The organism is Mesorhizobium sp. PUT5 (assembly GCF_052216645.1).
GTDB lineage: Bacteria > Pseudomonadota > Alphaproteobacteria > Rhizobiales > Rhizobiaceae > Mesorhizobium.
In genome coordinates this window covers 4,132,771-4,185,967 of record NZ_JBQOSO010000003.1, presented here as the reverse complement: position 1 = coordinate 4,185,967, position 53,197 = coordinate 4,132,771, and the positions used below count along the sequence as shown (strand labels likewise).

Here is a 53,197-nt window from a genome sequence, read left to right as displayed (position 1 = left end):
CGGCCGCATGCCGCTCAACATATTCGAGCCGCGCTACCTGCAGATGCTGGACCATGCGGTGGCCGGCGAGCGCCTGCTCGGCATCGTCCAGCCCGCGCTGGACGGCGCGCTGCGCGCCGATGGCGAGCCGGAGCTGTGCGCGGTGGGCTGCCTCGGGCGCATCACCTCCTTCTCCGAGACCGGCGACGGGCGCTATCTGATCTCGCTGCAGGGCGTGTGCCGGTTCCGCATCGTGCAGGAGGTCGCGGTCAAAACGCCGTTCCGGCAATGCCGCGTCGCGCCGTTCCTGACCGATCTGGAAGAGGACCCGGCCATGGCAGAGGTCGACCGGCCGGCGCTGCTGAAGGCGTTTCGCGCCTATCTGAAGGCCAACGAGCTGGAGGCGGACTGGGAAAGCGTCAGCCGCGCCGACAACGCCATGCTGGTCAACGCGCTGTCGATGATGGCGCCCTACGGACCGGCGGAAAAGCAGGCATTGCTCGAGGCGCCGGACCTCAAGGCCCGCGCCGAAACGCTGATCGCCATCACCGAGATGGCGCTGGCGCGCGCGAACGAGGATTTCGGCACGAGCCTGCAGTAGCGCGGCCGCCCGAGGGGAGCGATGACGGAAAAGCGTGACGGCAACGAGCGCACGGTCAACCCGAAGCTGCTGGAGCTGCTGGCCTGCCCGCTGACCAAGGGGCCGCTGACCTGGGACGCCGAGCGCGGCGAACTGGTCTCGCGCGTGGCGCGGCTGGCCTATCCGGTGCGGGACGGCATTCCCATCATGCTGCCCTCCGAGGCGCGGTCGCTTGCGGCCGGCGAGGATGGCTGACGAAGGGCCCGGCGGCGGCGCGGCCGCCGCTCACTGGAAATTGCGGCCCTTCGGCATCACGCTCTGCGCGGCGCGGGCGGCGCGGCGTTTCGCGTTCTGCGCCTGCCGGTCCGGCGCCTCTTGATCCCGCGCAGCCGGCGCCTCTTCCAGCAGCGCCGCCAGCCAGGGCGAAAGGTCCTCGATGCGCTCGGCGACGATGTGGATGACGCCCGATTCGGCCTGCAGCCTGCCGGTGACGCTGACGAAGCGCGCGCCCATGACCACCGGCCGATAGCGGTCGAAGACGCGCGGCCAGAAGATCACGTTGGCGATGGCCTTCTCGTCCTCCAGCGTGAGGAAGATGGCGTTGCCCTTGCCCGGCCGCTGCCGCACCAGCACCAGGCCGGCGACGGTGACGCGCCTGCCATCGGCCACGGCGGGCAGCGCCGCATTCGGCACGACGCCCAGCCGGCCGAGCCGCGGCCGCAGGAAGCCGACCGGATGCGCCTTGAGCGAAAGGCCGAGCGCGCGGTAGTCGTGCACGACATGCTCGCCCGGCCGCATGCGCGGCAGCGGCGCGGCGGGCTCGGCGTCGATCGGGCCCAGGCCGGGCCGGTCGAACAGCGGCAGCGCCGCGGCCGCGCTGCCGGCATCGAGCGCGCGCACCGCCCACAAGGCCTCGCGCCGGCCGAGCCCCAGCGAGCGGAAGGCGTCGGCCTCGGCCAGCCGCTCGATCTCGTCGCGGTCGAGCCCCGAGCGCAGCCACATGTCGCGCACGCTATCGTAGCCGGCGCCGCGCCGCCGCACGAAGGCCTCCATCTTCTCCTCGGCAAGGCCCCTGACCTGCCGGAACCCGAGGCGGACGGCGCGGCGGGTGAGGATGACGCCGCGCATGCCGGCATGGCGCGCGACGATGCGGCCGGGATCGAAGGCGGCTTCCTCCAGCGTGCAGTCCCAGGAGGAATGGTTGACGTCGACCGGGCGCACCTCCACGCCATGGTCGCGGGCGTCGCGCACGAGCTGCGCCGGCTGGTAGAAGCCCATGGGCTGCGAGTTCAGGATCGCGGCGCAGAAGACGTCGGGATAGAAGGTCTTGAACCAGCAAGAGGCATAGACCAGCAGGGCGAAGGAGGCGGCATGGCTTTCGGGGAAGCCGTATTCGCCGAAACCCTCGATCTGCTTGAAGCAGCGCTCGGCGAATTCCCTCGGATAGCCTCTTTCGGCCATGCCCTCGACCATTCTGTCCTTATAGTTCTTGACGGTCCCGGTGCGCCTGAAGGTCGCCATGGCACGGCGCAATTCGTCGGCCTCGCCCGGCGAGAAACCGCCGGCCACGATGGCGATCTTCATCGCCTGCTCCTGAAAGAGCGGAACGCCCAGCGTCTTGCCGAGGATCTCCTTCAGTTCCGGCTTGTGATATTCGACCTTTTCCTTTTCTTCGCGGCGGCGCAGATAGGGATGCACCATGTCGCCCTGGATCGGGCCGGGGCGCACGATCGCCACCTCGATGACGAGATCGTAGAAGTCCCTCGGCTTCAGCCGCGGCAGCATCGACATCTGGGCGCGCGATTCGATCTGGAAGACGCCCAGCGTGTCGGCCCGGCAGATCATGTCGTAGACGTGGCGGTTCCCCTCCCTGATCGTCGCCAGGGCCAGCGGCCGGCCATGGGGGTCGCGCACCTGGTAGTGCTTCTCCAGAAGCTGGAAGGCGCGTTTCAGGCAGGTCAGCATGCCGAGCGCCAGCACGTCGACCTTCAATATGCCGACGGCGTCGAGATCGTCCTTGTCCCATTCCACCATCTTGCGTTCGTCCATCGCCGTCTTGACGATGGGCACGATCTCGTCGAGCCGGTCCCGGGTGATGACGAAACCGCCCACATGCTGCGACAGGTGGCGGGGGCATTCCATCGCCACGAGTTCGTTGGCGCGGGCAATCACATGCGCGGCCAGGGGATCGGCCCCGGCGAGGCCACCGGCCTGCGCTTCCCTGGCACCGAGCTTCGAAGAGCGCACGCCCCAGATGGAGCTTGAGAGCGCACCTTGTACGTCCTGCGACAGGCCCATGGCCTTCGACACCTCGCGCAATGCTGAACGTGCCCGGTAGCTGATCACCGCGCAGGCCAGTGCGGTGTGCTTTTCCTTATATTTCTCATAGATATAGGCGATGACCTCGTCGCGGCGCTCGTGCTCGAAGTCGACGTCGATGTCGGGCGGCTCGTTGCGCTCTTCGGAGATGAAGCGCTCGAACAGCGTGTCGATCCGCTCCGGCCCCACCGAAGTGATGCCGAGGAGGTAGCAGACCACCGAATTGGCGGCGGAGCCCCGGCCCTGGCAAAGGATGCCCTTGCTGCGGGCAAACTGGACGATGTCGTGCACCGTCAGGAAATAGCGCGCGTAACCCATGCGCTCGATCAGATCCAGCTCCTGCCTGACCCGCGCCGAAACGGCCTGCGGCACGCCCGCCGGGTAGCGTTCGGCCGCCCCCTCCCAGGACAGCCGCTCAAGCTCCTGCTGCGGGGTCGCGCCGTCGCGTGTCGGCTCGTCGGGATAATTGTGGCTGAGCTCGCCGAGCGAGAAGGACAGCGTTTCGGCGAAGCGTTGCGTCTCGGCGAGCGCTTCCGGCTGGCGGCGGAACAGGCGCGCCATCTCGGCCGCCGGCTTCATGTGGCGCTCGGCGTTGGCGGCCAGCTCCAGCCCGGCCTGCGCGACCGTGACGTTGAGCCGGATCGCCGTCAGCACGTCCTGCAGCGGCCGCCGCCCGGCGGCATGGTAGAGCACGTCGTTGGTGGCCATGAGCGGCAGGCCGGCCGCGGCGGCCATGCTTGCTGCCTGGGCGAGGCGGAAGCGGTCGTCGCCGCGATAGCGGGGCGCTGCGGCCAGCCACAGGCCTTTGCCGAAGCGGTCCCTGAGGCGGGAAAGCAGGGCAAGCGTGTCCCGCGCCGGCGCCGTGAGCTCGGGCAGGATCGCCAGCGACATGCCGTCTCCCCAGTCCAGCAGGTCGTCGAGGCGGACGAGCGGCGCGCCCTTCTCGCTTTCCTCGCGCAGGTTGGCCTGCGTCAGCAGGCGGCACAGATGCCCCCAGCCCCTGCGGTCGCGCGGATAGGCGAGCACGTCCGGCGTGCCGTCGGCGAAGGCCAGCCGGCAGCCGGGATGATAGTCGAGGCGCGCCGCCGCCGTTTCCTCCGAGAGCTTGATGTGTTTCGACTGGCTCCAGGCGCGGACCACGCCGGCCACCGTGTTGCGGTCGGCCAGGCCCATGCCGGCATGGCCGAGGGCGCAGGCGGCCACGACCAGTTCCTCCGGATTGGAGGCGCCGCGCAGCAGCGAAAAACTCGACTGCACGCCGAACTCGACGTAAGGCGGCGCAGCCGTGGAGGCCGAAAGGGTGCTCAAAAGGGCGCTCATGGGAAGATGCCGTGCAGGAACCAGCGCGGCGAGGGCTTCCCGGCCTCGTGCAGGCCCTGGCGATAGAGCCAGTAGCGGCGGCCCTCGACATCCTCGACGCGGTAATAGTCGCGGGTCGGCGCCTGCGCGCCCTCCGCGTCCAGCCACCATTCCGGCGCGATGCGCTCCGGCCCCTCGGCACGGGCGACGCGATGCAGCGCGCGGCGCCAGCGGAAGCGCAGCGGCGGTCCTTCCGGCATCTCGGTGGCCGGCACCTCGATCGGCTCGGGCGCGCGGAACAGGCGCACCGGCCGCTCCGGCTGCGGCACCGGCACCGGCCGCGGAACCCGGATGCGGTCGCGCCTGTCGGCCGGGTGCGGCTTGCGCAAAGGGGCCTCCTGCTGCACGGTCCGGGCGAAGGGCAGGAGCGCGACCGCGCGCTCGGGCAGATGGCTTTCGACCGCGACGGGCCGCAGCAGCGCGCCTTCGCCCAGCCGGGCCCGCACCCGGTCGGCGAAGATGGCCAGGTCCTCTTCCTCCTGCGCGGCCGTGTCGGCCAGGTCGGCCTGGGCAAGCGCGAAGGGCGCGGCCGCCAGCACCGACAGCCGCACGAGGTCGAAGCCGTAGCCGGCATCGAAGTCTTCGGCGATGGCGGCGAGCTTCTCGTGGAACAGCCGCCGTATCAGCGCGGGGTCGCGCAGCGGCCGCGAGGTGCCGACGGCGATGCGGTTGACGGCGCCGTCGACCCGGAACAGCGCCAGCGCCAGCCCTCTCGCCCCCTCGCCGCGCCGCTCCAGGTCGAGCCTGAGCGTCGAGGCCAGCATCTGCGTCAGCGCCTCGACGTCTTCCGTCAGCGTGACCGGCTCGGCAAGCTGGCGCTCTACCGACAGCGGGGGCGCCGGCAGGCGCGGCGACACGGCCTCGTCGAGGCGGCCGAGCGCCTGGTCGAGGCGCAGGAGCAGGCCCGCGCCGAAGCGGCGGGCCAGCGGGGCGCGCGGCATGGCCATCACCGCGCCGGCCGTGCGCAGGCCCACGCTCTCCAGCCGGCCGCGCGTCTGCGCCCCGATGCGCAGCGCCGCCAGCGGCAGCGGCGACAAAAGCGCCTCCTCCCCGCCGGGGGCGACCAGGTGGCGGCCGCGGAAACGCGCCGCCGCCCAGGCCGCGCCCGTCGTCGAGGCGATGGCGGCCCGCACCTCGAAGCCCTGGTGGAAGAAGCGGGCCAGCATGTCGTCCAGCATCGCCCGCTCGCCGCCGAACAGCGCCGTGCAGCCGGTGACGTCGAGGAACAATGCGTCCTCGCCGTCCAGCGCCACCAGCGGCGTGTAGCGGTCGCACCAGTCGGCCAGGCCTTCCAGCAGGCGCCGGTCAGCGGCGGGGTCGGCCTCGACGACATCCAGGCCCGGATGCATGGCGCGCGCATCCGCCAGGCCCATGCCGCGCCTCAGGCCGAGCGCCTCAGCCTTCTCGTCCAGCGCGGCGATATGGCGGGCGTTGTTCTCCTGGCGGCCGAGAACCAGAGGCGCGTGCGGCGAGGGCCGGGAACGCCACGACCTTCCCAGGCGCTGCCGCAGCACCCTTTCCGTGGCCAGATAGGGAAACCACAGCGACAGGATCCTCTGTCCGGCCTTGCGCGGCGCTTCTTTCGCGGAATTGGTGCTCATCGGGGTTCCACTCCAGGATGAATCGGCCCGGCAGGGCGGCGGGGCACTTGTCGACGGTGACGGTGAAGGCGGGCTGCCCGATCGAGCCGGCGAGCGGCCCGGCCAGGGTGTTGCGCGCCGCCGCCGGCGCCGGCGAGACGAGGAGGCGCACAGGCGCGGCGGTGGGCTCGGCTTGCGCCGCCTGGCGCAAAAGCAGCACTGGACGTCCCGCCGCCTGCGCCCGCCGGTGCAGCCGGCGCGTGGCGGTGAGGTCGAGCCGGCCGCAATTGCCGCGCATCTCCAGCACCACGGCCGAAAGCGTGGTCAGGGCCGCCGCCTCCTCGGCCACCCACAGCGCGTCCGCCAGCTTCGGCGCCTCGCAAAGCAGCAGCCGCTCCGGCGCGATGCCGAACGGCGCGCCAAGCCCGGCGGCATGCGGAAAACCGGCCTCGCGGAAAATCTCGGCGGTGCCGACCCACAGCACCGGCGCGGCGTTTTCCGCCCGCTCGTTTTCCGCCCGCTCCAGGAGCAGCCCGGTCAGCGCCAGGGCGAAGCCGGCGACGGCGCCAGCATCGCGCGTCTGGCCGCCATGCACCTCCGTCAGCGCCGCCCGCACCAGCCCGCCGCCGAGCAGGGCGTCGAGCCGGCCCGCGCCCGTGCGCAGCCGCGCGCGGGCCGCCGTGTCCGGCAGGCCGGCCAGTGCATTTGCGGGCGCATTAGCGGGCCCGGGCGCCTCCAGGCGCTCGGGCAGCGTGCCCTCGATGCTCGCGATTTTCCGGCGCAGGGCCAAAAGGGTTTCCCGCGCCACGGCGCTGCTCGCCATGACGGTCCGGCTTTCTATATGTTCCCGTTATGTTCTTATGGATTCCAGAGCCGGCCCGGAGAGTCAAGCAAGACTTTTAGGATTTTTTTCTCACGCCGGGCGGACGGCGTTTCCTCGCCCCCGAGGATGGCGGGGACATACCCCCTCTCCGCCTCGCTGCGCTCGGCACCTCTCCCCCTTAAAAGGGGAGACGCCAGGGTTGCGGCCAGCGTATTTTCTTCCCCCACGGGGCCAGGGGAGAAAAGGGAGCGAAGCAAACCGTAAACTCCGCCATCTCCGGAGGGCAAGCTCCCGTCGGCCCGTCCGGATGACCGGGCCATGACCATCCTGCGGCAAAATCATCAAACCGGTCGCGCCGGCCTGCCGAATGCGGCATGATCCGTGCCGAGGGTGCGCCGGAACACGGGCGGCAGGACAGGAACGGGAAAGCGGGTCGAGATGGGTGCAGCGGACAAAGGCGTTTCGGTTGAGCGGATGATCGACCAGGGGGCGGGCAGGGAGCCGGCCGACCTGGTGCTGAAGGGCGGGCGCTTCCTCGACCTGGTCACCGGCGCGCTGGTGGAGGGCGACATCGCCGTCTGCGGCGACCGTATCGTCGGCACCTGCGCGGCCTATGGCGGCGTCCGCGAGATCGACATCGCTGGCCGCATCGTGGTGCCGGGCTTCATCGACACGCATCTGCACATCGAATCCTCGCTGGTCACGCCGCACGAGTTCGACCGCTGCGTCCTGCCGCTCGGCATCACCACGGCGATCTGCGACCCGCACGAGATCGCCAATGTGCTCGGCGCCGAGGGCATCCGCTTCTTCCTCGACAGCGTCGCCGAGACGGTCATGGACATCCGGGTGCAGCTTTCGAGCTGCGTGCCGGCCACGCATCTGGAGACGTCGGGCGCGGAGCTGCGCATCGACGATCTTCTGCCGTTTGCCGGCCACCCCAAGGTGATCGGGCTGGCCGAGTTCATGAACTTCCCCGGCGTGCTGGCCAAGGACCCGGTCTGCATGGCCAAGCTGGAGGCCTTCCAGGGCCGCCACATAGACGGCCATGCGCCGCTGCTGTCGGGCTACGGGCTGAACGGCTATCTCGCCGCCGGCATCCGCACCGAGCACGAGGCGACGACGGCGGCCGAAGCGCTGGAGAAGCTCGCCAAGGGCATGCATGTGCTGGTGCGCGAGGGCTCGGTGTCGAAGGACCTGGCGGCGCTGCTGCCCGTCATCACCGAGCGCAACTCGCCTTTCATCGCGCTGTGCACCGACGACCGCAACCCGCTCGACATCGCCGAGCAGGGCCATCTGGATTACATGATCCGCACGGCGATCGCCGCCGGGGCGGAGCCGCTGGCCGTCTATCGCGCCGCCTCGATCTCGGGCGCGCGCGCCTTCGGGCTTGCCGACCGCGGGCTGGTGGCGCCGGGGTGGCGGGCCGACCTGGCGGTGCTCGACAGCCTGGAAGGCTGCCATGCCGAGTTCGTGATCTCGGCCGGCCGCGTGGTGGACGACCAATTGTTCGCCGCCCGCCGCAGGGTCGAGCCGGTCGGCCGCCACAGCGTCAGGGCGCGGCCGGTGACGGCGGCGGATTTCCGCGTGCCGGCGCGCAACGCCGCCACCACGCCGGTGATCGGCGTCACCTCGGGCCGCATCGTCACCGAGCGGCTGGACCTGTCGCTGCCGGTGCGCGACGGCGCCTTTGCCGTCGATCCCGACCGCGACGTGGTCAAGGCCGCGGTGGTGGAACGGCACGGAAAGAACGGCAATGTCGCGGCCGGCTTCGTCCACGGTTTCGGGCTGAAGGCCGGGGCGATCGCCTCCACGGTCGGCCACGACAGCCACAATATCTGCGCCGTCGGCGTCAGCGACGCCGACATCGCGGCGGCGGTGGCGCGGCTCAGCGAGATCGAGGGCGGCTTCGTGGTGGTGCGGGACGGCAAGGTGCTGGCCGAGATCGCGCTGCCGATCGCCGGGCTGATGAGCCTCGAGCCTTACGAGAAGGTGCGCGCAAGGCTGCACGATCTGCGCCAGGCCGCCGCCGCGCTCGGCTCGCAGTTGCAGGAGCCGTTCCTGCAGCTCGCCTTCCTGCCGCTGCCGGTCATCCCGCACCTCAAGCTCACCGACAAGGGCATGGTCGATGTCGACCGCTTCGAGCTGATCGACGGGTGAAGCCGGACCCGGCGGTCTTTTGCGCCCCCGAAAAGCGGCTTTTCCGGTGCCGGCAGGCTTGTTTTCCGGCTTCAATTGCCGAGGGGCGCGCAAAAGCCTATATGCCGCGGGAAAGAAGGACGAAGCATGGCCCGCATCTACAAGACCCGCACCTGGCACGGCGAACTCTCACCCTCCCTGGAGGAGATGGAACTGCTGGCGCTGGAGGCCTATGCGCATCTGCCGGAGGAATTCCGCACGCTGACCGGCGAGATCGTCATCCAGGTCACCGAATTCCCCACCGACGAGATCATGGACGACCTGGCGCTGGAGACGCCCTTCGACCTGCTCGGCCTGTTCGAGGGCCGCGGCATCGCCGAGCGCTGGAACCCAGCCACCGGCGAGGGCCCCAACCGCATCACGCTCTACCGCCGCGCCATCCTCGACTACTGGGCCGAGAACGAGGAGACGCTGGGCGACATCGTCACCCATGTGCTGATCCACGAGATCGGCCACCATTTCGGCCTGTCGGACGACGACATGGAGCGCATCGAGGCGGCGGCGGAATAACGGCCGCGCCTTACCGCTCAGCCCTTTACCAGTCGCTCAGCTTCGTCTCGTCCGCCACATAGTCCTGGCCTTCGACGTCCTTCACCACGGCCTGTCCGCAGCGCATGGCCTGTTCGTTCCCGTCAAAGGCGTAGGTCGGCGAGCCGTAGAGGTGCCAGCCCTTATTCAGCGCCGCCGTCACCTTGTGGCAGAAGCTGGCGTCGTCGACGGCGGCGAGAAAACGGTAAAGTCGCATGGGTGGTCCCCCAGGTGGAAATCGCGGTCGGGATCGCGCAGATCATGCCCCGATGCCGGCCGCCTTCGCCAGCAGTTTTTTGGCCTGCGCCAGATGCAGGCGCTCCACCATCCTGCCGCCGAGCGCGATCACGCCCTTGCCAGCGTTTTCCGGCCGGGCGAAGGCCTCGCTTATGGCGCGGGCCTCGGCCAGCGCCGCCTCGGAGGGCGAAAACGCCGCATTGGCCGCCTCGATCTGGGCGGGGTGGATCAGCGTCTTGCCGTCGAAGCCCATGGCGGCCGCCTCTGCGCATTCCCGGGCAAAGCCCTCCGCGTCGCGAAAATCATTGTAGACGCCGTCGAGCAGGTCGAGCCCGCCGGCACGCGCGGCCAGCACCATCTGCATCAGCCAGGGCAGGAAATAGCGGCGGTCCGGGGTGACGGCCACGCCGGTGTCCTTGGCCAGGTCGTTCGTTCCGGCCACGAAACAGGCCAGTCGGGAGGCGGGGTCGCGGCCCAGCTCGGCGATGGCGCCGATGTTCATCAGCGCCTTCGGCGTCTCGATCATGGCCCACAGCGCAATGTTCCCGGCACTGTCCGCCGCGTCCAGCGCGTCGCCGGCCTCCAGCACGTCGCGCGCAGTGTCCACCTTGGGCAGCAGGATGGCGTCCGGCCGGGCGCGGATCGCCGCGTCGAGGTCGTCGGCGCCCCACTCGCCCGACAGCGCGTTGACGCGCACCACCATCTCGGCGCGGGGCGGGCGGGCGGCCAGGATGCCGGCCAGCTTCGCCCGCGCCGCCGCTTTCTCGCCCGGCGCCACCGCGTCCTCCAGGTCGATGATGACGGCGTCGCATGAAAGCTGGCCGAGCTTGGCCAGCGCCTTGTCGTTGGAAGCGGGCACGTAGAGCACGGAGCGGCGGCGCGGGGGAACAAGTTCGGTCATCTGGTCTTCTTGCCCGGCCCGGCTGGCCCTTGCAAGAGCTTGCGGCAAGATGGCGAAAGCTGCTTTGATCCATTCCTGAACCGGGACCAGCTTCATGGCGCAATACGACATCGTCATCATCGGCGGGGCCATCGTCGGCTCCTCAGTCGCCTATCACCTGCGCAAGGAAGGCTTTTCCGGCACCGTCGCGCTGGTCGAGCGCGACCCGCAATTCACCCATTCGGCCACGACGCTGTCGGCCGCCTCCATCCGCCAGCAATTCTCGATCGCGCAAAACATCCGCCTGTCGCAGTTTACGCTCGGCCTGTTCCGCAACCTGAAGGCCGAGTTCGGCGAGGATGCCGACATCGGCTTCCGCGAGGGCGGCTACCTGATCCTGGCCAGCGAGGAGGGCCTGCCGGTGCTCCGGGCCAACCACGAGGTGCAACTGGCCGAAGGGGCCGACATCGTGCTGGAGGACGCGGCGGCGCTGGCCCGGCGCTTCGCCTGGCTCTCGCCCGAGGGCATCGCCGGCGGCACCTATGGCGTGAGCGGCGAGGGCTGGTTCGACGCGCATGCCTATCTGCACCTGTTCCGCAGGGCGCTGCGCACCATGCAGGTGGATTTCGTCACCGCTTCCGCCGCCGCCATCGAGCGGCAGGGCGACAAGGTGACCTCCGTCACCCTCGACAATGGCGAGCGGCTGGAAGCCGGCATCGTCGTCAACGCGGCCGGGCCGAATGCCGGCAGGGTCGCGGCGCTTGCCGGCATCGAGCTGCCGGTGGAGCCGCGCAAGCGCAACGTCTTCGTGTTCGAGGCGCGCGAGCGCTACGACGACATGCCGCTGCTGGTCGATCCGTCCGGCATCTATGTGCGGCCGGAAGGCTCGGTCTACATCACCGGCGGGGCCGAGAGCGAGGAGAGCGAGCAGGCCGCCGACCCCGCCGATTTCGAGCCCGACTGGGGCCTGTTCGAGAACGAGATCTGGCCGGTGCTGGCCACGCGCATCCCCGCCTTCGAGGCGATCAAGATGACGCGCGCCTGGGTCGGCCACTACGACTACAACGTGCTCGACCAGAACGCGGTGATCGGCCCGCACCCGGATGTGAGGAATTTCCTCTTCGCCAACGGCTTTTCCGGCCACGGCCTGCAGCAGGCGCCGGCGGTGGGCCGGGCGCTGGCCGAACTCGTCGTCCATGGCGGCTGGCGCAGCATCGACTGCTCGGCCTTCGGCTACGAGCGCATCGCGCAGGGCAGGCCCTTCCGCGAGCTCAACGTCATCTGAAGGCGGGCGCCCTTTGATTTCGGCGCCCGTTTGTGTAAACGGGAATGCAGCGAAATCCCTGCAAACCAGAAGACGGGCCAGGCCATGGACAAGTTCACCAAGCTCACCGGGATCGCGGCGCCCCTGCCGATCGTCAATGTCGACACCGACATGATCATCCCCAAGGACTACCTCAAGACGATCAAGCGCACCGGGCTCGGCACGGGCCTGTTCGCCGAGATGCGCTACAATGAGGACGGTTCGGAGAACCCGGACTTCGTGCTCAACAAGCCGGCCTACCGCAAGGCGCAGATCCTGGTGGCGGGCGACAATTTCGGCTGCGGCTCGAGCCGCGAACATGCACCGTGGGCGCTGCTCGACTTCGGCATCCGCTGCGTGATCTCGACCTCGTTCGCCGACATCTTCTACAACAACTGCTTCAAGAACGGCATCCTGCCGATCACGGTCAGCCCCGAGGACCTGGAAAAGCTGCTGGACGACGCCTCGCGCGGCGCCAACGCCACCATCTCGGTCGACCTGGAGGCCAAGGAGATCCGCGGGCCGGACGGCGGCGTCATCACCTTCGACCTGGACGACTTCAAGCGGCACTGCCTGCTCAACGGCCTCGACGACATCGGCCTGACCATGGAAAAGGCCGGCTCCATCGCCAGCTTCGAGAAGAAGAACGCCGAAAGCCGCCCCTGGGCCTGAGGGGCTCATGGCGCCCGCAAGCCTTCCCTGAAAAGGAGGATGCCGTGACGCATTCGCCTCTGTTCGCCTGCTGTGCGCTGTCGCTGCTGCTTGTGTCGGCGGGGGCAGGGCTTGCGCAGGAGGATGGCGCGGCGCCGCAGGCGCCTATCGCGTTTGCCGGCGGCCAGTTCACCATCACCCAGGCCGAGGACTACGGCGAGAAGACGCTTTCCTTCGACGGCAGGGAAATCGCGAAGAACTACGTCGTCTATTTCGACAGGATCGCCCGTGTCGGCGGCACGGACGTGGCGCTCTTCGACGTCGGCGACGGCGGCAACGCCTGCGGCCCGGCCAAGGTGATGGTCTGGAAGCCGGAGGGCGGCCAGATCGAGAGCGCCAGCATCGGCCAGGACGATTGCGGGGCGCCGCCGGCGGCGGTCGGCGACGAAGCCATCTATTTCGTGCCCTGGCTGATGGCGGGCGATACCGCCCCGGTGAAGAGATGGTCGCCCGAGACCGGCTTCCAGACGGCCGGCAATCTGACCTTCGCGCCCGAGCCCGGCACCGGCTGGAAGGATGTCGACGCCTCGAAATACGACAGCATCGTCGATTCCTTCCGCAACGAGGCGGTCTACGATGCGGCCGCCCGGATGCTCGGCCATCGCCTGGCCGAGGTGACGACCAGCCTGCTGGTCAGCGCGGGCACCGAAAAGACCCCGTCCGGCATCATCTACGCTTCCGGCTGCGTGCCGCACGATTGCGGCGGCAATGACGGTTTCATGGCCATCGACGCCAAGGGCGGAAAACTCTATTTCGCGCGCCAGGCCGGCAAGCCCCAGCCGGAAGCCTGGCCGGCATTGAAGCAATGGCCGGCGGAGCTGCGCGAGGCCATGAAGAAGGCGTTCGCTCCCCCGCAATAGGTTTCGCGCCGCAAGGCGGAGCGCTTCCGGAAAATCCGGACCGTTTCGGCTTGCGCGTGGCGCGCGCGGCGGCTAGCAAGGCCGCGGTTGTCAAAAATCCTCGGGAAACACTCATGACCACGAAAAAGCTCTTCCTGCTCCCCGGCGACGGCATCGGCCCCGAGGCCATGGCAGAGGTGAAAAAACTCATCGCGGTCCTGAACGAGCGTTTCGGCGCCGGTTTCGAGACGGACGAAGGGCTGGTGGGCGGCTCGGCCTATGACGCGCATGGCCAGGCGATCTCGGAAGCCGACATGGAAAAGGCGCTCGCGGCCGACGCCGTGCTGTTCGGCGCCGTCGGCGGCCCGAAATGGGATGCCGTGCCCTACGAGGTGCGCCCCGAGGCCGGGCTGCTGCGCCTGCGCAAGGACCTTGCGCTGTTCGCCAATCTGCGCCCCGCCATCTGCTATCCGGCGCTGGCCGAGTCCTCCTCGCTGAAGAAGGAGGTGGTCGAGGGCCTCGACATCCTGATCGTGCGCGAACTCACAGGCGGCGTCTATTTCGGCGAGCCCAAGCAGATCACCGACCTCGGCAACGGCCAGAAGCGCGCCGTCGACACGCAGGTCTACGACACGTTCGAGATCGAGCGCATCTCGGGCGTCGCCTTCGAGCTGGCGCGCACGCGCAAGAACCACGTCACCTCGATGGAAAAGCGCAACGTCATGAAGTCGGGCGTGCTTTGGAACGAGGTGGTCACCGCCACCCACAAGGCCAAATATGCCGACGTGAAGCTCGACCACATGCTGGCCGATGCCGGCGGCATGCAGCTCGTGCGCTGGCCCAAGCAGTTCGACGTCATCGTCACCGACAATCTGTTCGGCGACATGCTGTCGGACGTTGCCGCCATGCTCACCGGCTCGCTCGGCATGCTGCCTTCGGCCTCGCTCGGCGCGCCGGACGCGGTGACCGGCAAGCGCAAGGCGCTCTACGAGCCGGTGCACGGCTCCGCCCCCGACATCGCCGGCCAGGGCATGGCCAACCCGATCGCCATGATCGCGTCGTTTGCCATGTGCCTGCGCTATTCCTTCAACATGGTGGCCGAGGCCGACCGCCTCGAGGCCGCGATCGCCGCGGTGCTGGAGGAGGGCCTGCGCACCAGGGACATCATGTCGGCAGGCAAGCAGGAAGTCGGCACCGTGGCGATGGGCGACGCCATCATCGCCAGATACGTGGCGCTCTCGGCCTGACCACCCGGCCGCTACCCCACGGAACCAATACCGGAAGGGCTTGCGGCAGGACCATGCCAGACGATCAGTCCTCGACGGGGCCGGCCAGACCGTGACCACCCAGCCTTCTCCTTCCGTGCTGCTGGGCCTTGCCCTGATGGCGGCGGCGATGCTGCTCGTGCCCACCATCGACGGCATCGCCAAGGCGCTGAGCGCCGCGCATTCGCCGCTCTACATAAGCTGGGCGCGCTATGCCTTCTCCTGCGTCTTCGTGCTGCCCTGGGCGATCGGGCGCCGGGGCAGGCATTTCCTGCCGCGCGAGCAGCTTCCCGCGCATGCCCTGCGCACCTTCTTCGCCGCGGCCTCGATGTGCTGCTTCTTCGCGGCGATCGCATTCTCGCCGCTGGCCGACGTGACCAGCGCCTATTTCGTCGGCCCGATCCTGGCGGCGGTCCTGTCGGTGGCGCTGCTGGGCGAGGCCATGACGCTGCGAAAGCTGGCGGCGCTGACCTTCGGCTTTCTCGGCGCCGTCATCGTGGTCAACCCGGCCGGCGGCCTGAACGCCGGCCTGCTGCTGGGGGTCGCCGCCGGCGCGCTCTTTGCCCTGTACATCGTCGCCACGCGCAAGGCCTCCCGCGCCAGCGATCCGGTCAGCACGCTGGCCTTCCAGTGCCTGTTCGGGTCTGCGATCCTTGCGCCGCTGGCCGCCTGGAACTGGTCGCTGCCCACCGGGCAGGAACTGGGCCTGCTGCTGCTGATGGGGGCGATCTCGGCGGCGTGCCATTTCATGACCATCAGCGCCTTCCGCCATGCGGAGGCCTCGGTGCTCGCGCCGCTGTCCTATCTCGAACTGCTGGGGTCCGTCATCGTCGGCTATCTGGCGTTCGGCGACCTGCCCGGCGCGCGGATCGGGGCAGGCGCGGCCCTGATCGTCGCCGGCGGGCTGATCCTGGTGCAGCGCCGCAGCAATGCGAAGGCCGCCAGCGCAATCCATTGATTCCTCGGCCATTGACTCTTCGGGCGGTTCGCGCGATATGCCGCGCGTGACGGAGCTTTCCATGCGCGCGTTGTCTGTGGCTTCTATGGCGAAGAGCGCTTCCGGCCTTGTGCCGGAGCGGGATTTCGCGCGCGCCCGCTTCACCAAAACCCCGGCCAAAAAAACGACCACTACGGTCTGACTTCCCTTGGCCTGCTCACCCTCTCCCGGGTCCGGCCCGGGGGCGAAGAACCCGCAACGGCCGGCGGGTTCTCTCCAGGAAACGAGCGGAGAGGGACAGGAGTGATCTGACATGGGTTTCAAGGTTGCGATCGCCGGCGCCACGGGCAATGTGGGCCGCGAAATGCTCAATATCCTCGAGGAGCGCGGCTTCCCGGCCGACGAGGTGGTGGCGCTCGCCTCGCGCCGTTCGCTCGGCACCGAAGTGTCCTACGGCGACAGGACGCTGAAGGTGAAGGTGCTCGACACCTATGATTTCTCCGACACCGACATCTGCCTGATGTCGGCCGGCGGCAACATCTCCAAGGAATGGTCGCCGAAGATCGGCAAGCAGGGCTGCGTCGTCATCGACAACTCCTCTGCCTGGCGCTACGACGCCGAAGTGCCGCTGATCGTGCCGGAAGTGAACCCGGACGCGATTTCGGGCTTCACGAAGAAGAACATCATCGCCAACCCGAACTGCTCGACCGCCCAGCTCGTCGTGGCGCTGAAGCCGCTGCACGACAAGGCGAAGATCAAGCGCGTGGTGGTGTCCACCTACCAGTCCGTTTCGGGCGCCGGCAAGGAAGGCATGGACGAGCTGTTCACCCAGACGCGCGCCGTCTTCGTCGCCGACCCGGTCGAGGCCAAGAAGTTCACCAAGCGCATCGCCTTCAACGTCATCCCGCACATCGACGTGTTCATGGAGGACGGCTACACCAAGGAAGAGTGGAAGATGGTGGCCGAGACCAAGAAGATGCTCGACCCGAAGATCAAGCTGACGGCCACCGCCGTGCGCGTGCCGGTGTTCATCGGCCACTCGGAAGCCGTCAACATCGAGTTCGAGAACCCGATCACGCCGGAAGAGGCGCGCGAGATCCTGCGCGAGGCGCCGGGCTGCCTGGTCGTCGACAAGCACGAGGACGGCGGCTACGCCACGCCGATCGAGGCCGCCGGCGAGGACGCCACCTACATCTCGCGCATCCGCGAGGACGCCACCGTCGAGAACGGTCTGGCCATGTGGGTCGTCTCCGACAATTTGCGCAAGGGCGCCGCCCTGAACACGGTTCAGATCGCCGAGCTTCTCATCGCGCGCGGCCTGATCCAGCCCAAGAAGCAGGCGGCCTGAAGCGGCGCCTGTCCGGCCACCTTCTCCCCGCACGGGCGAAGGTGGCGAACTTTATCCCTACTCCGCCGCGCCCCTGAAGGCGTCGGCGCCGGTCTCGAACTGCAGCCGGGCCAGCTCGGCATAGACGCCGCCCTTGGCCACCAGGCTCTGGTGGGTGCCTTCCTCCACGATGCGGCCGTCCTCCATCACCAGGATGCGGTCGGCCTTCAGCACCGTGGCCAGGCGATGGGCGATGACCAGCGTGGTGCGGCCCCGCATCAGGTGCTCCAGCGCCTCCTGCACCAAGGTCTCGCTGGCGGCGTCCAGCGCCGAGGTCGCCTCGTCGAGCAGCAGGATCGGCGCGTCGCGCAGGATGGCGCGGGCGATCGCCATGCGCTGGCGCTGGCCGCCCGAAAGGGTCACCCCGCGCTCGCCCACCTGAGCGTCGTAGCCCTTGTCCAGCTTCAGGATGAACTCGTCGGCAAGGGCTGCCCTGGCGGCCGCCTCGATGTCGGCATCGGAAGCGTCCGGCCGGCCGAAGGCGATGTTGTCGCGCGCGCTCGCGGCGAAGATCGTCACCTCCTGCGGCACCAGCGCGATGCGCCGGCGCAGCGCGATCGGGTCGGCCTCGCGCACGTTGACGCCGTCCACCGTGACCCCGCCGCTCTCGGGATCGTAGAAGCGCAGGATCAGCGAGAACACGGTGCTCTTGCCCGCGCCGGACGGGCCGACGATGGCCACCGTCTCGCCGGGCTTCACCGCAAAGGTCAGGCCGTGGACGGCCGCGCGGTCCGGGCGCGCCGGATAGGAGAAGGAGACGTTGTCGAAGGTGATCGCGCCCCGGGCGGAGGCCGGCAGCGGCTTCGGCCGGGCGGGCGCGGTGATCGCAGGCTGCTCGGCCAATATCTCGGTCAGCCGTTCGGCGGCGCCGGCCGCCTGGGCGAGCTCGCCCCACACTTCCGACAGCGCGCCCAGCGCGCCGGCGGCGAACACCGCATAGAGCAGGAACTGGCCCAGCGTGCCGGGCGACAGCGTTCCCGAAAGCACGTCGCGCGAGCCGAACCACAGCACCGCCACCACGGAAGAGAAGATCATGAAGATGGCGAAGAAGGTCAGGAAGGAGCGCGCGAAGATGGAGGAGCGCGCCGCCTGGAAGGCGGTCTCCACGGCGGCGGCGAAGCGGCCGGTGACCAGCTTCTCGCCGGTGAAGGCCTGAAGCGTGCGCATGGCGCCGATCTGCTCGCTGGCATAGGCGGTGGCGGTGGCCAGCGTGTCCTGCGCCTGGCGCGACCTGGCGCGCACCGAGCGGCCGAACGCCACCAGCGGCAGCACGATCACGGGGATGGCCGCGATGACCAGGCCGGAGAGCTTGGGGCTGGTGAACACCATCATGGCCAGCGCGCCGAGCCCGAGAATGACGTTGCGCAGCGCCACCGAGGCGGTTGCCCCCACGGCGGACTTCACCTGCGTGGTGTCGGCGGCCAGCCGCGACACGATCTCGCCCGACTGGGCCGTGTCGAAGAAGGCCGGCGACAGCTTCGTGACATGGGCGAACACGTCGCGGCGTATGTCGGAGACGACGCGCTCGCCCAGGGTGATGACGAAAAAGTAGCGGCCGGCCGAGGCCAGCGCCAGCAGCGCGGCCATCACCATCAGCATGACGAAATAATTGGCGATGAAGCCGGAATTGGCGGCGGAGAAGCCGTGGTCGATCATGCGCCGCACCGCCAGGGGCAGCGCCAGCGTGGTCGCCGCCGCCAGGGTGAGCGAGACGACGGCCCCCACCACCAGCCCGCGATAGCGGCCGATATAGGGAAACAGGCGGCTGAGCGGCTTGAGCGAGCGCCTCCGCGCCTGATCGCTGCTGGTTTCGGCCATGGTCGCCTTCCTGTCCGAACGGGCACCGGCGCGGCCGGTGATTCCAACTTGTGATTTTGGATCGGCTGCTGTATAGGCACGCCAACCGTTTCTGAAGCCGCGGCTCTTCAATAGCTGCGGCTTCGAGTTTTAAAAAGGGGCGCATCGCCGCAGGGCCGCCGTCCCCCGCAAGCCAGGACAAGAGCGATGAAGGCTGACATCCATCCCGACTACCACACCATCAAGGTCGTCATGACCGACGGCACCGAGTATCTCACGCGCTCGACCTGGGGCAAGGAGGGCGACACGATGAATCTCGACATCGACCCGACCACGCACCCGGCCTGGACCGGCGGCCAGCAGACCCTGCTCGACCGCGGCGGCCGCCTGTCGAAGTTCAAGAACAAGTTCGCCAATCTCGGCATCTGAGCCGCAAGGCGTCCATATCCGCCAAAAACCCGCCTTCGAGGCGGGTTTTTTTATTGGCGGGTATCCGGAAGGCCCCCTCTCCGTCGCGCTGCGCACGGCACCTCTCCCTATTTCGTGAGGAGCGAGGGCACGCGACAGCCCGGCGGGGGCATGTCAGCCTTGCGGCCTGCGGTCCGAATGGCCGAGATCGCGCTCGGGGTCGATGCGGTCGCGCACCAGTTGCTTCAGCCGGGCCGCGTCGGGAAAGCCGCCGTCGCGCTTGCGCTCCCAGACGAGGTCGCCGTCGCAGGTGACGGAAAAGACGCCGCCGGTGCCCGGCACCAGCGCCACCTCGCCGAGGTCGGCGCCGAAGGTGGAGAGCAGCTCCTGCGCCATCCAGGCCGCGCGCAGCAGCCACTGGCACTGGGTGCAATAGGTGATGACGATGCGAGGCTTGCGCGCCTCGCTCATGCGGCGCTGAGCTTGGCCAGCGTGGCGTCGTCCACCTCGAAATTGGCGTAGACGTTCTGCACGTCGTCGTCGTCCTCCAGCGTGGCCACCAGCTTCATCAGCGACTGGGCGCGCTCCTCGTCCACCGGCACGTTGGTCTGCGGCTTCCAGATCGCCTTGACGGAGGTGGCCTCGCCGAGCGCGCCTTCCAGCGCCTTGGAAACCTCGCCCAGGTCCGCGAAGGCGCAATAGATGGTGTGGCCGTCCTCGTCGCTCTCGACGTCCTCGGCGCCGGCCTCGATCGCGGCGTCCATGACCTTGTCGGCGCCGCCGGCGCCGGCCGGATAGCGGATTTCGCCGACGCGGTCCCACATGAAGGAGACGGAGCCGGTCTCGCCCAGCGCCCCGCCGGCCTTGGTGAAGGCGGCGCGCACGTTGGAGGCGGCGCGGTTGCGATTGTCGGTCAGGGCCTCCACGATCACCGCGACGCCGCCGGGGCCGTATCCCTCGTAGCGGACCTCCTCGTAGTTCTCGCCCTCGCCGCCCGTCGCCTTGTTGATGGCGCGCTGGATGTTGTCCTTGGGCATGGACTCGGCTTTGGCGTTCTGGATCGCCAGCCGCAGGCGCGGGTTCATGGCCGGGTCGGGGATGCCCTGCTTGGCCGCGACGGTGATCTCGCGCGCCAGCTTGGAAAAGAGCTTCGAGCGGACCGCGTCCTGGCGGCCCTTGCGGTGCATGATGTTCTTGAATTGTGAATGGCCGGCCATGGGACCCTGTCTTCCGTTCGCGGCTTTGTGGATGCCGGCTTATAGATAAATCGGCCCCAAACGTCCAGATGGCACCGCTCGGGAAGGTGCAAAACCGCTTCTCCTCACGTTTCGAGATCCGCCTTCAGCCGGTCGAGGATCGAGACGGCGTGGCCGGCATATTCGCTGATCCAGCGGTCGTGGATGCGTTTGATCGGCAGGGCGTCGAGGTGGTTCCAGCGTTCGCGCCCCTGGCGGCGCGCCACCACCAGCCCCGCTTTCTCCAGCACCTTCAGGTGCTGCATGACCGTGCAGCGGTCCATGTCGGGGAACGCTTCGCACAGCGCCCCGGTGGTCTTCGGCCCCTCCTTCAGCGCGTCGAGCATCAGGCGCCGGCGCGGATGCGCCAAGGCCTTGAAAACATGGTCGTCCTTCGCATCGCTTGACATGTTATGTTTTTATAACCTATCGTCGAAACCTTCAAGGGAAGGAGCTGTGGATATGTCAGTCGGATTTCGGGTTTCCGGGCGCATCGGCAGGCCGGTCGCCGAGGTGTTCGACGCCGTGGTCAATCCCGCCAAGCTTTCCGGCTATTTCACCACGCTGGGCGGCGCCAGCGCGCCGCTGGTGGCCGGCACCACGGTGACGTGGTGGAAGGCGGTGCCCGTCGAGGTCGACGAGGTGGTGCCCGACAAGCGCATCGTGCTGCGCTGGGACGGCGGCGGCGAAAAGGCGCCCGCTACAAGACGCTGATCGAGATCGGCTTCGAGCCGCTGGCGGACGGCGGCACCTTCGTCACCATCGCCGAATCGGGCTGGCGCGACGACGCGCAGGGCCGCAAGTCGTCCTACGCCAATTGCGAGGGCTGGTCGCAGATGCTGTCCTGCATGAAGGCCTATGTCGAATACGGCATCAACCTGCGCGAGGGGTTTTATCCCAGCGAGATGCGCGGCGAGTTGCCGACATCCGAGACGAAGTAGGGGTCCGAGGCCGGGGCGGGCTCAGCCGCCGCGTTGCCTGGCCTTGCGGTTGCGCGCCAGCATGTTGAGCGCCTCGACCAGGGCCGAAAAGCCCATGGCCGCGTAGATGTAGCCCTTGGGCACGTGGAAGCCCATGCCGTCGGCGATCAGCGTGGTGCCGATCATCAAGAGGAAGCCCAGCGCCAGCATGACGATGGACGGGTTGCGGGCGATGAAGTCGGCCAGCGGCGTGGCCGCCAGCATCATCACCGATACCGCCACGATGACGGCGATGTACATGATGGCGATCTCGTCGGTCATGCCGACCGCCGTGATGATGGAATCGATCGAGAAGACCAGGTCCAGCAGCAGGATCTGGAAGATCGCGCCGCCCAGCGACAGTTGCAGCGTCTTGCCCAGCAGCGCGTCGTCGTGCTCGGCCGGGTTGACCGTGTGGTGGATTTCCTTGGTCGCCTTCCACACCAGGAACAGGCCGCCGGCGATCAGGATGATGTCGCGCCACGAGAAGGCGTGCCCGAAGGCCGAAAAGACCGGCTGGGTGAGCTGCACGATGAAGGAGATGGTGGCGAGCAGGGCAAGCCGCATGATGAGCGCCGCCGAGATGCCCAGCCTGCGGGCCGGCCGGCGCTGCGCCTCCGGCAGCTTGTTGGTGAGGATGGAGATGAAGATCAGGTTGTCGATGCCCAGCACGATCTCCAGAACCACCAGGGTGAGCAGGGCGATCCATGCGGTGGGGTCGGAGACGAAGGCGAAATGGGGGGCCAGAAACTCGACAAGCTGCAAAGGCGTCTTCCCCCGATGGCGCTTCAGGTGGGCGGGTTTCGACGGCAATTAGGTATGCGGCGGGCCGAGATCAATGCGCGGGGCGAGAAAAAGGGGCGGCGTCAGCGCCAGAAGGCGGGCACCGTCTCTTCCAGCCGCGGTCCGCGCCGGAACGGGGCGGCCGCCTCGGCAAGCCCCGTGCGGTCGGAGATGTCCACGCCGATGCCGCACAGCGTCGCCGGGCCGCCGGCCGCCTCGAAGCGGCCCTTCGGCACCTTGGACAGGAAACGGTTGAGCGGCTCCTCCTTGTCCATGCCCAGCGAGGAATCGTAGTCGCCGCACATGCCGGCGTCGGAGATGTAGGCGGTGCCGCCGTTGAGGATCTGGTGGTCGGCGGTGGGCTGGTGGGTGTGGGTGCCGACGACCAGCGAGGCGCGCCCGTCGACGAAATGGGCGAAGCACATCTTCTCCGACGTCGCCTCGGCGTGGAAGTCGATCACCACCGCGTCCGCCTGCTCGCCGAGCGGGCAGGCCGAAAGCTCGCGCTCGCCGGCCTGGAACGGGTCGTCCAGCTCCGGATGCATGAACACCCGGCCCATGACGTTGGCCACCAGCACGCGCGCGCCGTTCCTGGCCATGTAGAGGCCAGAGCCGCGGCCGGGCGTGCCCTTCGGGAAATTGGCCGGGCGCAGGAAGCGCTCCTCGCGCGGGGCGAAGGTCAGCGCCTCGCGCTGGTCCCACACATGGTTGCCGGTGGTCACCACGTCGGCGCCGGCATCGAGCGTGGCGCGGAAGATCTCTTCCGTGATGCCGAAGCCGCCGGCGGCGTTCTCGCCGTTGACGATGACGAAGTCGAGCCGGAAGTCCGAGATCAGGCCGGGAAGCTGTTCCCACACGGCCGTGCGGCCGGTCTTGCCCACCATGTCGCCGAGGAAGAGGAGTCTCATGTCCTTCCTTTAGCCAGCGTTCGCGAACCGGCGCAAGCCGCTCTCGGTCAAAATCTCGTCCAGCACCACGTCGTGGTCCTCCTCGGGCACGCGCTCGACCTTCTGGCAGTCGAAGGCCACGCCGATCAGCCGCGGCCGCAGGCCGTTGCCGTGCAGCTTCGAGATCGCCCGGTCGTAATAGCCGGCGCCGTAGCCGATGCGGTGGCCGCGCGCGTCGAAGGCGGCCAGCGGCACCAGCAGGACCGACGGGTCGAGCACGGCCGCCTCCGCGTGCGGGCCGACCGTGCCGAAGGCCATCTCCACCATCGGCGCGCCGCGCACCAGCTCGCGGAAGGCGATGGTCGTCCTGTCGAGGATCGCCGGCAGGCACAGCCGCGCGCCCTTCTCGCGCAGGGCAAACAGCGCCGGCCGCACGTCGACCTCCGTGCGCATCGGCCAGAAGCCGGCGACGATCGCGCCCGGCTCCACGGCGATGGCGTCGCGCGCCGTCTCGGCCATTTCCAGCGCGGCCTCGATGCGCCAGAACGGGTCGAGCGCGTCGCGCCGGGAAAGCGCCTGCGCGCGCAGCTCTTTCTTCAGGTCCTTGGATGAAGTCATTGGTACAAAGTCATGGGAATAAAGTTCTGGCGCGCCGTTTCCCCGAGCGCCGGACACAACCGCAACCGCGCGGTCAGGTCAAGGAAAAGCGGCGATCCACGCAACCGGTGGAGAAGTCGATCCCGGGAACCTACAAAGTAGGTGGGCGCCATATGTCCGGGCCCACGGGCCCGGTCAGGGACAGCTCCCTTCGAGATCGATAAGGCCCCGGGGATATGTCTCTCCTGCCGCGAGGCGCAGACCGCCTTCGCCAATATAGAGCTTCCGGTGCGCTTGCGCCAGCGGCAATGCTTGCTCCTTCGGGCGCGCGCCCCTACTGTTCCCCGGACGAAGAACCGGAGACCGGAATGCGCTTTGAAGGAACGTCGGCCTATGTCGCCGACAAGGATCTGATGGTGGCGGTGAACGCGGCGATCGCGCTGGAGCGGCCGCTGCTGGTGAAGGGCGAACCCGGCACGGGCAAGACCGAGCTGGCGCGGCAGGTGGCGGCCGCGCTCGGGCTGGAGCTGATCGAATGGAACGTCAAGTCCACCACCAAGGCCCAGCAGGGCCTCTACGAATATGACGCCGTCTCGCGCCTGCGCGACAGCCAGCTCGGCGACGCCCGCTTCAACGACATCGCCAACTACATCCGGCGCGGCAAATTGTGGGACGCCTTCGCCGCCGACAGGAAGGCGGTGCTGCTGATCGACGAGATCGACAAGGCCGACATCGAGTTCCCCAACGACCTGTTGCAGGAACTCGACCGCATGGAGTTCTTCGTCTACGAGACCGGCGAGACGATCAGGGCGGCGGTCCGCCCCATCGTCATCATCACCTCCAACAACGAGAAGGAACTGCCGGACGCCTTCCTGCGCCGCTGCTTCTTCCACTACATCCGCTTCCCCGACATCGACACGCTGACCCGCATCGTGGAGGTGCACTATCCCGGCATCAAGCAGCGTCTGGTGCAGGCGGCGCTCGCCCGCTTCTTCGAGATCCGCGAGGTTCCGGGGCTGAAGAAGAAGCCGTCCACCTCGGAGGCGCTGGACTGGATCCGGCTGCTGGTGGCCGACGACGTGGAGCCGCAAGACCTGCGCGCCGACGCGAAAAACGCCCTGCCCAAGCTGCACGGCGCGCTCCTGAAGAACGAGCAGGACGTGCACCTGTTCGAGCGCCTGGCCTTCATGGCGCGGAGGTAGGGGCAGCCGTCCGCCGCTCACCGGGCGCGCCTTCGCTTGCCCGGAGGCGGCGAAGCGCTTTTATCCACACCTTGCCGGGCCGTCTTATGCTTCCGCCCAGTTCCTCCTGCGGGAAAGCCGATCATGACGGTGGTTGCGCGGGGAGGAACCGGCTTCCGCCGGTGCGGCTAACGTGGCCGGGCAGGCGGACCGGATGGATCCGTATGGGTGGCGGCTGGGTCAAGGTCGTCGGGCGCCAATGCCTGCCGGCTCAAGTCAGCGGGCGAAAGCAGCGCTGGGGCTGCCATCTGGAGCGGTTTTTTGTCCCCTTTGGGGGGCGAAGGGCCGGTCCCGGTCATGGGCGATCCCAACGGGGGTTCCGGAGACGCCGGACGGGCGGCCGCAAGGCCGCATGAAAATACTCAGATGCGCGACCCTGCGGCCGCCCGTCTTCCCGTCTTCCTCGAGAAGCCAGCTCTTTGACAATGGCCAGGCGGGATGAAACCCGGGCGTGGCAACGAAAAGGCGCGTCTGCCCCATCGCCGGGGCGGGCGGGCGCGGATAAAACCGGCGAGGCCCGCAACAGGATCGGAAACGACATGACAGATATCGCCATCCGCCCGCTCGAACAGTCCGACCATGACGACTGGCGCCGGCTATGGACCGCCTATCTGGAATTCTACGAGGCCTCCGTCCCGGAAGAGGTCTACGCCGCCACCTGGCAGCGGCTGTTCGCGCCGGGCGAGTTCGAGCCGCGCGGCTTCATCGCGCGCAAGGACGGCAGGGCGGTGGGGCTGACCCATTATCTCTATCACCGCTCGTGCTGGTCGCTGGTGAACAATTGCTACCTGCAGGACCTGTTCACGGCCCCGGAAGCCCGCGGCAGCGGCGTCGGCGCGGCGCTGATCGAGGCCGTGCGGCAGGAGGCGGCCAAGGTCGGCGTCACCAATGTCTACTGGATGACCAACGAGGCCAACGCCACCGCCCGCAAGCTCTATGACCGGGTGGCGCGGCGCACCGGCTTCATCGAGTATGATCTGCTGTAACCCGGGCCGGCGCCGGGCGTCAGCTCGGGGCCCGCGAGGCCCAGCGGTGCCATTCGCTTTCGCTGCCGTGGAAGACGTTCAGGTCGATCTTGCCGTCCACCCCGTGCGACAGGCCGGAGCCCGAATATTGCCACAGCAGCCATTTGCGGCCCGGATAGACCTTGGACGGATGCTGGGCCACGGCGCGCAGCCAGAAATGATGGTTGGGGAAGGCCCCGTCCAGATGGTCGCGGTAGAAGTCGGGCGCGGTGTAGATGATCGGCCGCTGGCCGTAGTGGCGCTCCAGCTTGTCCATGAAGACCTGCATCTTCTCCAGCACCCGTTCGCGCGACAGGCGCATCTTGCAGCTCGATTCGCCATTGTATTCGACGTCGATGACCGGCGGCAGGGCGCCCGCCACCTTCGGCACGTTGCGGATGAACCAGTCGGCCTGCTCGCCGGCGGTGCGGCACCAGTAGAAGAAGTGGTAGGCGCCGCGCCTCAGCCCCGCCTCGGATGCGCCGCGCCAGTTCTTGCGGAACATGGGGTCGAGGTGGTCGCCGCCGTCGGTGGCCTTGATATAGGCGAAGTTCGCGCCCTGGCTGCGCAGCCTGGGCCAGTCGATCTCGCCCTGCCAGCGCGACACGTCGACTCCGTGGACGGGCAGGGCGTGCGGCGAGCGGGAGCCGAAATTGATCGGCTTGGCGTCGCGGAAGCGGCGGCTGTAGATCTGGCCGCGCGCATAGGGGGCGGCGGCCGCGGCGATCGGCTTTTCCGGCACGGTCAGCACCGCGGGCCGCGCCGCCGGCACCGGCGCTTCCGGCACCGGCACGGCCGCTTCGAGCGCCTCGGGCACGGCAGGCCGGGAGACCAGGGCCGCCATCTCGACCGGCGCCTGGGCGTCGTCGGCCCCGGACGCGCCGATGGCGGCCGGCGGCACCGGCGCGCTGGGCTTGGCGATGGAACTGGTGGTTTCCAAAGACGGCTGCGGCGTCAGGATCTCGTCCATGCGCGAACTGGACGTGCAGCCGGAGCCGGCCAGGGCAAGGCAGACGATAAGCAGAAACGACACGCTGGAGAAACGCATGGCTACCCGTACACAACAACACGCTCGGCCGGCCCGAAGACTCACTTTTCGGGCGCGTCCGGAAAATCCCTAACGACAAATTACCAAGAAAGACTGAATCCTAAGTTTCCGTTTATGTCGTCTGGCCGCCATCGCCTTGCCTTGGGCGGCGCCACGGCGCAAAGTGGGGCCATGTTCCTTCCCTTCTTCCTTGAATTGAAAGCGGCGAAAGTGCCGGTCTCGCTGCGGGAATACCTGTCCCTGCTCGAAGGCATGGAGGCCGGCCTGGCCGACGACGACGTCGAGGGCTTCTACTATCTCTCGCGCGCCGCGCTGGTGAAGGACGAGCGCCACATCGACCGTTTCGACCAGGTCTTCTCCCGCTGCTTCAAGGGCGTGGAGGCGGTCGCCGGCGCCGACGGCATCGATGTCGCAGCCCTTCCCGAGGACTGGCTGCGCCGGCTTGCCGAAAAGCACCTGACCGCGGAGGAGAAGAAGCTGGTGGAGGCGCTCGGCGGCTTCGAGAAGCTGATGGAGACGCTCAGGCAGCGGCTGGACGAGCAGAAGGGGCGCCACCAGGGCGGCTCGAAATGGATCGGCACGGCCGGCACCTCGCCGTTCGGCGCCTATGGCTACAACCCCGAGGGCGTGCGCATCGGCCAGCACGAGAGCCGCCACCGCCGCGCGGTCAAGGTGTGGGACAAGCGCGAGTTCCGCAATTTCGACGATTCGGTCGAGCTGGGCACCCGCAACATCAAGGTCGCGCTGAAGCGGCTGCGCCGCTGGGTGCGCGAGGGGGCGAACGAGGAATTCGACCTGCCGGGCACCATCCACGCCACCGCCGAGCACGGCTATCTCGACGTCAAGACCCGGCCGGAGCGGCGCAATGCGGTGAAGCTTCTGATGTTCTTCGACGTCGGCGGCTCGATGGACGACCACATCCGCGCGGTGGAGGAGCTGTTTTCGGCGGCGCGCACCGAATTCCGCCACATGGACTATTTCTACTTCCACAACTGCCTCTACGAGGGCGTGTGGAAGGACAACCGCCGCCGCCACACCGAGAGGCTTTCCACCTTCGACCTGCTGCACAGATACGGGCCCGACTACAAGGTGATCTTCGTCGGCGACGCCGCCATGAGCCCCTACGAGATCGCCTATGCCGGCGGCTCAGTCGAGCACTGGAACGAGGAGGCCGGGGCGGTCTGGCTGCAGCGCGTGCTGGCGCAATGGCCGAATGCGATATGGCTGAACCCGACGCGCGAAAAGCACTGGGACTACACCCATTCGATCGGCATGATCCGCGATCTGTTTTCGGGCCGCATGTTCCCGCTGACGCTGGCGGGGCTGGAGCGGGCGACGAAAGAGCTTTCGCGCAGGCATTGAGGCCGCGCGGCACTGGAGGCGGCGGCGGCGAGCGCCTATATTCGGGCAGACCGGCCGCAAGGAGAAGAAACATGGACACGCATGTCTTTCCCGTCACCCGCACCGACGCCGAATGGCGCGCGCTGCTGACGCCCGAGCAATATGCGGTCATGCGCGGCCACGGCACCGAGGGGCCGGGAAGCTGCGCGCTGCTGCATGAGCACCGGGCGGGCGCCTTCGCCTGCGTGGGCTGCGACAGCAGGCTGTTCGAATCCACGCTGAAATTCGAGAGCGGCACGGGCTGGCCGAGCTTCAACGATCCCGTGCCGGGCGCGGTGGAGACCACGCAGGACCGCAGCTACGGCATGCTGCGCACCGAGGTGCACTGCGCCACCTGCGGCAGCCATCTCGGCCATGTCTTCCCGGACGGCCCGCCGCCGACCGGCCTGCGCTATTGCATCAACGGCGTGGCGCTGAAGTTCGTGCCGGCCGCGTAGGCGGGCCGGTCAGTCCTTGGCGCGCTCGACATAGGAGCCGTCGGCGGTCATCACCACCACGCGCGTGCCGGTGGTGATGTGGGGCGGCACGGTGGTGCGCACGCCGTTCGACAGAAGGGCCGGCTTGTAGGAGGAGGACGCCGTCTGGCCCTTGGTGACCGGCTCGGTCTCCACCACCTCGTAGACGGCGCGCTGCGGCAGGCTGATGGCGATGCCGACGCCCTCGTGCACGGACAGCGTCACCGACATGTCCTCCTGCAGATAGGCGGCCTGGTCGCCCACCACCTCGGCCGACACCGCGATCTGCTCGTAGCTTTCGGGGTTCATGAAGTGGAAGCCTTCGCCGTCCTGGTAGAGGAAGGTGTGCTCGCGGTCCTCGACATAGGCGCGCTCGACCTGCTCGGTGGTGCGGTAGCGCTCCGACACCTTCACGCCGTCGGAGATGCGGCGCATGTCGAGCTGCGTGACCGGCGTGCCCTTGCCGGGATGGATGTTTTCGGCGGAAAGGATCACGTAGAGCTTGCCGTCCTTGTCGACGACGTTGCCTTTGCGGAGAGAGCTGGCGATTACCTTCACTGGGGACGATCCTGAAATGGCGCTTCGCGGAATGCGGGATGATGTCTTGTGATGCGCCTTTGCACACCCTATGAACCGACGCCAGTACCCGAAAAGACGCCGAGCATCAATGGTAGAAGCTTCGCCCTGGTGGGCTCCGCACGTCCACGCAGACCGCCGTCCGCGGCTGATGGCGCGCAACCGCATCGCCGCCGCGATCCGCGAATGGTTCGCCGCGCGGGACTTCATCGAGGTCGGGACCGCCGCCCTGCAGGTCTCGCCGGGCAACGAAACGCATCTGTCGGCCTTCGCCACCCAGGCGGTCGGGCCGGACGGAAGCCGGCAGCCGCTCTACCTGCATACCTCGCCGGAATTCGCCTGCAAGAAGCTGCTCGCCGCCGGCGAAACGCGCATCTTCAGCTTCGGGCCGGTCTACCGCAACCGCGAGCGCGGCCCGCTGCATCATCCGGAATTCACCATGATCGAATGGTATCGCGCCGGCGAGACCTACGACCGGCTGATGGAGGACTGCGCGGCCATGCTGGCACTGGCGGCCGAGCGGGCCGGGGCTGCGCGCTTTACCTTCCGCGGCCGAGAGGCCGATCCGTTCGCGGCGCCGGAGCGGCTGACGGTGGCCGAGGCGTTCCAGCGCCATGCCGGCATCGACCTGCTCGCCACGGTTTCACCCGACGGGGCGACCGACCGGGACGGGCTTCACGCGCAGCTCGTGGCGGCGGGCCTGCGCACCGCGCCCGACGACGGTTGGACGGACCTGTTCAGCCGGGTGATGGTGGAGCGGGTGGAACCGGAACTGGGACAGGGGCGGGCCACGGTCCTGTGCGAATATCCGATTGGCGAGGCGGCCCTTGCGCGGCCGAGCCCGGCCGATGCGCGCGTCGCCGAGCGGTTCGAGCTTTATTGCTGCGGGGTGGAACTGGCCAACGCCTTCGGCGAACTGACCGATCCGGTCGAGCAGCGGGCGCGCTTTGCCGCCGACATGGACGAGAAGGAGCGCATCTACGGCGAGCGCTACCCGATCGACGAGGATTTCCTGAAGGCGCTGGCGATCATGCCGCAGGCGAGCGGCATCGCGCTCGGCTTCGACCGGCTGGTCATGCTGGCCACCGGCGCGCACAGGATCGACGACGTGATCTGGACGCCGGTCGCCGGCGCGGACGGCTGAGGCCCCGACAATTCCTCCCGAAACGAAAACAGGCGGGCCTCGGCCCGCCTGAAACGATGGGTCCGCCGAGCAGAAGGCGCTTACAGCGCCTTTTCGAGCTCGGGCAGGATGGTGAAGAGGTCGCCGACGATGCCGTAGTCGGCGACCTGGAAGATCGGCGCCTCCTCGTCCTTGTTGATGGCGACGATGACCTTGCTGTCCTTCATGCCGGCCAGGTGCTGGATGGCGCCGGAGATGCCGCAGGCGATGTAGAGGTCGGGCGCCACCACCTTGCCGGTCTGGCCGACCTGCCAGTCGTTGGGCGCATAGCCGGCGTTGACCGCCGCGCGGGAGGCGCCGACGGCGGCGCCCAGCTTGTCGGCCAGCGGCAGGATGACCTCCTGGAACTTCTCCGCCGAGCCCAGCGCGCGGCCGCCCGAGATGATGATGCGGGCCGAGGTCAGCTCCGGACGGTCGCTCTCCGACAGCCTGTTCTCCACGAAGGCGGACAGGCCGGGATTGGCGGCGGCGGCAATGGTCTCGACGGAAGCCGAACCGCCCTCCGGCGCCGAGGCGAAGGAGGCGGTGCGCACGGTGACGACTTTCTTCGGCTCGCTCGACTGCACCGTCTGGATGGCGTTGCCGGCATAGATCGGCCGCTTGAAGGTGTCGGGCGCGACCACCTCGATGATCTCCGACACCTGGGCGACGTCGAGCAGGGCCGCCACGCGCGGGGCGACGTTCTTGCCGGCCGAAGTGGCCGGCGCCACGATGGTGTCGTAGTTACCGGCCAGCGACACGATCAGCGCCGCGAACGGCTCGGCCAGGCGCTCGACCAGTTCGTCGGCCTCGGCCAGCAGCACCTTGCGCACGCCTTTCAGCTTGGCGGCGGCATCGGCGGCGCCCTTGGCGCCCTTGCCGGCCACCAGCACGTCGACATCCGGGCCGATCGCCAGCGCTGCCGTCAGCGCCTTGGCGGTCTGGTCCGACAGCGAGGCGTTGTCATGTTCGGCGATGAGGAGAATTGCCATTTTTCTGTTCCTGACTTTCGTCTTCGAGGCTCTCTGAATCCGGTCAGGCCGAGCCGAAAACGGTTGGTTTCGAAGAACCGGAGCGGAGCGTACGTCCGTACGCGGGCACCGGAAGCTGAGAAACCGGCCGCTTGCAGGCCGGCCTCATCGGAATTCCTTACAGCACGCCGGCTTCGTTCTTCAGCTTGTCGACCAGTTCGGCGACGGAACCCACCTTGACGCCCGCCTTGCGGCCGCCCGGCTCCTCGGTCTTGATCATCTTCAGCCGCGGCGCGACATCGGCGCCGAAATCGGCCGGGCTCTTCTCGTCCAGCGGCTTCTTCTTGGCCTTCATGATGTTGGGCAGCGAGGCGTAGCGCGGCTGGTTGAGCCGCAGGTCCGCCGTCACGATGGCCGGCAGCTTCACCTCGACCACCTGCAGGCCGCCGTCGACCTCTCGGGTGACCTGGGCCTTGTCGCCGGCAATCTCGATCTTCGAGGCGAAGGTGCCCTGCGCCCAGCCCAGAAGGGCCGCCAGCATCTGGCCGGTCTGGTTGGAATCGTCGTCGATGGCCTGCTTGCCCAGGATCACCAGGCCCGGCTGCTCGGCTTCGGCGACGCCCTTCAGCACCTTGGCCACGCCCAGCGGCTCGACCGCCTCGTCCACCTTGACCAGGATGGCGCGGTCGGCGCCCATGGCGAGCGCGGTGCGCAGCGTCTCGGCCGCCTGCGCCGGCCCGATCGACACTACCACGATCTCCTCGGCCTTGCCGGCCTCCTTCAGTCGGATCGCCTCTTCCACCGCGATCTCGTCGAACGGGTTCATCGCCATCTTCACGTTGGCCAGCTCGACGCCCGAACCGTCGGCCTTCACGCGCACCTTCACGTTCGCATCGACAACCCGCTTCACGGGCACCAGAACTTTCATTGGCTTGTCACCTTTCAAGATATTTTGGACGCTGCAATAGCAGCGGTGCTCCGTTCAGAGTTGTCGAATGCCGACATTCCTTATGAAAATCTCGGTCTCCTCGGGTCGCGGACCCACGAAGGCGGGCGGACCCTAGTTTTTGCAAACGGGCCAGTCAATATCGCAGGGCCGTCCAAATCGGTTGAATTCGACCCTTGCCTACGGGCGGCCCCAGGGGCCTGCGGGAGAGGCAGGTTCCGCTTCGGCCGCCTCGTTTTCGGGAACGGCGGCGGGATGCGCCTCCCAGGCGGCCGCAGCATCGCGCCGGCGCAACACGAACACCAGCAGCGCGCCGGTGACGATGCCGCCGACGTGGCAGGCCCAGGAGATCTGGTCGTCGCCGCCGAGCGCGAACAGCAGCATCTGGACCCCGATCCACAGCGCCAGCACCATATAGGCCGGAACCCGGAGCGGGATGCGGCCGAACGCCAGGATCCAGATCTTCACGCGCGGATAGAGGATGAGGTAGGCGGTGACGACACCTGCGATGGCGCCGGAAGCGCCGATCAGCGGCGCCTGCGAGTCGGGCGCGACCATGCCGTGCAGGAACGCGCCGCCGGCCGCGCAGGCCAGGTAGAACGCCAGGTAGCGCACATGGCCCAACGCATCCTCGATATTGTCGCCGAACACCCACAGGAACAGCATGTTGCCGCCGAGATGGATCAGGTCCGCGTGCAGGAAGGAATAGGTGACATAGTTGAAGGCTTCGGGAACGACGACATATTGCGGGGCAAGCTCGGCCGTGTGGTAGACCACGGAGGGGATGAAGCCGAGGCCGAGCAAGGCGGCGTTCGTGAAGGTCTCGCCCGCCAGCACGGTGCCGAAATAGACCAGCACGTTCGCCGCGATCAGGCCGATCGTCACATATTGCAGGCGGATGAAACGCAGGTGGTTGGAATCATAGAGCGGGATGAACATGCGTCCTCTCCGCTCATTGCGGGACCGCCCCGCGCGCGGGTGCGTGGATCGTCAACGGTTCTTGCCCGGCACCCATAGCACGTCGGCGGCGCCCTTGTCATTGACGGTGCGGGCGGCCACGAACAGCAGGTCGGACACGCGGTTGACGTATTTGATCCCCTCGGGATTGACGTGCTCGGCCGGGTCCTGCGCCAGCGCCACCATGAGCCGCTCGGCCCGGCGCGCAACGGTGCGGGCCAGATGCAGGGCCGCCGCCGCCGGCGAACCGCCGTTGAGCACGAAGGACCGCAGCGGCTGAAGATCCTTGTTGAGCAGGTCTATGTCCTGCTCCAGGCGCTCGACCTGGCCCGCGGTGATGCGCAGCGGCTCGTAGTCCGGCTTCTTGCCGGTGTCGGGCACGGCAAGGTCGGCGCCGAGGTCGAACAGGTCGTTCTGGATGCGGGCCAGCATGGCGTCCACCGCCGCATGCACGCCTGCGGTGTGGGTGCGGGCGACGCCGACGCAGGCGTTGGCCTCGTCCACCGTGCCGTAGGCCTCGACGCGCAGGTCGGATTTCAGCCGCCGCTCGCCGCTGCCGAGACCGGTGGTGCCGTCGTCACCGGTGCGGGTGTAGATCTTGTTGAGCCTGACCATGCCGGTTCCCCGCCTGCCTGTGTGTGCCTGCCTATTTGCGCGCGAAATAGACCACGATCAGAAGCAGCACGATCGCGACCGCCTGCAGCAGCACGCGCATCTGCATCAGCTTGTTGGAGGTGACGCCGGAACCGCCGCGCATCATGTTGACCAAGCCCCGGATCAGCACCGCAGCCACGGCGATCATGGCCACGATGGCGAGAATCTTGAAGGTGGTAACCATGAAAAGCTTCCGATCGTTGAGGAAATCGCCCTTACGGGCGGCGGCGTGAGGGCGCACCGCGACGCCCCTGCAGCGCCGAGGCTTGCCATGTGCTGCAAACCTTTCCCATATTCGCGGGCCGTACACAATCGTGGGACGAAGGCCATTGCTGCGCAACATCGTCGCCCTCAAGCGCGTGCTCTACGACGCGGTCGGCCATTTCAACAATGACGACGGCTGGGCCATGGCCTCGCATCTGGCCATCACCTCGCTGATGGCGCTGTTCCCGTTCCTGATCTTCGCCACCACGCTCGGCTCCTTCCTCGGCGCGCAGGCCTTCGCCAGCACGGCGGTGCATATCGTGTTCGACACCTGGCCCGAGCAGATCGCCAAGCCGATCGCCAATGAGGTGCTCAATGTGCTGACCGTGCAGCGCACCGACCTTCTCACCTACGGCGTGGTGCTGGCGGCCTTTTTCGCCTCCAACGGCATCGAGGCCGTGCGGGTGTCGCTCAACCGCGCCTATCGGGTGACGGAGACGCGCGGCATCATCTACCGCCGGGTGCAGAGCATGGTGTTCGTGCTGATCGCCACGGCCGGCTTCCTCGTCATCAGCGTGCTGCTGGTGTTCGCGCCGCTGCTGGCGCGGCTGGCCGAGGCCCGCATCGACTGGATACAGCCCTATATGGGCACGATCACGCTGTGGCGTTACGTCATCGCCTCGGCCGTCATCGTGGCCGGACTGTTCGCCGTCCACTACTGGCTGCCGGCGGGCAAGCGCAGCCTTGTCTCGATCGTGCCCGGCATCATCTTCACGCTGGTCGCTTGGCTGGTCGGGTCGACGGCGTTCGCGACCTATATCGACCATTTCTCGTCCTATGTGACGACCTATGCGGGGCTGGCCTCGATCATGATCGCGGTGGTCTTCCTCTACATCGTCTCGGCGATCTTCATCCTGGGCGGCGAGCTCAACGCCGCCATCAGCCGCTACCTGGACGCGCGGGCGCGGGTTCCCGGCTGAGCCGTGGCAAGCCCCACCCCCAGCGTGGCCAGCGCCATGCCGAAGACCTGGATGCGGTTCAGGTCCTCGCCGAACAGGGCCCAGGCCATCAGCGCCGTCACCGCCGGCACCAGATAGAACAGCGAAGCCACCTTGGACATCTCGCCCTCGCGGATCATCACCATCAAAAGGAAGATGGCGCCGAGCGACAGCACCAGCACCAGCCAGGCCAGCGCGAAGACCAGCTCGCCGTTCAGCGTGACGGCACGGGTCTCGAACGAAAAAGAGGCCAGCGTCATGACGGCGGCGCCGCCGACATATTGCCAGAAGGTGGCGGCGACGAGGTTGCCGCCGGAGGCGAAGCGCTTCTGCCAGATCGTGCCGAGGCTCATGCCCGCCACGGCGACGAGCGAGGCGGTCAGCGTGGCCGCCGTCACCCCGCCGCCGAGCATGCCGAGCTTCGGCCACAGCACGACGACGACGCCGGCAAAGCCGGCGGCCAGCCCCAGCCAGTGGCGGGCGAATATCCTCTCGCCCAGCAGCGTGCCGGCGAGCACGGCCGTGATCAGCGGCTGCAGGCCGACGATCAGCGCCGAAAGGCCGGCCGGCATGCCGCGATGGATCGCCCAGAACACGCCGCCGAGATAGATGCCGTGCATCAGCACGCCGGCGATCACCGCATGGAACGCGGCATCGCGCGTCGCCCGCTCGCCCCCGAGCACGGCCACCACGGCCGCCAGCAGCAGCGCCGCCAGCACGAAGCGCACGGCCAGGAAGGTGAAGGGCTCGGCCCAGGGCATGGCAAAGCGCGCGCCGATGAAGCCGGTGGCCCACAGCACGACGAAGGTGGCCGGCAGGAGCCGCTTGAAGCCGTGCATATGGAAAGCCCTGCCGTTTGGTGAAGAATCCGCTGTCGCGACAGCTCTAATGCGGTTCGTTTTCGCAAGCAAAACGAAATGGCTGATCCATAGACTCATCCAAATTGAATGATGGCGAATTGAACGGCGTCTGCGGTTTCGAAAGGATACCGTTATGCTGCCCGATATCGATCCCGTCCTGCTTTCCGTCGGATTTGTCGCCGTCGCCGCGATCGGCCTCGTCTTCGGCGCCGTGCTGGATGCCGTCATACACGAGAACGGCTTCGGCCCGACCGGCAACGCGGTGCTGTTTGCGGCCGGCTTCTTCGGCGCGGTCTGTGTCGCGCGCAGCTACGGCATGGGCCTGGCCGACCTGAAGCCGGTTGCGGCCTGCGGCTTCGGCGGAGCCTTCGCACTGTTCAGCGTGCTTGCGCTGCTCAAGGCCGGCCTGGCGCGCCGTTAAGCTGACGGCAGGCCGACCATCCTGCGGATGTCGCCGGGCGTGGCGCCGGCCGCGCGCAGCGCCGACAGGCCGGTGTCGGCCAGGCTTTTCGACAGCTTGCGCCCGTCCGGCCCGAGGATCAGGCGATGGTGGAAGTAGCGCGGCTGCGTCAGTCCGAGCAGCGTCTGCAGCAGGCGCTGCACGCCGGTGGCGCGGAACAGGTCCATGCCGCGCACCACATGGCTGACGCCCTGCAGGGCATCGTCCAGCACCACGGAGAGATGATAGCTGGTGGGGATCTCGCGCCGCGCCACGATCACGTCGCCCCATGCCTGAGGCCGCGCGGGCTCGCGCCTGAATTCCGACAGCGTCTCGTCGGCCGACTCTTCCCAGGAAAGGTCGCCGGCAAGGGCCGCGGCGGCCTCGATGTCCAGGCGCCAGGCGAATGGGGCGCCGCCGTCCATGCGGCGCCGGCGCTCCTTTTCGGAGAGCGCCTTGTCGAGGGCGGGATAGAGCGGCACGCCGTCCGGGTCGCGCGGCCAGTCGCGTCCGCTTCGCCCGGTGTCGGCGATGAAGGCGCGGATGTCGCCCCGGCTCATGAAGGCGGGATAAACCAGCCCGTCGCGGACCAGCCTTTCGAGAGCCGCCCGGTATTCGCCGAAATGCCCGGACTGGCGGCGCACCGGCTTTTCCCATTCGAGGCCGAGCCATTCGAGGTCGCGATAGATGCCGTCCTCGAATTCGGGCGTGCAGCGCGTCAGGTCGATGTCCTCGATGCGCAAAAGCATGCGGCCGCCGGCGGCGTCCGCCATCTGCCGGTTGAGCAGCGCCGAATAGGCGTGGCCGAGATGCAGGGCCCCGTTCGGGCTGGGCGCGAAGCGGAATGTCAGGAGATCCATGGCTGCGGCGGCATCCGGGCTGTGCGGCGCGTTCGCCGATTGCTACCTTGTCGACGGTTCGGGAACAAGCAGGCCATGCAGCGCATCGCAACGCTTCAGGACATTTCCGTCGGGCTCGACGCGCTGTGCGCGCTCGACCCGCGGCTCGAGCGCGTGCGCGGTCATGCCGGGGAGGTGCCGCTGCGGCTGTCGGAGCCCGGCTTCGAAAGCCTCGCCTCCATCATCATTGCCCAGCAGGTGTCGCGCGCCAGCGCCGACGCCATCTTCGGGCGGCTCACCGCGCTGCTCGATCCGCTGACGCCGCAGGCGGTGCTGGCCGCCGGCGAGGAGGTGTTCCGCGCCGCCGGCCTGTCGCGGCCGAAGGTGCGCGCGCTGACGGGCGCGGCGCGGGCGGCGAGCGACGGCCTCGACCTGCATCACCTGTGCAGCCTCGACGCGAAGGAGGCGATCGCCGCGCTGACGGCGGTTCCCGGCATCGGCCCGTGGACGGCCGAATGCTATCTGCTGTTTTCCGCAGGCCATCCCGACATCTTCCCGGCGCGCGACGTGGCGCTGCAAAGCGCGGTCGGCCATGCGCTGGGCATAGAACCGCGCCCGCCCGAAAAGGCGCTGATGGCGCTGGCCGAATCATGGGCTCCGTGGCGGGGCGTCGCCTCGCGTCTTTTCTGGGCCTACTACCGCGAATGGAAGGGACGGGAGGCCGCGCCGCCGGCCTGAAGCCGCAGAAAATTGCGAAGATCACGCATTTTTGCCGGGTTTTGCCCTGCACAATCCGCTTCACATGCCTGTCATGTCAGGCTTACAGTATCCGCACCGTTCGGTTCAGGAGCCAAGGAGGTCAGGAGCGTGACGGTTGCCGTCTCTGCAGATGGGCTTCCAGCACTGGTGCTGAACGCGGATTACCGCCCGCTCAGCTACTATCCCTTGTCGCTGTGGTCCTGGCAGGATGCCATCAAGGCCGTGTTCCTCGAGCGCGTCAACATCGTGGCCGAATACGACCACGCCATCTCCTCGCCGACCTTCTCCATGAAGCTGCCGAGCGTGGTCTGCCTCAAGACCTATGTGAAGCCGTCGCGCTATCCGGCCTTCACGCGCTTCAACGTCTTCCTGCGCGACCGCTTCCAGTGCCAATATTGCGGGAGGCCCGAAGATCTCACCTTCGACCATGTCGTCCCACGTCGTTGCGGCGGGGCGACGACGTGGGACAATGTGGTGGCAGCCTGCTCCCCCTGCAATTTGCGCAAAGGCGGCATGATGCCCGCGCAGGCCAAGATGTGGCCGCGGCAGAAGCCCTACCAGCCCACCGTGCACGACCTGCACAATAACGGCCGCCTGTTTCCTCCCAACCATCTGCACGAAAGCTGGATGGATTATCTGTACTGGGATGTCGAACTCGAACCCTGAAACCGTTCGATAATTCGGGAGGCCGGCCGCCCGACGCGATTTTCCTTGCCTTGCCCTTTCAATCGCGCAGGAAGGCGCCACGAAAGGCCACGGCGGCCAGGATCAGGCTGGCGATGGCGTTCCAGCCGGCCATGGACAGACCCAGGATACGCAGCGCGGCCTTGTCGCAGGAGGGCGGCACGAACTGGTCCAGCGCGTCGAGGATGCCCTTGCCGCCGGTGTCCACCGGCCCGGCCACGTTGGTGCAGTCGGTCGGGCCCGGCCACCAGCCCCATTCCACGCCGGAGTGAAAGACGCCGAGATAGAGACCGTAGGCCATCAGCAGGCCGCCTATGGCGAGCAGGCCGCGCACGACCCAGGCCGGCAGGCGCGCGGCCGCCGCGACCGCGGCCAGCAGCATCAGCGGGGCGCCGACATAGTAGGGGATGCGCTGCTCGTAGCAGAGCTTGCAGGGTATGTAGCCGCCTATGTACTGGAAGCCGAGCGCCGTTCCCACCGTGGCGGCCATGGCGACGGCGAGGAAGGCGGCCGTCAGCATGCGCAGGCGCGCGGCGTCGGGATTGGGCATGGGTGAGGTCATTGGATCGGTCCTCGTTCTTGTCGGCCCGGCCGGTCAGGCGGTGGCATATCTGACCGCCAGATAGAGCGCGATCAGCACCGCTGCCGCTGCTGCGGCAATCAGCCCGAGTCGCTTTTCGATGAAGTGGCGGATCTGCTCGCCATAGCGGCGCAGCAGCCAGGCCAGCAGCAGGAACCGCGCGCCGCGCGCCACGATCGCCAGCCCGATGAACAGGAGCAGGTTGACGCCGATGACGCCCGACAGGATGGTCACCACCTTGATCGGCGGCAGGTGGGCGGCGCCCGAGGTGATCAGCATCAGGATGACGAAGCCGATGCCGGAGGAGGTGCGCAGCGCCTCGAACTCGTCATACTTGCCGTAGAATTCCAGAACCGGCCTGGCCACCGCCTCGTAGGCGTAGTGGCCGATGAACCAGCCGGCGATGCCGCCCAGCACCGAGGCGGCCGTGGCCACCAGCGCGTAGCGATAGGCGCGGTCGGGCCGCGACAGCGCCATCGGCAGGTAGAGCACGTCGGCCGGAACCAGGAACACCGAACTTTCGACGAAGGCGATGAAGGCCAGCCACCATTCGGCGGATTTCCTTGCCGCCAGCGACAAGGTCCAGTCGTATAGTCCGCGAAGCATGGGGGCCCCTCATTCGATCGCAGACTGTCTAGGAATATTTTATTGGCGGCACAATGGCGGCGCCGATCACGAAGCCGCGTCTTATGTGCGCAACGGCCGCACGGGCCGGCATGCGCGGAGCGCAATGCAAGGCCGCCACTCCGCGGCAGGCCGTCTCGCCTGCCGGCAGCACCCGCCTCGATGCTCCGGAATTTCCTGGTGATCCCGGCAGGAATCGAACCTGCGACCTACAGATTAGGAATCTGTCGCTCTATCCTACTGAGCTACGGGACCCTGCTGCCGGACACATAGCGGCTTCCGCGCCGTTCGCCAAGAGCCAACGTCAGGGCGCCAGTTCCGTTTCGGCAAGCTTCACCCAGTAGCTCATGCCATGCGCGATCGCCTCGTCGTTGAAGTCGTAGGCCGGATGGTGCAGGCCGGCGCTGTCGCCGTTGCCGACGAAGATAAAGGCGCCGGGCCGGGCTTCCAGCATGTAGGAAAAATCCTCGCCGCCCATCAGCGGCTGGATGGCGCGGTGCACCTGCGCCTCGCCCGCCACCGCCGCCGCCACGTCGGCGGCGAAGACCGTTTCGCGCTCGTGGTTGAAGGTCACGGGATAGTTGGCGTCGAAATCCAGCTCGATCGCGGCGCCGAAGGAAGCCGCCAGCCCCGCGCACAGCGCGCGCATGCGCTCTTCCGCCTTCGCGGCCACGTCCTTCTTCAGCGTGCGCACCGTGCCGGCGAGCACGGCCTTTTCGGGGATGACGTTGTAGGCGTCGCCGGCATGGAACTTCGTCACCGACACCACCAGCGCCTCGACCGGATCGGTGCTGCGCGAGGCGATCGTCTGCAGGGCGCCGACGAGCTGGCTGGCGATCACGATCGGGTCGATGGTGGCCTGCGGCATGGCGGCGTGGCCGCCGCGCCCGCCCACCGTTATGGTGAACTCGGCGGTCGCGGCCATGATCGGGCCGGGGCGGATGGCGAACTGGCCCACGGGAAGGCCCGGCATGTTGTGCATGCCGAACACCCTGGCGATGCCGAAGCGCTCCATCATGCCGTCCTTGACCATCTCGTTGCCGCCGCCGCCGCCTTCCTCGGCCGGCTGGAAGATCACCGCGACGGAGCCGGCGAAATTGCGCGTCTCGGCCAGATATTTGGCGGCGCCCAGAAGCATGGCCGTGTGCCCGTCATGGCCGCAGGCATGCATCTTGCCGGGATTGCGCGAGGCATAGGGCCTGCCCGTCGTCTCGGCGATCGGCAGCGCGTCCATGTCGGCGCGCAGCCCGATCGCGGCGCCTTCGCCAAGCCGGCCGCGGATGACGCCGACGACGCCGGTGCGGCCGATGCCTGTCGCCACCTCGTCGCAGCCGAAGCTCTTCAGCTTGTCGGCCACGAAGGCGGCGGTCTCGACGACATCGAAGTTCAGCTCCGGGTTGGCGTGCAGGTGGCGGCGCCAGCCGGCAACCTCTTCCTGCATCTCGGCGGCGCGGTTCAGGATCGGCATGTCTTCTTCCACTCGCATCTGGCCGGCGCCCGCGCCGGTGCTGTTTCATTCGTGATCGGCCGCACTTTGCCATGTTGGCGTCACATAGGCTAAATAGCTGCGGCAACGCTGCGGTCCGGGACGACAGGGGTCGGACCACCCATGTCGGCGATCCCTTAGTGAAATCTTACGGAGCCCGGAGTGATTACGGCAAGAGCGATTTCGGATTTCATGATGAGGCGGAAGCGTTTCCTCAGGCTGCTGGCGGCGGGCGCGACCGCATTGCCGCTGTGCGCAGGCGCGGCCGAGGCCGGTCCCACCATCCTGTTCGACCTGGGCAGCGGCCGCGTCATCGAGCACCAGGACGCCTTCAAGCGCTGGTATCCGGCCTCGCTGTCGAAGCTGATGACCGCCTATGTGGCGTTCCGCGCGCTGGCGGCGGGCGAGGTGCAGCTCGATTCGCCGATCAAGATGACCCGGCATGCCGCCGGCGAGCCGCCGTCGAAGATGGGCTTCAAGGCCGGCCAGGTGATGCGGCTGGACAATGCGCTGAAGATGATGCTGGTGAAGTCGGCCAACGACGTCGCCATGGCCATCGGCGAGAATATCGGCGGCACGCAGGCGGCGTTCGCGGAGCGGATGAACGCCGAGGCCGCCCGCCTGGGCATGGTCGGCACGCATTTCGTCAACCCCAACGGGCTGTTCTCGCCCGAGCAGTACACCACCGCGCGCGACCTGGCCTTGCTGGTGACGGCGCTGCGGCGCGATTTTCCGCAATATTCCTCCTATTACGCGATCGAGGGGCTTGCGGTGGGCGAGCGCAAGTTCCCCAACTACAATCTGCTGGTCGGGCGCTATGCTGGCGCCGACGGCATGAAGACCGGCTTCGTGTGCGAATCCGGCTTCAACCTGATCGGCTCGGCCACGCGCGACGGCCGCACGCTGGTGGCCATCGTGCTGGGCGAGAAGAACGCCATCAGCCGCACGGAGGTCGCCGCCCGCCTGCTGGACGAAGGGTTCGCCGCGCCGGCGGCCGCGGCGACCACGCTGGCTGCGCTGCAACCCTACGGCGATACCGCCTCGCCCACCGACATGCGCGAGGAGATCTGCACCAGGAAGCCGGCCGCGCAGCAATCCGAGGCGCCGGCGGAAGCCGACGCCAAGGCGCCGAAATCGCCCTACCGGGAGAAGCTGACGGCACCCCGGCTGGTCGCCGTCGGCCTTGGCGGCGCCACCGGACCGGTGCCGCCGGCGATGGCCGCGCAGACGCAATATGCCGACGTGCCGATCCCGCAATGGCGGCCCGACCTGCCGCCGCCCGCCGGCCTGGCGGCGGCGCAGGGCGATCAATAGGCGCGGAGGCTGCCCGACATGGCGATGTTTCCGATTCCCGTCTCGGTGCTGACCGGCTTCCTCGGCGCCGGCAAGACCACGCTGCTCAACCGGCTGCTGAAGGAGCCGGCGCTGGCCGACACGGCCGTCATCATCAACGAATATGGCGAGGTCGCCATCGACCACCTGCTGGTGGAGCAGGCGTCGGACGGCATCATCCAGCTTTCGGACGGCTGCCTGTGCTGCACGGTGCGCGGCGAACTGGTGGACACGCTGGCCGATCTGGTCGACAGGTTGCAGACGGGCCGCATCGCGCGGCTGTCGCGCGTGGTGGTGGAAACCACCGGGCTCGCCGATCCGGCGCCGGTGCTGCAGTCCATCATGGGCCACCCGGTGCTGGTGCAGGCGTTCCGGCTGGACGGGGTGGTGGCGCTGGTCGACGCCGTCAACGGAGAAGCCACGCTCGACGCCCATGTCGAGGCGGTGAAGCAGGCGGCGGTGGCCGACCGGCTGGTGCTGACCAAGACCGAACTGGCCTCTCCCGACGAGGTCGAGCGGCTGAAGGCGCGGCTGAAGGCGCTCAACCCCGGCGCCCGCATCGTCGACGCGCGCGATGCGCATGCCTCGGCGCTGCTCGATTGCGGCCTCTACGACCCCGCCAGCAAGACGGCCGACGTGCGCCGCTGGCTGGGCGAGGAGGCCGCGCACGCCCATGCGCACGGGCATCACGACCATCACGACCTTGGGCACGATCACGCGCATCATGAGCATGACCATCATGCCCACCGCCACGATTCCCGGGTGCGCACGCATACGCTGGTGCATGACGGGCCGGTGGCCTATGCGGCCATCGAGATGTTCCTCGACCTGCTGCGTTCGGCGCATGGCGACAAGCTCTTGCGCATGAAGGGCATCGTGGAGCTGAGGGAAGACCCCTCGCGGCCGCTGGTGGTGCATGGCGTGCAGCGGCTGCTGCATCCGCCGGCGCGCCTGCCGGCCTGGCCCGACGGGCAGCGCGGCACCAGGCTGGTGCTGATCACGCTCGACATGCCGCAGGACTATGTCCGCCGCCTGTTCTCGGCGCTGACCGACAGCCCGGCGCCCGACACGCCCGACCGCGCCGCGCTGACGCAGAACCCGCTGGCGATCCCCGGGTTGTAGCGGTCACAGCGAGCAAAGCGTGGCCCTGCCTGACCGGGATCGCGCGCCGGCCAGGCCACCCGGCATGATCTCAGGGGTTGAGATAGGCCAGCACCTCGTCGGCGCCGCGGTAGATCATCTCCAGCGCGACATACAGGATGATCGCGAGGCCGAGATAGGCGATCCAGCGGTAACGCTGCAGCAGGCGGGCGATGTAGGTCGCGGCCAGGCCCATCATGGCGATCGACAGGATCAGGCCGAAGACCAGAACGGCCAGGTGATCGCGCGCGGCGCCTGCGACGGCGAGCACGTTGTCGAGCGACATCGACACGTCGGCGATGACGATCAGCCATGCCGCCTGGGCGAAGGTTTTTTTCGGGGCCGCCGCGCTCTTGCCATCGGGGTCGGCGGCGTGGCCTTCGAGGATCGCCTCCGCCTCCGGGCCGTGGCCGGCGCGCAGTTCCCGCCACATCTTCCAGCAGACCCACAAGAGCAGGATGCCGCCGACGAGCAGCAGGCCGACGATCTGCAGCAGTTGGGTGGTGACGGCGGCAAAGCCGATGCGCAGCACCGTCGCCGCGATGATGCCGACCAGAATGGCCTTGTTGCGCTGGTCTTTAGGCAGGCCTGCCGCGGCAAGCCCGATGACGATTGCGTTGTCGCCGGCCAGGACAAGGTCGATGAAGATGACCTGGAGGAGGGCGGAAAGGGCTTCCGGTGTAAGAAGTTCGCTCATGTGGCACCCGTTTTGCGGTGGGTGCCCGAATGTGTGGGTCGACCGGATGCGGCAGACGCTCGCGCCAGTCCCGGGGCCGGGGGCGCTGCGCTGCAAAATCTATGGTCGCTGAAATTCCACGAACACCGGGCCACCCGTTGGAAATCCAGTCCGACATCACGGTTTTTGGGAACCGCCAGAGGGGCCCGGCCTGGTGCGCCCTGTTTAAGCGCCTGCGCCCGGATAATCAAGAACGTGCCTGCAGGCGGGCCGTTCTCAATGCGCCTTCCCGCAGTCTCGCCGCCGGATATGCGCAAAAACCGGCCGCCGAGCATGTTCACGCAAAGAACCGCTCTTGAAACTCGATCGCGCCGCGTCCAAATCCGGGGCGCGGGATGGGCTATGCACCGGCTTCGCGTAACGGTCGCTCCTGCGGGAGCGCAAATCAGCCAAGACAGCATTCATCGAGGAGCTGCCATGTTGACTTCGCCCACCGTACGGTTTGCAACCCTGCTTGCGGGGCTGCTGCTGGTGTTTTCCATGACGGCGACCGATCATGCGGAAGCACGGCGCGGCGGCAGCTTCGGCAGCCGGGGCGCGCGCACCTTCCAGGCCGCGCCTCCTACGCGGACCGCGCCGACGCAGACCGCTCCGGTCGAACGGTCGATGACGCCCAATACCGGAACCAGCACGGCCGCCCGCCAGCAGCCGGCCGCCGGAGCGCAGCGCCCGGGCTTCATGAACGGATTCGGCGGGTCGATGATGCGCGGGCTGCTGCTCGGCGGCCTGCTGGGCGTTTTGCTGGGGCAGGGCTTCGGCGGCCTGGCCGGCATGTTCGGCTTTCTCATCCAGGCGCTGCTGATCGGCGGCGCGATCATGCTGGCCATCCGCTTTTTCCGCTCGCAGTCCGCACGCACGCAGGCACCGGCGATGGCCGGGGCCGGCCTCTCCGGCGGCGCGGCGGGTTTCGGACGCGGCGACACCTACCGGCGCGAAGCGACCAATGTTTCGTCATTCGGCATTCCGGGCATCGGCCCGGGCTCCGGGTCTGGCGGCAAGGCCGAGGCCGCCATGTCCGAGGACATCGTCCTGGCCCAGGACGATCTGGACACGTTCCAGCGGATGCTGACGGAAGTCCAGGAAGCGTTCGGGCGCGAGGACCATGCCGCGCTGCGCCGCCTGGTGACTCCCGAAATGGTCTCCTACCTGTCGGAGGAACTGGCTGACAATGCCCAGAATGGCGTCCGCAACGACGTGTCGGACGTCAATCTCCTGCAGGCCGACATTGCCGAAAGCTGGCGTGAAGGCGACAGCGACTATGCGACGGCGGCGTTGCATTATTCGTCGCGCGACGTGACCCGCGAGCGCGCCACGGGCAAGATCGTCGACGGCGACGCCGAGCAGCCCACGGAAGCCACGGAATTGTGGACGTTCGTGCGTCAGGGCGGCGCCGGATGGAAGCTTTCCGCCATCCAGGAGGCCTGATCTCTCCAGCCCGGCGCCGTTTTCGTCTCGGCCCGTTCTCAGGTCGCCTTGTCGGCGTCGGGCGAAGCGGCGTCGGGCGCGGCGGGGCGGATGCGCAGCCGGGCGATGCGGTTCTTGTCGCGCTTCATGACGATGAAGCGCTTGCCGTGGAAGGTGAAGGCCTGCTTCTCTTCCGGGATCGACTGCGCCTCGTGGATGACGAGGCCGGCGATGGTGGTGGCCTCGTCGTCGGGCAGGTGCCAGTCCAGCGCGCGGTTGAGGTCGCGGATCGGCACGGTGCCGTCGACCACCACGGAGCCGTCGGCCTCCTGCTTCACGCCCTGCATGTCGATGTCGTGCTCGTCGGCGATCTCGCCGACGATCTCCTCGATGATGTCCTCCAGCGTCACCAGCCCTTCCACCTCGCCATATTCGTCGACCACGACGGCGAAATGCGCCTTGCGGCGCAGGAAGGCGTTGAGCTGGTCCTGCAAGGTGGTGGTGTCGGGCACGAACCACGGCTTGGAGGCGATCTTCATCACGTCGATGCGCGAGAAGTCGTTGCCGACCTCGTTCAGCGCGCGCAGCAGGTCCTTGGCGTGCAGCACGCCGACGATATTGTCGAGCGAGCCCTTCCACAGCGGCATGCGGGTGTGCGGGCTTTGCAGGATTTCGTGCACCACAGCCTCGGGCGCGTTGTCGGCGTTGACCGAGCGCATATTGGTGCGGTGGACCATCACGTCCGACACTTCCAGCTCGTTCAGTTCGGTCAGCGCAAACAGCGCATCCAGCCGCCGCGCGCTGCGGTCCCCGGGCGGGCCGTTGCGGCCGGGCCGGGCCACCTCGGCGTCGTCGCGCCCCGGCGCCTGCGGCCGGCGCTCATAGCCCAGCGTCGCGGCCAGGCGTGCATGGAAGGCAATGGCCAGCAATCCCAGCGCGGCGAGCGCGCCGGCGACGATCCAGCCCGCGGCGTTCATCCCGGGAGGCTTTCCTTGAGGAAGGACAGCACCTCGGAAGCCGGCACGTCCCTGGCCACGAAGGATTTTCCGATGCCGTGGGTGAGGATGAAGGTGAGCGCGCCGCGCGACACCTTCTTGTCCTGGGCGATGTAGTCGAGCAGCGCCTCCGCCCCCGGCAGGTCGCCCGGAACGTCGGCCAGGCGCCACGGCAGGCCGACCGCCTTCAGATGCGCCTCGACGCGCGCGGCATCGTCGGGGCTGGCCAGGTTCATGCGCGCGGAAAAGCGGTGCGCCAGCGCCATGCCGATGGCCACGCCCTCGCCGTGGACCAGGCGGGCGCCGTCATATTGCACCGCAGCCTCCAGCGCATGGCCGAAGGTATGGCCGAGGTTGAGCAGCGCGCGGTCGCCCTGTTCGAATTCGTCGCGGGCCACCACATCGGCCTTGGCGCGGCAGGATTGCGCGATCGCCTCGGTGCGCGCCGGCCCGCCCGCGAACACGTCTTGCCAGTTCTTCTCCAGCCAGGCGAAGAAGTCCGGCCGGTCGATCAGCCCGTATTTGGCGACCTCGGCATAGCCGGCGCGGAACTCGCGGGCGGGAAGGGTGTCGAGCGCGTCCGTGTCGGCCAGCACCAGCCTCGGCTGGTGGAAGACGCCCACGAGATTTTTCCCGCGCGGACTGTTGATGCCGGTCTTGCCGCCGACGGAGGAATCGACCTGCGCCAGCAGCGAGGTCGGCATCTGCACGAAATGCATGCCGCGCCGCACGATGCCGGCGGCAAAGCCGGCAAGGTCGCCGATGACGCCGCCGCCCAGCGCGATGACCGCGTCGCGCCGCTCCAGCCGGGCTGCCAGCACGCCGTCCACCACCTCCTGCAGATGGGCAAAGCTCTTGGTCTTCTCGCCGGCCGGCAGCGTTATCACCGTGGCGGCGAGGCCGCCCGCCTCCAGGCCGGCTTTCAGCGTGTCGAGATGCGCGGCCGCGACGTTCCCGTCGGTGACGACGGCCGTGCGTGCGCCGGGCAGGCGGCGGCCGATCTCCTCGCCGGCGCGCGCCAGAAGGCCCGGCCCGATCAAAATGTCGTAGGCGCGCTCGCCGAGCCCGACTTCGACCTTCACCGGTGCGCTCATGGCTGCGGCTCTCCTTCGGCGGCGGCTTCGACCGGGCCGAGATGCGCGCACAGCGCCTCGATCACCTCGGCGGCGATGGTTTCCTTGCGCTCGTCGCGCGTCACCACGGTGACGTCGGCTTGCGCATAGACGGGATAGCGCTCGTCCATCAGCCGCTTCAGCACGCCGCGCGGATCGTCGTTCCTGAGCAGCGGCCGGTTCTGCTTCTTGGAGACGCGGTCCATGAGAAGGTCGAGGTCGGCCTTCAGCCATATCGATACGCCGTGCGCGGCGATGGCCTGGCGGGTCTGCGCATTCATGTAGGCGCCGCCGCCGGTGGACAGCACCTGCGGCCCGTTTTCCAGCAGGCGCAGGATGACGCGCTGCTCCAGCGCGCGGAACTCGGTCTCGCCGTAGCGCGCGAACAGCTCCGGCACCGTCATGCGCGACACGTCCTCGATCTCGTGGTCGCTGTCGATGAAGGGCAGCGAGAGCGCGGCCGCGACCTTGCGGCCGATCGCCGTCTTGCCGGCGCCCATCAGCCCGACGAAGACGATGGAGCGGTTGCCGAGCTGCCGCGGCAGGGCCGAAGCGCCGCCGCCCGGCAGGATGTTAGCCTGTTCACTCATCGCCCGCGTATCGACATGAAAAGCCCGGTGCCGTCAAGCGCCGGCGCGTCGGCATGGCGGCCACCTGCCGCTTGAAAAGACCGGGCCGCCGTCCCATAACGGCACGGAACTCCGCAACGCGCCGCGCGGGCGCATCGAAGGGCCGATGCCGACACTGTTCCGCTTCGTCGTGACGCTGGCCGTGCTGGCCGGCATCGCCTACGGCACCATGCTGGCGCTGGTGATGTTCGTGCAGCCGAAGCAGGCGGAACTGTCGGTGCGCATTCCCGCCGACAAGCTCGTGCCGAAGCAATGAGCAGCGCCGCCCGCATCGAAGCCTTCCTGGAGATGATGAGCGCCGAGCGGGGCGCGGCCGAAAACACGCTGGCCGGCTATCGCCGCGACCTGGAGGACGCCGCCGCCGCCATCAAGGGCGGCCTGGCGAGCGCGGGCAGCGCCGACATAGGCGCCTATCTGGACGGCATCGCCGCGCGCGGCTTCGCGCCGACCTCGCAGGCCAGGAAGCTGTCGGCGCTGCGGCAGTTCTTCCGGTTCCTGTATGCGGAAGGCCTGCGGGGCGACGACCCCACCGGCACGCTGGACAGCCCGAAGCAGGGGCGGCCGCTGCCCAAGACCATGGGCGAGGCCGAAACCGGCCGTCTGCTCGACCGCGCCGCGCTGGAAGCCGCCGATCCCGCGCAGGGCGGCGGCGAGGCGCTGGCGGCGCTGCGGCTCCATGCGCTGGTCGAGGTGCTCTACGCCACGGGCCTGCGCGTTTCGGAACTGGTCGCCCTGCCGGTGGCGGTGGCGCAGCGCGACGACCGCTTCTTCCTGGTGCGCGGCAAGGGCAATAAGGAGCGCATGGTGCCGCTTTCGGCCAAGGCGCGGGCGGCCATGAAGGCATGGCTGGAAGCGCGCGAAAAGGTGCCGGCGCTGGCCGGCAGCCCGTTCCTGTTTCCGGCCGGCTCGGATAGCGGCCACCTGCCGCGACAGGTCTTCGCGCGTGAGCTGAAGGGGCTGGCGGCGCGCGCCGGCATCGCGGCCGCGAGGATCTCGCCGCACGTGCTGCGCCACGCCTTCGCCAGCCATCTGCTGCAGAACGGCGCCGACCTGCGCGCCGTGCAGCAACTGCTCGGCCATGCCGACATTTCCACCACCCAGATCTACACCCATGTGCTGGAGGAGAGGCTGGTGCGGCTGGTCAACGAGCACCATCCGCTTGCCGACTAGCCGCCATATCGCTATGTGAGGGCGACGTTTCACCGCCCGGACCCTGCTTTTCCAGGTTCCTTCCGTCCCAGTCTTCCGGCGCATCGGTCCGTTCACGCATGTACAACTACCTCGATTTCGAAAAGCCCGTCGCCGACCTCGAAGGCAAGATCCTCGAGCTGAAGAAGCTGGCCGAGAACGGCGAGTCGGTGGATGTGGGCGACGAGATCGCGCGGCTGGAGAAGCGCTCCCGCGACGCGCTTCGCGAAGCCTACAAGGCGCTCACACCCTGGCAGAAGGTGCAGGTGGCGCGCCACCCCGACCGGCCGCATTGCCTCGACTATGTCAGGGACCTGTTCAAGGATTTCACGCCGCTGGCCGGCGACCGCGCCTTCGGCGAGGACCAGGCGATCATCGCCGGCTTCGCCCGCTTCCGCGGCGAGCCGGTGGCGGTCATCGGCCAGGAGAAGGGCTCCGACACGGCCAGCCGCATCAAGCACAATTTCGGTTCGGTGAAGCCGGAGGGCTACCGCAAGGCGGTGCGCGTGATGGAGCTTGCCGACCGCTTCAAGATCCCGCTGGTGACGCTGGTCGACACCGCCGGCGCCTTTCCCGGCGTGGAGGCCGAGGAGCGCGGCCAGGCCGAGGCGATCGCGCGCTCCACCTCCGCATGCCTGGGGCTGAAGGTGCCGTCCATTTCGGTCGTCATCGGCGAGGGCGGCTCGGGCGGCGCCATCGCCATCGCCACGGCCAATCGCGTCTACATGCTCGAGCACGCCATCTATTCGGTGATCTCGCCGGAGGGGGCCGCCTCCATCCTGTGGCGCGACACCACCCGCTCCAAGGACGCGGCCACCAGCATGAAGATCACCGCGCAGGACCTTCTGGAGCTGAAGATCATCGACGCCATCATTCCCGAGCCGCTGGGCGGCGCCCACCGCGCGCCGGAGACGGTGATCGCCGCCACCGGCGACCTGCTGGCCCGCACGATGAAGGATTTTTCCGTCTCCAACGTCGATTTCCGCGAGCAGCGCCGGGAAAAATACCTGGCGATGGGCCGCAGTCTCTGAGGCCGATGCAACCGTAAGGTGGCGGGAGCGCATTTCCGCCACAAAATTGCCGCCGCTTGCGTCTCTAAGGCAGTACGGGGACGACGGGCCATCGCTTGCAGTAAGGAAATTTCAAGGTTAACGAGCCTACTGTCCCGGACGTTCGGCATCGCGTCCGCGCCTCGCAAGGGTGCGGCGCAAAGACAGAGACGACTGCTGCAATCATGTTCGCCAAGCTTGCCCGCGCCGGATTCGTGATCGCCGCCCTCGGCATCGCCGGCTGCTCCGAATCCTCGGTCTCGGATTTCGCTCCGCAATATGCCAACCGGCAGTTGCCCGAGAAGGTTCTCGCGCAGATGCGGGCCAAGGGCATGAACAAGAACGCGCCCATCATGGCGCGCATCTTCAAGGAAGAGAACACGGTCGAGATCTGGAAGCAGAAGACCAACGGCCGCTACGACATCATCGCCACCTACCCGATCTGCAAATGGTCGGGCAAGCTCGGCCCCAAATACACCGAGGGCGACCGGCAGGCGCCCGAAGGGTTCTACACCGTGCGCCCGGCGCAGATGAACCCGCGCTCGAACTATCACCTAGCCTTCAACATCGGCTATCCCAACGCCTACGACCGCGTCAACGGCCGCACGGGATCGAACCTGATGGTGCACGGCGCCTGTTCGTCGTCGGGCTGCTACTCGATGAATGACCCGCAGATCGAGGAGATCTACGCCTTCGGCCGCGACGCCTTCCAGGGCGGCCAGACCGAGTTCCAGATCCAGGCGTTTCCCTTCCGCATGACGGCTGCCAACATGGCGCGCTACCGCAACGACCCGAACTACGAGTTCTGGAAGATGCTGAAGGTGGGCTACGACAATTTCGAGCTGACCAAGGTGCCGCCCAAGGTCGACGTGTGCGAGAAGCGCTACGTCTTCAACCAGGTCGCCGCCGACGGTCAGGCCTTCAGCCCTGCGGGTGCCTGCCCGGCCAGCACCCAGCCCGATTCGCTGAAAGTGGCCTACAGCGCCTATCAGTCCAGCTATGAAGCCGCCTTCTCCAGCGCGACGAAGGCCAGCGTGCCGGCCGCCAAGCCGACGATCGCCGGCATCAAGGAGGCCAATATCGTCGCGGACTGGTCGCGCCGCCGGGCGCGCGGCGAGCGCGTCTCGGTCGAGCCGCCGTCGCTGAACGCGGACGGCACGGTCAGCGAAACGGCGCGCATGGGCCGCATCGATTCGCCGGCGGGGCGCAAGATGGCGGCGCTGGACGCGGAGAAGGAGGCCAAGCGCAAGGCCGCGGAGGAGAAAGCCGCGGCGGTCGCCGCCGCAAAGGCCGCGAAGGAAGCCGAGGCGGCCCAGAAGCTCGCCGCCAAGCAGGCCGCGCAGAACCCCGTGCAGGAGGTGGCCGTTCAGCCGGCCGCCGGCGCGGCCGATGTCGAGGCCACGCAGACCGCTAGCAGCGAATCCACGGGCACGGTCTCCCGGCTGAAGAAGCGCCTGCTCGGCATGTTCGGCGGCTGAGCGCACCCGCCGTGCCCGAGCCTGTCGGCATCTACGATCTGAAGGGGCTTAATTGTCCGCTTCCCGTGCTCAAGGCGCGCAAGCGCCTGAAAGGCATGGCTTGCGGCAGCCGGCTGTGGCTGGAAACCACCGATCCGCTTGCCGTCATCGACATTCCCGCCTTCGTGGCCGAGGACGGCCACCTTCTGGTCGAGACGGCGCCGATGCCGGGCGGCCACCGTTTCCTCGTCCAGCGTGGTTAGGGCCGGCCTACCAGCGGGTGGCCTCGCCGGGCGCCGCCGGTTCGACGGCGAGCGCATGGACGCCCGCCTTGATCTCGTCGGCCAGCACGGCGTTGACGGCGCGGTGGCGCTCGATCCGGCTCATGCCGGCGAAAGCGGCCGAAACGATGCGCACGCGGAAATGCGTCTCGCCGGTGCCGTCGAAGGTCGAATGATGGCCCGATTCCTCGTGATGATGACCGGCATGCAGATGGCTTTCGTTGAGCACCGCCAGCCGCTCGGGCGCGAACGCCTGCTTCAGCTTGCTTTCCATCGCCGCCTGTATGGACATTGCCGTGCTCCTTCACCACATTGCCTTCGGCGGCCCGGGAAGGGCAGCTCCGCGCGCCTTCGGGGACCGCGATTCAGCGGTTAGGGCCATCCTCGCAAATGTCAA

The 53,197-nt window shown here is 68.1% G+C and carries 57 protein-coding genes, 1 tRNA gene, 1 other RNA gene and 1 pseudogene (1 of these 60 cut by a window edge); 29 read left to right on the top strand and 31 right to left on the bottom strand.

The window, feature by feature from the left end:
• A protein-coding gene (locus tag ACTDI4_RS21980; RefSeq protein ID WP_442843167.1) for an LON peptidase substrate-binding domain-containing protein crosses the window boundary here: on the top strand, positions 1-580 show its 3' portion. Its footprint begins 92 nt before the window's first position; the window shows 580 of its 672 coding nt (coding positions 93-672); its start codon lies beyond the left edge, outside the window; its stop codon occupies positions 578-580.
• Between the two features lie 21 nt (positions 581-601).
• Positions 602-814, top strand: a complete 213-nt coding sequence (locus ACTDI4_RS21975; RefSeq protein WP_442843166.1) for a Trm112 family protein — start codon at positions 602-604, stop codon at positions 812-814.
• A gap of 30 nt (positions 815-844) precedes the next feature.
• Here the strand turns inward: ACTDI4_RS21975 and ACTDI4_RS21970 are convergent, their stop codons facing one another.
• Genes ACTDI4_RS21970 through ACTDI4_RS21960 form a run of 3 tightly spaced genes read right to left on the bottom strand, consistent with a single transcriptional unit; the run spans position 845 to position 6,640 of the window.
• Complete coding sequence (locus ACTDI4_RS21970) at positions 845-4,198, bottom strand: error-prone DNA polymerase (protein WP_442843165.1); 3,354 nt, start codon at positions 4,196-4,198, stop codon at positions 845-847.
• Positions 4,195-5,751 (bottom strand): Y-family DNA polymerase, encoded by a 1,557-nt coding sequence (locus ACTDI4_RS21965; protein WP_442843429.1) that lies wholly within the window; start codon positions 5,749-5,751, stop codon positions 4,195-4,197. Before ACTDI4_RS21965 ends, ACTDI4_RS21970 begins: the two co-directional genes overlap by 4 nt.
• Positions 5,633-6,640, bottom strand: coding sequence for an ImuA family protein (locus ACTDI4_RS21960; protein ID WP_442843164.1), 1,008 nt, complete (start codon positions 6,638-6,640; stop codon positions 5,633-5,635). The genes ACTDI4_RS21965 and ACTDI4_RS21960 overlap by 119 nt, the downstream gene beginning before the upstream one ends.
• 438 nt (positions 6,641-7,078) lie before the next feature.
• On the opposite strand from ACTDI4_RS21960, the gene ade reads away from it, so the two are divergent.
• Positions 7,079-8,797, top strand: a complete 1,719-nt coding sequence (gene ade / locus ACTDI4_RS21955) for an adenine deaminase (protein ID WP_442843163.1) — start codon at positions 7,079-7,081, stop codon at positions 8,795-8,797.
• Between the two features lie 126 nt (positions 8,798-8,923).
• Positions 8,924-9,346: a metallopeptidase family protein gene (locus ACTDI4_RS21950; RefSeq protein WP_442843162.1), complete on the top strand. Its 423-nt coding sequence runs from the start codon at positions 8,924-8,926 to the stop codon at positions 9,344-9,346.
• Positions 9,347-9,371: 25 nt separating this feature from the next.
• Here ACTDI4_RS21950 and ACTDI4_RS21945 read toward each other — a convergent pair whose 3' ends face one another.
• Entirely contained in the window at positions 9,372-9,581 is a 210-nt protein-coding gene (locus ACTDI4_RS21945) for a DUF1737 domain-containing protein (protein ID WP_442843161.1), read from the bottom strand.
• A gap of 42 nt (positions 9,582-9,623) precedes the next feature.
• Positions 9,624-10,502: an HpcH/HpaI aldolase/citrate lyase family protein gene (locus ACTDI4_RS21940; protein WP_442843160.1), complete on the bottom strand. Its 879-nt coding sequence runs from the start codon at positions 10,500-10,502 to the stop codon at positions 9,624-9,626.
• A gap of 94 nt (positions 10,503-10,596) precedes the next feature.
• Here ACTDI4_RS21940 and ACTDI4_RS21935 point away from each other — a divergent pair, with 94 nt between their 5' ends.
• From ACTDI4_RS21935 to ACTDI4_RS21910, 6 genes are all read left to right on the top strand, one after another.
• Complete coding sequence (locus tag ACTDI4_RS21935; protein WP_442843159.1) at positions 10,597-11,766, top strand: NAD(P)/FAD-dependent oxidoreductase; 1,170 nt, start codon at positions 10,597-10,599, stop codon at positions 11,764-11,766.
• 84 nt (positions 11,767-11,850) lie between these two features.
• Complete coding sequence (leuD, locus tag ACTDI4_RS21930; protein WP_442843158.1) at positions 11,851-12,456, top strand: 3-isopropylmalate dehydratase small subunit; 606 nt, start codon at positions 11,851-11,853, stop codon at positions 12,454-12,456.
• A gap of 44 nt (positions 12,457-12,500) precedes the next feature.
• Entirely contained in the window at positions 12,501-13,355 is an 855-nt protein-coding gene (locus ACTDI4_RS21925; protein ID WP_442843157.1) for a hypothetical protein, read from the top strand.
• A gap of 113 nt (positions 13,356-13,468) precedes the next feature.
• Entirely contained in the window at positions 13,469-14,581 is a 1,113-nt protein-coding gene (gene leuB, locus ACTDI4_RS21920) for a 3-isopropylmalate dehydrogenase (RefSeq protein ID WP_442843156.1), read from the top strand.
• 40 nt (positions 14,582-14,621) lie between these two features.
• On the top strand, positions 14,622-15,557 hold the full coding sequence (locus tag ACTDI4_RS21915) for a DMT family transporter (RefSeq protein WP_442843155.1): 936 nt from the start codon (positions 14,622-14,624) through the stop codon (positions 15,555-15,557).
• A gap of 292 nt (positions 15,558-15,849) precedes the next feature.
• A complete protein-coding gene (locus ACTDI4_RS21910) occupies positions 15,850-16,884 on the top strand; it encodes an aspartate-semialdehyde dehydrogenase (RefSeq protein ID WP_442843154.1) in 1,035 nt (344 codons plus the stop codon).
• A 57-nt stretch (positions 16,885-16,941) separates the two neighbouring features.
• Here the strand turns inward: ACTDI4_RS21910 and ACTDI4_RS21905 are convergent, their stop codons facing one another.
• Complete coding sequence (locus tag ACTDI4_RS21905; protein WP_442843153.1) at positions 16,942-18,741, bottom strand: ABC transporter transmembrane domain-containing protein; 1,800 nt, start codon at positions 18,739-18,741, stop codon at positions 16,942-16,944.
• Between the two features lie 186 nt (positions 18,742-18,927).
• On the opposite strand from ACTDI4_RS21905, the gene rpmE reads away from it, so the two are divergent.
• Positions 18,928-19,149, top strand: a complete 222-nt coding sequence (gene rpmE / locus ACTDI4_RS21900; protein WP_442843152.1) for a 50S ribosomal protein L31 — start codon at positions 18,928-18,930, stop codon at positions 19,147-19,149.
• A 153-nt stretch (positions 19,150-19,302) separates the two neighbouring features.
• Here the strand turns inward: rpmE and ACTDI4_RS21895 are convergent, their stop codons facing one another.
• From ACTDI4_RS21895 to ACTDI4_RS21885, 3 genes are all read right to left on the bottom strand, one after another.
• Positions 19,303-19,599, bottom strand: coding sequence for a SelT/SelW/SelH family protein (locus tag ACTDI4_RS21895; protein ID WP_442843151.1), 297 nt, complete (start codon positions 19,597-19,599; stop codon positions 19,303-19,305).
• The gene (locus ACTDI4_RS21890) at positions 19,596-20,345 is read right to left on the bottom strand and encodes a YebC/PmpR family DNA-binding transcriptional regulator (protein ID WP_442843150.1); all 750 of its coding nucleotides are present in this window, start codon (positions 20,343-20,345) and stop codon (positions 19,596-19,598) included. The genes ACTDI4_RS21895 and ACTDI4_RS21890 overlap by 4 nt, the downstream gene beginning before the upstream one ends.
• Positions 20,346-20,449: 104 nt before the next feature.
• The gene (locus ACTDI4_RS21885; protein WP_442843149.1) at positions 20,450-20,773 is read right to left on the bottom strand and encodes an ArsR/SmtB family transcription factor; all 324 of its coding nucleotides are present in this window, start codon (positions 20,771-20,773) and stop codon (positions 20,450-20,452) included.
• A gap of 52 nt (positions 20,774-20,825) precedes the next feature.
• Between ACTDI4_RS21885 and ACTDI4_RS21880 the strand changes: the two are divergent.
• Positions 20,826-21,304 (top strand): annotated as a pseudogene (locus tag ACTDI4_RS21880) (SRPBCC domain-containing protein).
• A 21-nt stretch (positions 21,305-21,325) separates the two neighbouring features.
• Here ACTDI4_RS21880 and ACTDI4_RS21875 read toward each other — a convergent pair.
• The 4 genes from ACTDI4_RS21875 to ssrS form a co-directional block, all read right to left on the bottom strand.
• Positions 21,326-22,087 (bottom strand): TerC family protein, encoded by a 762-nt coding sequence (locus ACTDI4_RS21875; RefSeq protein ID WP_442843148.1) that lies wholly within the window; start codon positions 22,085-22,087, stop codon positions 21,326-21,328.
• Positions 22,088-22,188: 101 nt separating this feature from the next.
• Positions 22,189-23,013: a TIGR00282 family metallophosphoesterase gene (locus ACTDI4_RS21870; protein ID WP_442843147.1), complete on the bottom strand. Its 825-nt coding sequence runs from the start codon at positions 23,011-23,013 to the stop codon at positions 22,189-22,191.
• Positions 23,014-23,022: 9 nt separating this feature from the next.
• Positions 23,023-23,610, bottom strand: a complete 588-nt coding sequence (locus ACTDI4_RS21865; protein WP_442843146.1) for a 5-formyltetrahydrofolate cyclo-ligase — start codon at positions 23,608-23,610, stop codon at positions 23,023-23,025.
• Positions 23,611-23,699: 89 nt separating this feature from the next.
• A non-coding RNA gene (ssrS, locus tag ACTDI4_RS21860) (6S RNA) lies at positions 23,700-23,856 on the bottom strand.
• A gap of 101 nt (positions 23,857-23,957) precedes the next feature.
• On the opposite strand from ssrS, the gene ACTDI4_RS21855 reads away from it, so the two are divergent.
• Both ACTDI4_RS21855 and ACTDI4_RS21850 read left to right on the top strand, forming a co-directional pair.
• Complete coding sequence (locus ACTDI4_RS21855; RefSeq protein ID WP_442843145.1) at positions 23,958-24,791, top strand: AAA family ATPase; 834 nt, start codon at positions 23,958-23,960, stop codon at positions 24,789-24,791.
• 578 nt (positions 24,792-25,369) lie between these two features.
• Positions 25,370-25,816 (top strand): GNAT family N-acetyltransferase, encoded by a 447-nt coding sequence (locus tag ACTDI4_RS21850; protein ID WP_442843144.1) that lies wholly within the window; start codon positions 25,370-25,372, stop codon positions 25,814-25,816.
• A gap of 19 nt (positions 25,817-25,835) precedes the next feature.
• Here the strand turns inward: ACTDI4_RS21850 and ACTDI4_RS21845 are convergent, their stop codons facing one another.
• Positions 25,836-26,882, bottom strand: a complete 1,047-nt coding sequence (locus ACTDI4_RS21845) for a GH25 family lysozyme (RefSeq protein ID WP_442843143.1) — start codon at positions 26,880-26,882, stop codon at positions 25,836-25,838.
• A gap of 171 nt (positions 26,883-27,053) precedes the next feature.
• Between ACTDI4_RS21845 and ACTDI4_RS21840 the strand changes: the two genes are divergently transcribed.
• Both ACTDI4_RS21840 and msrB read left to right on the top strand, forming a co-directional pair.
• Positions 27,054-28,244 carry a vWA domain-containing protein gene (locus tag ACTDI4_RS21840; protein WP_442843142.1) on the top strand — a complete coding sequence of 397 codons (1,191 nt, stop codon included), beginning with the start codon at positions 27,054-27,056 and terminating at the stop codon, positions 28,242-28,244.
• A gap of 71 nt (positions 28,245-28,315) precedes the next feature.
• Positions 28,316-28,720 (top strand): peptide-methionine (R)-S-oxide reductase MsrB, encoded by a 405-nt coding sequence (gene msrB, locus ACTDI4_RS21835; RefSeq protein WP_442843141.1) that lies wholly within the window; start codon positions 28,316-28,318, stop codon positions 28,718-28,720.
• A 9-nt stretch (positions 28,721-28,729) separates the two neighbouring features.
• On the opposite strand, the gene efp is transcribed toward msrB, so the two are convergent.
• Positions 28,730-29,296: an elongation factor P gene (efp, locus tag ACTDI4_RS21830; RefSeq protein WP_442843140.1), complete on the bottom strand. Its 567-nt coding sequence runs from the start codon at positions 29,294-29,296 to the stop codon at positions 28,730-28,732.
• Between the two features lie 109 nt (positions 29,297-29,405).
• On the opposite strand from efp, the gene epmA reads away from it, so the two are divergent.
• Complete coding sequence (gene epmA / locus ACTDI4_RS21825; RefSeq protein WP_442843139.1) at positions 29,406-30,458, top strand: EF-P lysine aminoacylase EpmA; 1,053 nt, start codon at positions 29,406-29,408, stop codon at positions 30,456-30,458.
• Between the two features lie 80 nt (positions 30,459-30,538).
• Here the strand turns inward: epmA and ACTDI4_RS21820 are convergent, their stop codons facing one another.
• The 5 genes from ACTDI4_RS21820 to ACTDI4_RS21800 all read right to left on the bottom strand — a co-directional run bounded on the left by ACTDI4_RS21820 (position 30,539) and on the right by ACTDI4_RS21800 (position 34,188).
• The gene (locus tag ACTDI4_RS21820) at positions 30,539-31,468 is read right to left on the bottom strand and encodes an electron transfer flavoprotein subunit alpha/FixB family protein (RefSeq protein WP_442843138.1); all 930 of its coding nucleotides are present in this window, start codon (positions 31,466-31,468) and stop codon (positions 30,539-30,541) included.
• 157 nt (positions 31,469-31,625) lie between these two features.
• On the bottom strand, positions 31,626-32,375 hold the full coding sequence (locus ACTDI4_RS21815; protein WP_442843137.1) for an electron transfer flavoprotein subunit beta/FixA family protein: 750 nt from the start codon (positions 32,373-32,375) through the stop codon (positions 31,626-31,628).
• 198 nt (positions 32,376-32,573) lie between these two features.
• Entirely contained in the window at positions 32,574-33,332 is a 759-nt protein-coding gene (locus ACTDI4_RS21810; protein WP_442843136.1) for a rhomboid family intramembrane serine protease, read from the bottom strand.
• Positions 33,333-33,383: 51 nt separating this feature from the next.
• Positions 33,384-33,965 carry a cob(I)yrinic acid a,c-diamide adenosyltransferase gene (locus tag ACTDI4_RS21805; protein ID WP_442843135.1) on the bottom strand — a complete coding sequence of 194 codons (582 nt, stop codon included), beginning with the start codon at positions 33,963-33,965 and terminating at the stop codon, positions 33,384-33,386.
• A gap of 31 nt (positions 33,966-33,996) precedes the next feature.
• Entirely contained in the window at positions 33,997-34,188 is a 192-nt protein-coding gene (locus ACTDI4_RS21800; RefSeq protein WP_442843134.1) for a twin transmembrane helix small protein, read from the bottom strand.
• A 145-nt stretch (positions 34,189-34,333) separates the two neighbouring features.
• Between ACTDI4_RS21800 and ACTDI4_RS21795 the strand changes: the two genes are divergently transcribed.
• A complete protein-coding gene (locus ACTDI4_RS21795; protein ID WP_442843133.1) occupies positions 34,334-35,188 on the top strand; it encodes a YihY/virulence factor BrkB family protein in 855 nt (284 codons plus the stop codon).
• On the opposite strand, the gene ACTDI4_RS21790 is transcribed toward ACTDI4_RS21795, so the two are convergent.
• Positions 35,155-36,045 carry a DMT family transporter gene (locus tag ACTDI4_RS21790; protein ID WP_442843132.1) on the bottom strand — a complete coding sequence of 297 codons (891 nt, stop codon included), beginning with the start codon at positions 36,043-36,045 and terminating at the stop codon, positions 35,155-35,157. The two genes, ACTDI4_RS21795 and ACTDI4_RS21790, sit on opposite strands and share 34 nt — an antisense overlap.
• 154 nt (positions 36,046-36,199) lie before the next feature.
• Between ACTDI4_RS21790 and ACTDI4_RS21785 the strand changes: the two genes are divergently transcribed.
• Positions 36,200-36,487, top strand: a complete 288-nt coding sequence (locus ACTDI4_RS21785; protein ID WP_442843131.1) for a hypothetical protein — start codon at positions 36,200-36,202, stop codon at positions 36,485-36,487.
• On the opposite strand, the gene gluQRS is transcribed toward ACTDI4_RS21785, so the two are convergent.
• On the bottom strand, positions 36,484-37,365 hold the full coding sequence (gluQRS, locus tag ACTDI4_RS21780) for a tRNA glutamyl-Q(34) synthetase GluQRS (protein ID WP_442843130.1): 882 nt from the start codon (positions 37,363-37,365) through the stop codon (positions 36,484-36,486). The two genes, ACTDI4_RS21785 and gluQRS, sit on opposite strands and share 4 nt — an antisense overlap.
• Positions 37,366-37,440: 75 nt before the next feature.
• On the opposite strand from gluQRS, the gene ACTDI4_RS21775 reads away from it, so the two are divergent.
• Positions 37,441-38,082 carry a DNA-3-methyladenine glycosylase family protein gene (locus ACTDI4_RS21775; protein ID WP_442843129.1) on the top strand — a complete coding sequence of 214 codons (642 nt, stop codon included), beginning with the start codon at positions 37,441-37,443 and terminating at the stop codon, positions 38,080-38,082.
• 129 nt (positions 38,083-38,211) lie between these two features.
• Complete coding sequence (locus ACTDI4_RS21770; protein ID WP_442843128.1) at positions 38,212-38,769, top strand: HNH endonuclease; 558 nt, start codon at positions 38,212-38,214, stop codon at positions 38,767-38,769.
• 58 nt (positions 38,770-38,827) lie between these two features.
• On the opposite strand, the gene ACTDI4_RS21765 is transcribed toward ACTDI4_RS21770, so the two are convergent.
• From ACTDI4_RS21765 to ACTDI4_RS21750, 4 genes are all read right to left on the bottom strand, one after another.
• On the bottom strand, positions 38,828-39,349 hold the full coding sequence (locus tag ACTDI4_RS21765) for a disulfide bond formation protein B (protein ID WP_442843127.1): 522 nt from the start codon (positions 39,347-39,349) through the stop codon (positions 38,828-38,830).
• A gap of 33 nt (positions 39,350-39,382) precedes the next feature.
• Positions 39,383-39,973 carry a YqaA family protein gene (locus ACTDI4_RS21760; protein WP_442843126.1) on the bottom strand — a complete coding sequence of 197 codons (591 nt, stop codon included), beginning with the start codon at positions 39,971-39,973 and terminating at the stop codon, positions 39,383-39,385.
• Positions 39,974-40,169: 196 nt separating this feature from the next.
• Positions 40,170-40,246 (bottom strand) — tRNA-Arg (locus ACTDI4_RS21755).
• 49 nt (positions 40,247-40,295) lie between these two features.
• Complete coding sequence (locus tag ACTDI4_RS21750; protein WP_442843125.1) at positions 40,296-41,459, bottom strand: M20 aminoacylase family protein; 1,164 nt, start codon at positions 41,457-41,459, stop codon at positions 40,296-40,298.
• A 213-nt stretch (positions 41,460-41,672) separates the two neighbouring features.
• On the opposite strand from ACTDI4_RS21750, the gene ACTDI4_RS21745 reads away from it, so the two are divergent.
• Both ACTDI4_RS21745 and ACTDI4_RS21740 read left to right on the top strand, forming a co-directional pair.
• Complete coding sequence (locus ACTDI4_RS21745) at positions 41,673-42,791, top strand: serine hydrolase (RefSeq protein ID WP_442843124.1); 1,119 nt, start codon at positions 41,673-41,675, stop codon at positions 42,789-42,791.
• An 18-nt stretch (positions 42,792-42,809) separates the two neighbouring features.
• Positions 42,810-43,931: a CobW family GTP-binding protein gene (locus ACTDI4_RS21740; protein ID WP_442843123.1), complete on the top strand. Its 1,122-nt coding sequence runs from the start codon at positions 42,810-42,812 to the stop codon at positions 43,929-43,931.
• A gap of 70 nt (positions 43,932-44,001) precedes the next feature.
• On the opposite strand, the gene ACTDI4_RS21735 is transcribed toward ACTDI4_RS21740, so the two are convergent.
• Entirely contained in the window at positions 44,002-44,646 is a 645-nt protein-coding gene (locus ACTDI4_RS21735) for a TerC family protein (protein ID WP_442843122.1), read from the bottom strand.
• Between the two features lie 459 nt (positions 44,647-45,105).
• Here ACTDI4_RS21735 and ACTDI4_RS21730 point away from each other — a divergent pair, with 459 nt between their 5' ends.
• A complete protein-coding gene (locus tag ACTDI4_RS21730; RefSeq protein ID WP_442843428.1) occupies positions 45,106-46,110 on the top strand; it encodes a Tim44 domain-containing protein in 1,005 nt (334 codons plus the stop codon).
• Between the two features lie 38 nt (positions 46,111-46,148).
• On the opposite strand, the gene ACTDI4_RS21725 is transcribed toward ACTDI4_RS21730, so the two are convergent.
• The 3 genes from ACTDI4_RS21725 to ACTDI4_RS21715 are packed head-to-tail and all read right to left on the bottom strand — an operon-like array spanning position 46,149 to position 48,786.
• Positions 46,149-47,066 carry a transporter associated domain-containing protein gene (locus ACTDI4_RS21725; protein WP_442843121.1) on the bottom strand — a complete coding sequence of 306 codons (918 nt, stop codon included), beginning with the start codon at positions 47,064-47,066 and terminating at the stop codon, positions 46,149-46,151.
• Positions 47,063-48,178, bottom strand: coding sequence for a 3-dehydroquinate synthase (aroB, locus tag ACTDI4_RS21720; RefSeq protein ID WP_442843120.1), 1,116 nt, complete (start codon positions 48,176-48,178; stop codon positions 47,063-47,065). The genes ACTDI4_RS21725 and aroB overlap by 4 nt, the downstream gene beginning before the upstream one ends.
• A complete protein-coding gene (locus ACTDI4_RS21715; RefSeq protein WP_442843119.1) occupies positions 48,175-48,786 on the bottom strand; it encodes a shikimate kinase in 612 nt (203 codons plus the stop codon). Before ACTDI4_RS21715 ends, aroB begins: the two co-directional genes overlap by 4 nt.
• A gap of 145 nt (positions 48,787-48,931) precedes the next feature.
• On the opposite strand from ACTDI4_RS21715, the gene ACTDI4_RS21710 reads away from it, so the two are divergent.
• The 5 genes from ACTDI4_RS21710 to ACTDI4_RS21690 all read left to right on the top strand — a co-directional run bounded on the left by ACTDI4_RS21710 (position 48,932) and on the right by ACTDI4_RS21690 (position 52,782).
• A complete protein-coding gene (locus ACTDI4_RS21710; protein ID WP_442843118.1) occupies positions 48,932-49,081 on the top strand; it encodes a histidine kinase in 150 nt (49 codons plus the stop codon).
• Positions 49,078-49,995, top strand: coding sequence for a site-specific tyrosine recombinase XerD (locus tag ACTDI4_RS21705; protein WP_442843117.1), 918 nt, complete (start codon positions 49,078-49,080; stop codon positions 49,993-49,995). Before ACTDI4_RS21710 ends, ACTDI4_RS21705 begins: the two co-directional genes overlap by 4 nt.
• A gap of 98 nt (positions 49,996-50,093) precedes the next feature.
• Positions 50,094-51,044, top strand: a complete 951-nt coding sequence (locus tag ACTDI4_RS21700) for an acetyl-CoA carboxylase carboxyltransferase subunit alpha (RefSeq protein ID WP_442843116.1) — start codon at positions 50,094-50,096, stop codon at positions 51,042-51,044.
• A gap of 203 nt (positions 51,045-51,247) precedes the next feature.
• Complete coding sequence (locus tag ACTDI4_RS21695) at positions 51,248-52,540, top strand: L,D-transpeptidase family protein (RefSeq protein WP_442843115.1); 1,293 nt, start codon at positions 51,248-51,250, stop codon at positions 52,538-52,540.
• A gap of 11 nt (positions 52,541-52,551) precedes the next feature.
• The gene (locus ACTDI4_RS21690) at positions 52,552-52,782 is read left to right on the top strand and encodes a sulfurtransferase TusA family protein (protein ID WP_442843114.1); all 231 of its coding nucleotides are present in this window, start codon (positions 52,552-52,554) and stop codon (positions 52,780-52,782) included.
• Positions 52,783-52,789: 7 nt separating this feature from the next.
• On the opposite strand, the gene ACTDI4_RS21685 is transcribed toward ACTDI4_RS21690, so the two are convergent.
• Positions 52,790-53,092, bottom strand: coding sequence for a BolA family protein (locus tag ACTDI4_RS21685; protein WP_442843113.1), 303 nt, complete (start codon positions 53,090-53,092; stop codon positions 52,790-52,792).
• Positions 53,093-53,197 lie beyond the last annotated feature (105 nt).

Excerpts from the sequence above, each read along its gene's own strand:
- ACTDI4_RS21765 (WP_442843127.1), bottom strand. The coding sequence starts at position 39,349 with ATGACCTCACCCATGCCCAATCCCGACGCCGCGCGCCTGCGCATGCTG.
- ACTDI4_RS21945 (WP_442843161.1), bottom strand. The coding sequence starts at position 9,581 with ATGCGACTTTACCGTTTTCTCGCCGCCGTCGACGACGCCAGCTTCTGC.
- rpmE (WP_442843152.1), top strand. The coding sequence starts at position 18,928 with ATGAAGGCTGACATCCATCCCGACTACCACACCATCAAGGTCGTCATG.
- ACTDI4_RS21775 (WP_442843129.1), top strand. The coding sequence starts at position 37,441 with ATGCAGCGCATCGCAACGCTTCAGGACATTTCCGTCGGGCTCGACGCG.
- ACTDI4_RS21710 (WP_442843118.1), top strand. The coding sequence starts at position 48,932 with ATGCCGACACTGTTCCGCTTCGTCGTGACGCTGGCCGTGCTGGCCGGC.
- gluQRS (WP_442843130.1), bottom strand. The coding sequence starts at position 37,365 with ATGGATCTCCTGACATTCCGCTTCGCGCCCAGCCCGAACGGGGCCCTG.
- ACTDI4_RS21805 (WP_442843135.1), bottom strand. The coding sequence starts at position 33,965 with ATGGTCAGGCTCAACAAGATCTACACCCGCACCGGTGACGACGGCACC.
- ACTDI4_RS21740 (WP_442843123.1), top strand. The coding sequence starts at position 42,810 with ATGGCGATGTTTCCGATTCCCGTCTCGGTGCTGACCGGCTTCCTCGGC.
- ade (WP_442843163.1), top strand. The coding sequence starts at position 7,079 with ATGGGTGCAGCGGACAAAGGCGTTTCGGTTGAGCGGATGATCGACCAG.
- ACTDI4_RS21885 (WP_442843149.1), bottom strand. The coding sequence starts at position 20,773 with ATGTCAAGCGATGCGAAGGACGACCATGTTTTCAAGGCCTTGGCGCAT.
- ACTDI4_RS21745 (WP_442843124.1), top strand. The coding sequence starts at position 41,673 with ATGAGGCGGAAGCGTTTCCTCAGGCTGCTGGCGGCGGGCGCGACCGCA.
- ACTDI4_RS21970 (WP_442843165.1), bottom strand. The coding sequence starts at position 4,198 with ATGAGCGCCCTTTTGAGCACCCTTTCGGCCTCCACGGCTGCGCCGCCT.
- ACTDI4_RS21785 (WP_442843131.1), top strand. The coding sequence starts at position 36,200 with ATGCTGCCCGATATCGATCCCGTCCTGCTTTCCGTCGGATTTGTCGCC.
- ACTDI4_RS21750 (WP_442843125.1), bottom strand. The coding sequence starts at position 41,459 with ATGCCGATCCTGAACCGCGCCGCCGAGATGCAGGAAGAGGTTGCCGGC.
- ACTDI4_RS21695 (WP_442843115.1), top strand. The coding sequence starts at position 51,248 with ATGTTCGCCAAGCTTGCCCGCGCCGGATTCGTGATCGCCGCCCTCGGC.
- ACTDI4_RS21840 (WP_442843142.1), top strand. The coding sequence starts at position 27,054 with ATGTTCCTTCCCTTCTTCCTTGAATTGAAAGCGGCGAAAGTGCCGGTC.
- ACTDI4_RS21705 (WP_442843117.1), top strand. The coding sequence starts at position 49,078 with ATGAGCAGCGCCGCCCGCATCGAAGCCTTCCTGGAGATGATGAGCGCC.
- ACTDI4_RS21960 (WP_442843164.1), bottom strand. The coding sequence starts at position 6,640 with ATGGCGAGCAGCGCCGTGGCGCGGGAAACCCTTTTGGCCCTGCGCCGG.
- ACTDI4_RS21715 (WP_442843119.1), bottom strand. The coding sequence starts at position 48,786 with ATGAGTGAACAGGCTAACATCCTGCCGGGCGGCGGCGCTTCGGCCCTG.
- ACTDI4_RS21850 (WP_442843144.1), top strand. The coding sequence starts at position 25,370 with ATGACAGATATCGCCATCCGCCCGCTCGAACAGTCCGACCATGACGAC.
- ACTDI4_RS21820 (WP_442843138.1), bottom strand. The coding sequence starts at position 31,468 with ATGGCAATTCTCCTCATCGCCGAACATGACAACGCCTCGCTGTCGGAC.
- aroB (WP_442843120.1), bottom strand. The coding sequence starts at position 48,178 with ATGAGCGCACCGGTGAAGGTCGAAGTCGGGCTCGGCGAGCGCGCCTAC.
- ACTDI4_RS21865 (WP_442843146.1), bottom strand. The coding sequence starts at position 23,610 with ATGACTTCATCCAAGGACCTGAAGAAAGAGCTGCGCGCGCAGGCGCTT.
- epmA (WP_442843139.1), top strand. The coding sequence starts at position 29,406 with ATGGTAGAAGCTTCGCCCTGGTGGGCTCCGCACGTCCACGCAGACCGC.
- ACTDI4_RS21855 (WP_442843145.1), top strand. The coding sequence starts at position 23,958 with ATGCGCTTTGAAGGAACGTCGGCCTATGTCGCCGACAAGGATCTGATG.
- ACTDI4_RS21735 (WP_442843122.1), bottom strand. The coding sequence starts at position 44,646 with ATGAGCGAACTTCTTACACCGGAAGCCCTTTCCGCCCTCCTCCAGGTC.
- ACTDI4_RS21810 (WP_442843136.1), bottom strand. The coding sequence starts at position 33,332 with ATGTTCATCCCGCTCTATGATTCCAACCACCTGCGTTTCATCCGCCTG.
- msrB (WP_442843141.1), top strand. The coding sequence starts at position 28,316 with ATGGACACGCATGTCTTTCCCGTCACCCGCACCGACGCCGAATGGCGC.
- ACTDI4_RS21845 (WP_442843143.1), bottom strand. The coding sequence starts at position 26,882 with ATGCGTTTCTCCAGCGTGTCGTTTCTGCTTATCGTCTGCCTTGCCCTG.
- ACTDI4_RS21760 (WP_442843126.1), bottom strand. The coding sequence starts at position 39,973 with ATGCTTCGCGGACTATACGACTGGACCTTGTCGCTGGCGGCAAGGAAA.
- ACTDI4_RS21800 (WP_442843134.1), bottom strand. The coding sequence starts at position 34,188 with ATGGTTACCACCTTCAAGATTCTCGCCATCGTGGCCATGATCGCCGTG.
- ACTDI4_RS21700 (WP_442843116.1), top strand. The coding sequence starts at position 50,094 with ATGTACAACTACCTCGATTTCGAAAAGCCCGTCGCCGACCTCGAAGGC.
- ACTDI4_RS21725 (WP_442843121.1), bottom strand. The coding sequence starts at position 47,066 with ATGAACGCCGCGGGCTGGATCGTCGCCGGCGCGCTCGCCGCGCTGGGA.
- ACTDI4_RS21890 (WP_442843150.1), bottom strand. The coding sequence starts at position 20,345 with ATGGCCGGCCATTCACAATTCAAGAACATCATGCACCGCAAGGGCCGC.
- ACTDI4_RS21950 (WP_442843162.1), top strand. The coding sequence starts at position 8,924 with ATGGCCCGCATCTACAAGACCCGCACCTGGCACGGCGAACTCTCACCC.
- ACTDI4_RS21790 (WP_442843132.1), bottom strand. The coding sequence starts at position 36,045 with ATGCACGGCTTCAAGCGGCTCCTGCCGGCCACCTTCGTCGTGCTGTGG.
- ACTDI4_RS21870 (WP_442843147.1), bottom strand. The coding sequence starts at position 23,013 with ATGAGACTCCTCTTCCTCGGCGACATGGTGGGCAAGACCGGCCGCACG.
- leuB (WP_442843156.1), top strand. The coding sequence starts at position 13,469 with ATGACCACGAAAAAGCTCTTCCTGCTCCCCGGCGACGGCATCGGCCCC.
- ACTDI4_RS21685 (WP_442843113.1), bottom strand. The coding sequence starts at position 53,092 with ATGTCCATACAGGCGGCGATGGAAAGCAAGCTGAAGCAGGCGTTCGCG.
- ACTDI4_RS21895 (WP_442843151.1), bottom strand. The coding sequence starts at position 19,599 with ATGAGCGAGGCGCGCAAGCCTCGCATCGTCATCACCTATTGCACCCAG.
- ACTDI4_RS21910 (WP_442843154.1), top strand. The coding sequence starts at position 15,850 with ATGGGTTTCAAGGTTGCGATCGCCGGCGCCACGGGCAATGTGGGCCGC.
- ACTDI4_RS21940 (WP_442843160.1), bottom strand. The coding sequence starts at position 10,502 with ATGACCGAACTTGTTCCCCCGCGCCGCCGCTCCGTGCTCTACGTGCCC.
- leuD (WP_442843158.1), top strand. The coding sequence starts at position 11,851 with ATGGACAAGTTCACCAAGCTCACCGGGATCGCGGCGCCCCTGCCGATC.
- ACTDI4_RS21905 (WP_442843153.1), bottom strand. The coding sequence starts at position 18,741 with ATGGCCGAAACCAGCAGCGATCAGGCGCGGAGGCGCTCGCTCAAGCCG.
- ACTDI4_RS21815 (WP_442843137.1), bottom strand. The coding sequence starts at position 32,375 with ATGAAAGTTCTGGTGCCCGTGAAGCGGGTTGTCGATGCGAACGTGAAG.
- ACTDI4_RS21975 (WP_442843166.1), top strand. The coding sequence starts at position 602 with ATGACGGAAAAGCGTGACGGCAACGAGCGCACGGTCAACCCGAAGCTG.
- ACTDI4_RS21935 (WP_442843159.1), top strand. The coding sequence starts at position 10,597 with ATGGCGCAATACGACATCGTCATCATCGGCGGGGCCATCGTCGGCTCC.